A 57,671-nucleotide genomic window follows, 5' to 3' on the forward strand; every position below is an offset into this window, starting at 1 on the left:
GCGGCGGGCCCCCGGAGCAATGCCGGAGTGAGGGCATGCCGAGCCTGGGCGAGGCACCGAATGGCGGGGCAAGAGCCCTTGGTTACTTGGGGCTTTTCCAAGTGACTCGCTGTAAAAGCGAAACCGCCAGCGGCCGTTACCGCAGAAATGGATATGTACTTCAAGCACCAAGCACCAAGCACCGGCAATGAATCTCTGTAGCTCAATAGATGTGTAGATACCCATGCACCGACAGACCGTACTTCGTCGACCCGATCTCTCAATGAGTCTGCACGGTCCACGCCACAAGTCGGGCAACGATTGGGCGCACGACGAGCACGCAGACGAACGCCGAAGGCATTGCCACCTGGTACGCATTCATCACATTTTCCATGTAATGTTCACCTATTCCAAATTCCGCGAGGGTGATGACGAGACACATGAGAAACGCCATGATAGTGGCCATGTAAAGCGCAAAGACGTAAGGCGTCGCGTGTTTAGGCAAGCGAAAACGTGCAGTATTTCTAGCTGTTCTATCGGTCATCGATTTAAGCCTTGTCAATCTTGAGTAGCGAGAGCGGCTAACCTAGCAAGCTGCCGAACACGCCGGTAGAGGTGTTACGCTTGAATCTTTATTAAGCAAAATCAACGAATCGAGCACGAGGACCCGATGGATATTCTTGGTTTGATCAATACCTATATCCGTGTGGTAGAAAACGGCAGCATCGCGGCGGCGGCCCGTGCCCAAGGCATGAGCGCCGCTGCGGTCAGCCAGAGCATCACGCGACTCGAAACCCACTTGGGTGTGCGCCTGCTCTCTCGTACAACCCGCAGCATGGCGCTCACCGAAAGCGGCACGCGCTATTTCGAGAAGGTGCGCCACATTCCGCGCGATATCGATCTCGCCTCGCAAGCTGCCACGGTCGGCACCAAGCCGCAGGGGCCGCTTTGCATCGCCACCACAGCGGCATTTGGACGTCGTGTACTCGCGCCATTAATGCCCGCCTTCAAGGACGCCTATCCGCGCATCGACATCGAACTGATCAGTACGGATCGCAGCGTTGATCATCGGCTGGAGGGCGTCGACATCAGTATCCGCATCGAAGCACAGCTGAACGATCAGCTCATCGTCCGGCGCATCGCTTCGTTTCCTTTCGTATTCTGCGCGTCACCCGCGTATCTCGACCGTGCGGGCATACCGACAAACCTTGAGGAGCTGAAGCAACACACATGCCTTGTCTTTCGCTATCCAACTGATGGTCGTTTTCTGCCCTGGACCTTTGTACTCAACGGCAGCCGCTTCGAGGCCAAAGTAAACCCGGGCTTCGTCTGCGATGACATTGATACTATCGCGCAGATTGCTGTAAACGGCGGTGGGATCGCACGCCTCGCGAGCTTTATCGCTCAGCCACTGATTGACAGCGGCCGACTTCTACCGTTGTTCGAGACGGGCAGTCGCAACGCAGCTTGCGCAGAGCCTGAGCCATTGGACATCTATGCCTGCGTCACTGAGCGATCGGCTTTGAATGCGAAGGTGCGCGCGTTCATTGATTTTCTTGAACGAGAGATGCAAAGCCAGTCGCATGCCCTCGCATAAGCAGCCGAATGACGAGTCCAACTCAATCTGCAGCGATCTGCTCTCTTCCCTTGCGAGGCTCGGCACTGAAAAACATGACTTTGACCACGATGACCATTTGCGGAGCTGATATAACCTTGCCGTGATCCAGCGAGCAGGGCTCATGCAGAACGCTCCTGAAACCGCGCCCGATACCGCCCCGGGCTCTCCCCCGTCCACTTCTTGAACGCCCGATGAAACGCACTCGGCTCCTGGAATCCCAACTGTTCAGCAATATCGCTGATGCTCGCCTTGCTCTGGCGCAACCGTTCAAACGCCACCGCGCGCCGCACTTCATCCTTGATTTCCTGATACGAACAGCCTTCACGTCCCAATTTCCGGCGAAAGGTGCTGGGGCTCAGGTGCTGTTCCAGGGCGAAGGCCTGCAAGGTCGGCCATTCGCTGTAATGGCTGTGGCGCAGGCGCTGATGAACCTGCGACGCCAGCCCATGCTGGTTGCGGAAGCGGATCACCAGCCATTGCGGTGCGGTGCGTAAAAACACTTTCAGCGAAGCCAGGTCTTGAATCACCGGCAGCCGCAGGTAGTCACTGGCGAACTCGATTTCGGTGCGTTCGCTGCCAAAGGTCAAGTTGGGCCCCCAGAGCAAGGCATCATCACGCAGCGACAAACGCTGATGACGAAAGTCTGCCCGATCGATAGAAATGCGCCGCCCGCCCAACCAGCACAGCAGACTGATCATCAACACCAGAAACGTTTCTTCGCCCAACCGGCTGACCTCGCTGTTCTGCGAACAGGTTTGCAAGCTGATGACCGCACGCTTGCCACGCACACTCAACGTGCCACGAAAATCACGCAGGAACAGGGCGAAATTGGCCAAACACTGACGCATGGCTTTTTCCAGCGTCGGCTCCTGAATCAATGCCCGACAGATCAAGGCAAAACTGCCCGGCGGCATACCGTGGGAGTCCAACTGGAAAAATTCGTCGTTCAACTCACGAATCTGCACCAGCCACAACGCGGCGAAAGCCGTGGCCGGCACCCGTGCCGTCGGCTGATCCATCAGTGCCGGATCAATGCCCACTTGTTCAAGTACTGACCGCAGACGCTGCGGTTCCTCACGCAACGCATGGATCATGGGGTACATGAAGTAAACCGCCACCGAATCCGTTTCCCGCATTTGAATGCCTCTCTCGTCACATCTGAACATGGCAAAAAACGCCATCACCCTTGAACAGTTTTGGCATAGGCCAGTGGCGCTGCTGATTCTAGACTCGTGCCCAACAAAAAAGACCTATTCAGAGAGCCGACATGAACCATTCCGATATTTTTGTAGTGAGCGCCGTCCGTTCTGCCATCGGCAGCTTTGGCGGTTCACTCAAGGATGTGCCGCCTATTCAGTTGGCAACCGACGTTTGCCGCGCCGCTATCGAACGATCAGGCCTGGCGCCCGAACACATCGGTCATGCGGTGATGGGACATGTGATCCCGACCGAGGCACGCGATGCCTACATCTCCCGGGTCGTAGCGATGAATGCCGGCCTGACGAAAGAGACTCCTGCCTTCAACGTCAACCGCCTTTGCGGCTCGGGTTTGCAGGCGATTGTCAGTGCCGCGCAAAGTTTGATGCTGGGGGATGCGGGCGCTGCGCTGGCAGGTGGCGTCGAGTCCATGAGCCGAGGCGCGTACTTGTTGCCGCAGGCGCGCTGGGGCGCACGAATGGGCGACATGCAGGCCGTCGACTACATGCTTGGGGCACTGCAAGACCCGTTTGCCGGTTTCCACATGGGTATCACCGCTGAAAATATCGCCGAGCACTATGGCATCACGCGTCAGACCCAGGATGAATTGGCGCTTCTCAGCCAGCAGCGTGCTGCCCGGGCGATTGCCGAAGGGCGTTTTGCCGGGCAGATCGTGCCGATCGAAATAGCGACCCGCAAAGGGACGGTGTCGTTTGCGACGGATGAGCATGTACGGGCCGAGGTCAACGCCGAGCAGTTGAGCCGCATGAAACCTGCCTTCAAAAAGGATGGTAGCGTCACCGCCGGCAACGCCTCCGGCCTCAATGATGGTGCCGGCGCACTGATCATGGCCACGGGCCAAACTGTTCAGGAACAAGGCCTCAAGCCAATGGCTCGACTGGTGGGTTATGCCCACGCAGGCGTTGAACCTTCGATGATGGGGCTGGGACCGATTCCCGCCACCCGCCTAGTGCTCAAGCGCGCCGGTCTGACCGTTGCCGACCTTGATGTGATCGAGTCCAACGAAGCCTTCGCCGCTCAGGCCTGTGCCGTCGCGCAAGAACTGGGCTTCGACCCGCAGAAGGTCAACCCCAACGGTTCGGGCATCTCGCTGGGCCATCCGGTGGGCGCCACTGGCGCGATCATCGCCACCAAAGCCATTCACGAACTGCATCGCTGTCAGGGTCGTTATGCCCTGGCGACCATGTGCATCGGCGGCGGCCAAGGCATCGCTGTGTTGTTCGAACGGGTTTGATCACAAGGACATGAACATGAATCTGCAGAACATTGGCGTCATCGGCGCCGGCACCATGGGCAATGGCATCGCGCAAGTCTGCGCACTGGCCGGCTTCAACGTGACCTTGATCGACATCTCTGAAAGTGCCTTGCAAAAGGCAATCGCGACCGTCGATAAAAACCTCGATCGCCAGGTCGCCAAAAACACGCTGACGCATGAGCAAAAGCTCGCGGCCCTCGACAAGATTCGCACCAGTACCGATTACAGCAGCCTGCAAAACGTGCAAATGGTGATCGAAGCCGCCACCGAAAACCTCGACCTGAAACTGCGCGTGCTGCAACAAATCGCCGCACAGGTCAGCGCCGACTGTGTGATCGCCTCCAACACGTCATCGTTGTCCATTACCCAATTGGCGGCCAGCGTCAGCCAGCCTGAGCGTTTCATCGGCCTGCACTTTTTCAACCCGGTGCCGGTCATGGGCCTGATCGAAGTGATTCGTGGCCTGCAAACCAGCGATGCGACCCACGCCCTGGCGCTGGACATGGCGACCGCCCTCGGCAAAACCGCGATCACCGCGGGCAACCGTCCAGGATTCGTGGTCAACCGGATTCTGGTGCCGATGATCAATGAAGCGATCCTGGTGTTTCAGGAAGGCCTGGCCAGCGCCGAAGACATCGACGCCGGCATGCGCCTGGGTTGCAACCAGCCGATCGGCCCGCTGGCATTGGCGGACCTGATCGGCCTGGACACCGTGCTGGCAATCCTTGAAGCCTTCTACGACGGCTTCAACGACAGCAAATACCGCCCCGCTCCGCTGCTCAAGGAGATGGTCGCCGCCGGTTACCTGGGACGCAAAACGGGGCGCGGCTTCCATGGCTATGCCTGAGCGTTGCTCGCGCTTCGCCGAATACCGGGACAAGGTGCTGGAGCTCTTTGCCAGCAAGGGTTTCGGTCAGGTCGGCATGCGTGAGCTCGCGACCTGCCTGGGGCTCGCCCCGGGCTCGCTGTATCACCATTACCCCAGCAAGCAGCACATGCTGCTTGACCTGATCGAGGAGTTCTACGAAGAGCTGCTGGCCACCTTGGGGCGCATCGAACAAATGGCCCCGGCAAAACGCGACAGGCTCAACCAATTGATCCGCGCGCACCTGAATCTGCATCGAGAGATGCCCTGGCATTTTCGTCTGGTGGAGCGCGACAGCGGCTGCCTGAATGAAGAGCAGCAGGAACGGGTCGGGCAACTGCGCGAGCAGTACGAACGCAAGTTGCTGCTGATGCTCGGCGTCCGCCCCCGACTCAGTGAACAGAGCCTGTCGGCCATCGGTCATGCCATTGCCGCCTTGCTCAACAGCGCGCCCAGTTGGCTGACGCATTATTCGCTGGATGAACAAGAGCGCGATAATTTGATGGAAAACATGGTGAGTGGCGCCATCGAGCGGTTGCTGGCGCCAAAACGCACACATGAAGCGATAAGCCTTGCCCCGCCTCTAGAAAAAATAGCTAAAAAACCCGGGACATCCGCCGCGGTTTAGCGCTTTGCTACGCGAGTCGATGCCATCGAAACTCACTGACGAATCCATGCGTCCAGCACGATTTAGCAGGCGGAATCCTGTCAATCAATCCAAACGGCGACATAGATAGGCTTGGGTTTGATATGGGAATTCAATAATTTCACGCCCGCGCAAGGATGGGTGAGTTTCGATCAGGTACTGCAACTGCTCGGTCACTTTCGCCTTTTCGGCAGGAGGCAGAGCGGCGATAAAGCTGACCGACAAGAACCGGTCAATGATGACTTCCTGGGCACTACCTGAATGCGTGTTTCGAAAGCAGGTCAGTTCGGGGGTAGAGAAGTGGCGCCCCGTGAATGGTAACCGCCAGAGTCCGGTATAAAAGCGCGGAGTATCGCCTTCGTACGGAGTAATGATGTCCGTGATGGCTGCAACCCAGTCCACCGACTCATCGCGTACGTTCCAGATCAGCCCCAGTCGGCCATTCGGTTTGAGCACTCGATATATCTCGGCAAGAGCCCTTTCGTTTGCAAACCAGTGGAAGGCCTGGGCGCATACCAATGCTTGTGCTGTTCCAGATCCGACCGGGATGCATTCGGCCGTCCCCTCCAGAATCCTGATGCCCGGTAGACTCTTGGCAAACTCGGTTCGCATAGCCTCAACAGGTTCGACTGCAACAACATCGATCTCCATGGAACTCAACAATCGAGTGAATTTGCCGGTGCCGGCCCCTAAATCAATAACCGTCGATCCCGGAAGGATTTCGAGTTCTTCTCTAAGCCAGGTATGTAGTTCGATTGGATAGCTCGGGCGCCCCTTTGCATAGGTGCCGGCTTGCGATGAGTAGCCGATCTGAGCAACTTTTTGAATACCTGCCATAAGCCGTACTCCAGCGTTTCGTTCGCAGCACGTACTTTCTACCCCGCTATAGGTGGACATCTTCACCTTAAGCGTCGGGATTGAGGATAGGCCAGATGCTTGCGCCGCAGAATAGCGCTTGTACCTTGCGGGGGCTTATCGATCATTTCGACCGGACGCAGGTAAAGCGTTACCGAGAAGGTCTGCTCCACCCGCACTTGTCCTATCCTTTCATCCACCCAACAACTCCGGACATCGAAATGCCTGCCCCCGAATCCACCCTCCTCCAGAGCTGGCACCACAACGCCCAATCCTGGATCGAGGCTATCCGCACCGGCACCATCGAAAGCCGCCTCAAGGTTACCGACCAGGCAATCCTGCTGGCGGTACTAGGCCGCCAACCAGAGCGTGTGCTCGACCTGGGCTGCGGCGAGGGCTGGCTGTTGCGTGCGCTGGCTGAACGGGCCATCGAGGCGGTCGGTGTGGACGGCGATGCGACGCTGGTCGAGGCGGCGCGGGCGGCGGGCTCTTCGCGGGTGCATTTGGCGAGCTATGAAGAGTTGGTGGAAGCGAAGGTGGACATCGGCAGCAACTACGACCTGATCTGCGCCAACTTCGCCCTGTTGCACCAGGACATCATCCCTCTGCTCGCCGCCATGAACGCCCTGCTCGCCCCTGGCGGCGTGCTGGTGATCCAGACACTGCATCCGTGGACCGCGGCGGCGGGCGACTATCAGGATGGTTGGCGGGAAGAGACCTTCACTGGGTTCAAGGGGCTGTGGCAACCCATGCCTTGGTATTTCCGAACATTGTCCAGTTGGCTCAATGCGCTGGACATGGCCGGTTTTCGGCTGGCTGGCCTGCAGGAACCGCAGCACCCGCAAAGTCCTGTGCCGCAGTCGTTGCTGTTGGTGGCTGAGCAACGGGGTGATTGCGACTGACCCGGGGCAAAAGTAGCCATCTTGATCCAGTCCTCAACAAGCCCGACAAATGACGCACAAACAAAAACGCCGCTCAAAGAGCGGCGTTTTTGCGTTTAGCGCGGAATACGAGATTCACATGTGTCTTGCGCGCCTCAGCTCCAGGGACGGTCTCCATTCTCATCCTTGATGCGGGTCGGCAGGCCCATCACATCCAGTGCCTTGAGGAACGGCTCGGCAGGCAGTTCCTCGACATTGGCCATGCGCTGCACATCCCACTCACCGCGTGCGACCAGCAGGGCTGCCGCTACCGGTGGCACGCCAGCGGTATAGGAAATGCCCTGGCTGTCGGTTTCTGCGTAGGCTTCCTCGTGGTCGGCCACGTTGTAGATGAACACTTCGCGCGGCTGGCCATCCTTGGTGCCTTTGACCAGGTCGCCGATGCAGGTCTTGCCGGTGTAGCCGGGCGCCAGCGAGCTCGGATCAGGGAGCACGGCCTTGACCACTTTCAGCGGCACGACTTCCAGTCCTTCGGCGGTCTTGACCGGTTGCTCGGAGAGCAGGCCAAGGTTCCTGAGCACGGTGAACACATTGATGTAGTGCTCGCCAAAGCTCATCCAGAAACGCACGTTGGGCACGCCGAGGTTCTTCGACAGGGAGTGCACTTCATCGTGGCCGGTCAGGTACAGATTCTGCGCCCCTACGACCGGCAGGTCGTCGGTGCGTTTGACTTCGAACATCGTGTTGCTGGTCCACTGACTGTTCTGCCAGCTCCACACTTGTCCGGTGAATTCGCGGAAGTTGATTTCCGGGTCGAAATTGGTGGCGAAATACTTGCCATGGGAACCGGCATTGACGTCGAGAATGTCGATCGAATCAATACGGTCGAAATACTGTTGCTGCGCCAGCGCTGCATAGGCGTTGACCACACCCGGGTCGAAGCCCACACCGAGGATGGCGGTGATGTTCTTCTCTTTGCACTCCTCGAGGTGCTTCCACTCGTAGTTGCCGTACCAGGGCGGCGTCTCGCAGACTTTGCCCGGCTCTTCGTGAATGGCGGTGTCCAGGTAGGCCGCACCGGTATCGATACAGGCACGCAATACCGACATGTTGAGGAAGGCGGAACCAACGTTGATGACGATCTGCGATCCGGTTTCACGGATCAGCGCCTTGGTCGCCTCGACGTCCAGAGCATTCAGCGAGAAGGCCTTGATGTCGGCGGGCTGCTTGAGGCTGCCCTTGGCCTTGACGCTGTCGATGATGGCCTGGCATTTGGAGATGTTGCGCGACGCGATAGCAATACGACCGAGTTCATCGTTGTGCTGCGCGCACTTGTGGGCCACCACCTTGGCGACACCTCCTGCACCAATGATAAGTACGTTCTTCTTCAATTTTTCTCTCTCTCCTTCTCTGCCAGCTTACGAAAGGCTGGACATGTAGTCGTTGTAACCAAACTCACGAACCACCTCGACACTACCGTCGAGTTGTTTCACTACGATGGACGGCATTTTCAGGCCGTTGAACCAGTTCTTCTTGACCATGGTGTAACCCGCTGCGTCGATGAACGACAGCCGATCGCCGATCGCCAAGGGACGATCAAATTGATACTCGCCGAAAATATCGCCGGCCAGGCAGGATTTGCCGCACACCATGTAGGTGTGTTCACCTTCGCTGGGCGCCAGCTTGGCATTCAGGCGATAGATCAGCAGATCGAGCATGTGCGCCTCAATGGAGCTGTCCACTACGGCCAGGTGCTTGCCGTTGTAGAGGGTGTCGAGCACGGTGACTTCCAGCGACGCGCTCTGGGTGATGGCGGCTTCGCCCGGCTCCAGGTAGACCTGCACGCCGTATTTTTGCGAAAAGGCCTTGAGCCGCGCGCAGAACGCGTCGATCGCGTAGCCTTCACCGGTGAAGTGAATGCCGCCGCCCAGGCTGACCCACTCGACCTTGTGCAGCAGATGGCCGAAGCGCTCTTCGATGGTGCACAGCATCTGGTCGAACAGGCCGAAGTCGGCGTTCTCGCAGTTGTTGTGGAACATGAAGCCCGAGATCTGCTCGATGACCTGTTCGATCTTCACCGGATCCCACTCGCCCAGACGGCTGAATGGCCGCGCCGGATCGGCTAGCAGGTAATCCGAGCTGCTCACCTGCGGATTGACCCGCAGACCGCGCACCTTGCCTGCTGAAGCTTCAGTGTAGCGCTGCAACTGACCGATGGAGTTGAAGATGATCTTGTCGCAGTTGTCGAGCATCTCCTCGATCTCGTCGTCGGCCCAGGCCACGCTGTAGGCGTGGGTCTCGCCAGCGAACTTCTGTCGACCGAGCTTGAGCTCATAGAGCGAAGACGACGTGGTGCCGTCCATGTATTGCTGCATCAGGTCGAACACCGACCAGGTGGCGAAGCACTTGAGTGCCAGCAGGGCCTTTGCCCCGGACTGTTCGCGCACATAAGCGATCTTCTGCATGTTCGCCAGCAGCTTTTGTTTGTCGATGAGGTAGTACGGCGTCTTGATCATTTCGAGGCCTCCGGCAAGGCTAGCCAAAAAAAGGATGCGCATTGTGCCCTCACTGACTGCATATCGAAAGAGCAGAACGCCCAATTCGCTGTGTTGTCCTGAACTGGATCCGGGAGCCTGTTTGATTATTCCGGTAGAGGATCAGACGCAGCGTACGACTCTCTGTATGACACGCACCCGCACTGACAGCGCCACCCAGATACAGACGATAAATATAACCCTCCCTGACTTGCTAAATAGGTTGATGTCGGCGGAAAGTATCGCGAACAGGCTCTCGCAGCAGTTTCTTCATCCATAGCCTGGTTAAAAAACTTATAAGTCGAACCTCGATTAGAAATAACCAACACAGTATCGACCTCCCGACCCGCCACTGCTTAAACCAGCAACAACCCCGACTTCATTGACAGCCTGCCTAATAAGTAAATACACGCCCATCATTTAAACTGCACAACACTTTCCGTCTGTTATCACACACTTCAATGACACCATCAGGAGAACTCTTTTAACATGGCGCACTCGCCAATTCGCCAACATGAAAAAACTCCCGAGCGTTCAAGTCGCGTCCGCCAGCGCAGCCTCTAGCCCAAGGCTCATGGCGTTCAACCTGGTTGGCCAATGTGCATCAAACACCTCAAACAAGGGCCTTCAATAACCGTCACTGACTTTTTATAACAACCATTGACACTCAGACACAGACGCCAGATGATGGCGCCACATTGCCATCATCCAACAAAGCACCGACCTTGTCAGGTTAATAAACTCTGTATTCCTGAGTTATTTAATTCCCGGTATAACGCATGAACTATGTAGATGACGTCACTAGGCTTTTTGCAAGTTTTGGCGAAGCCGCAGGTAGTTACCAGGAAATACAACCCAACTATAAAGACTTCAAAGACAACCTGACACCACCTGTCACATCGATCGCTGAGCAAGATTCAAGCGAAGCGCTGCCTCAAGCAATTACCGCCGTGCTTCTACTTGACGAGCCCGCGCCCCCCTTATTACTGATCGGCCCGCCGGTGAAACGTGCAAAAAACGTTGTCATCTCGCTGCCTTCACCGAAAACAGCCCCGTTGCCGAGCGAGTCAACGACTGCCTCCGTAACCGGTGACCACCAGCGATTGAGCGAACTGTTGCGCGAACTGAACCAGATTCGTCGAGACGGTCTGCCAGCGCCTCGCAAGCAGACCAAGGCAAAGGTCATCGCTATCGTTTCGGCCAACGGCGGCGTGGGTAAAAGCACTGTCGCAGCCGGGCTGGCCAAGGCTCTCGGGCGCCTTGGCGGGCGAACCATCGCGATTGATCTGGACCCTCAGAACGCCCTGTCCAGTCACTTGGGCACCCTTAGACAGGGGCCTGGACTGATCCAGCTGAAACAGCCCGATGCCGACTGGAACGCCCATTATCAGCCTGGCTATGGCGACAGCGAGCTCCTGCCCTTTGGCACGGGCAGCGTCAATGATCGCAGATCGCTCAAGCAGCAGATGCTTGACGATACCGACTGGCTGAACCAGCGCCTGGTGTCGATGAATCTCGGTGAAAACGATACTGTGATCCTGGACACCCCTTCAGGCGCAAACGTCTATTCACAACAGGCATTGGATGCCGCTGATCTGGTGCTCGTCATCACCGTTGCCGACGCCGCCTCCTATTTGGCGCTGGACACCATGGCGCAGTGGCTGGAAACCACTCGAAGACATGCACAACGTCACAGGTATGTGCTTAACAAACAGGATGGTTCGCGTTCGTTCAGCCAGGACATGAGTCTGCTGCTCCAGCGCCGGCTCGGCAGTGATCTGATCAGGACGATACGACTCGATCATCAACTCAACGAATCGCTGGCCTACAACCGGGATCCTCTGCAGCACGCACCGGATTCCATTGGCTGTCAGGACATCCTTTCGCTCGCGCGCGCGGTTCGCGCCTTGCTTCTCCTGGATGCTACCGACGAGCACGTTGCGCCATGACCGCTCAGTTCAATGCCCCCTCCCCAAAGACCTGGCGGTTGCAAGGGCTACTGGATACGTTCCAGGCTCGCTTCAACCGATGGCCCGAGCGCTATCGCCAAGCCCTGAAAATCACGGCCGGGCTGATTGCGGCATTGTTCGCGCTGGGCATCCTTACTGCTCCGCTTGATCTGTATTCCCAGGCAGCATTTGCCGCCGCGTGTTTCATCGTCAGCCTGATCATTCGCAAACAAGCCGGGCGACTGGCGATCCTGACCCTGATCACCCTCTCGTTGATCGCATCGTTACGTTATATGTACTGGCGCCTGTCTGACACGCTGGATTTCGACAGGTGGCAGGATGCCGTATTTGGCTACGGTTTGGTCCTGGCCGAGCTGTATGCCTTGCTTGTCCTGGTATTCGGCTATGTCCAGACGGCCTGGCCGCTACACCGCAAGCCACAGATTTTGCAGCAGGCGCCCGATCAATGGCCAACGGTCGACATCTTCATACCCACTTACAACGAAGCATTGAGCATCGTGAAACTGGTGGTGCTCGCCTCCCAAGCCATCGACTGGCCCGAAGCCAAGTTGCGTGTGCATGTACTCGATGACGGACGTCGGGAAGAATTCCGGATTTTCTGCGAACAGATTGGTGTCAACTACATCACCCGCGACAACAATCAGCATGCCAAGGCCGGCAACCTCAATGAGGCGCTGAAAGTGACCGATGGCGAGTTCATTGCCGTATTTGACGCAGACCACGTCCCCACCCGCTCCTTTTTGCAAGTCACCATGGGCTGGTTTTTCAAGGATCCAAACCTTGCATTGCTGCAAACGCCGCATTTTTTCTACTCACCCGACCCATTCGAAAAAAACCTCGATACGTTTCGCTCGGTCCCCAACGAAGGTGAGTTGTTCTACGGTCTGGTGCAGGACGGCAACGACCTTTGGAACGCAACATTCTTCTGCGGCTCCTGCGCCGTCATGCGGCGCACTCATCTGCTGGAAGTCGGCGGCATCGCCACCGAAACCGTGACAGAGGATGCGCACACCGCGCTCAAGCTCAATCGCCGGGGGTTCAATACTGCCTACCTTGCCATTCCACAAGCAGCCGGCCTCGCCACGGAAAACCTTTCTCGCCACATCCGTCAGCGCGTACGTTGGGCGCGGGGCATGGCGCAGATTTTTCGCACCGACAACCCGCTGCTTGGCAAAGGCCTGAATCTGGGCCAGCGCATCTGTTACCTCAACGCCATGATGCATTTTTTCTACAGCCTGCCTCGCCTGGTGTTCTTGACCGCGCCCTTGGCCTACCTGATTTTCGACGCGCAGATATTCCACGCTTCGGCGTTGATGGTGATGGTCTATGTCCTGCCCCATATTTTCCATTCCAGCCTGACCAACTCCAGCATCCAGGGGCGATTTCGTCATTCGTTCTGGAACGAAGTCTATGAGTCGGTTTTGGCCTGGTACATCATGCGACCCGTGCTGCTCGCCCTGATCAAACCGTCACTGGGAACGTTCAACGTGACCGATAAGGGCGGCACCATCAAAAACGATTATTTCGACTGGAAGCTCGCGCGCCCCTACATCGTGTTGCTGACCTTGAACATGCTCGGTTTGGTGATCGGCTCGGTGAAACTGATCGGGAGTGATTCGGCCGAGGTCGCTACCTTGTTGATCAATCTGGCCTGGACCCTCTACAACATCATCATCGTCAGCACCGCGGTCGCGGTTGCCACTGAGTCCTCCCAGGTACGCACCGAACCCAGGGTCCCCGCCGATCTGCCCGTGCGCGTCTACCGTCAAGATGGCACGTGGTTCGATTGCACCACCCAGAATTTCTCGCAGAATGGCGTAGGTCTCAACCTGCCAGGCGATATTCGACTCTGCCCCCAGGAGACGCTGCAACTCAGCATTCTGCGCACGCCGCCCTCCAGCCTCTTTCCTGTAACGGCGATATTCAGCCACGGCAATGTGGCCGGCGTGCAATTCGATGCCATGCCCCTGCGTCTGCAGAGTGAACTGGTGCGACTCACGTTTTCACGCGCCGATACCTGGGCCAGCACGTGGGGTAACGGTCGCCCCGACGCCCCTATGTCGGCCCTGAGGGACGTCAGCCGCATCGGTCTGCGCGCCATTCTCCGCTTGTTCAAGGCCACCCTTAAAGATGGTCAGGCGCTGCTGCGCAAACGTTCGAACACGCCATCATCTATCGACCCTATCGCGGAAATGCACCGATCTTGAACTGTTCCTCTCGCCAGACCTCTACACCTCGCCGCTCATTCCTGTTTATCGCCTGCACACTATTGGGCGGGAGTGCTGTGGCCTTGAGTGTTGCCGCCCAACCCAGTGCCACAACGGCGACGATCGCACCGTCGCCGCTGACCGATGCGCCGACCAACAGCTACACGCGCACGCTCAAGGAACTAGGAAAGAACTATTCGATGACCCTCAAAGGTGTGGAGGCAACGGACAGTGTGAACTTCGATGTGCGTGCCGATGAAGTCGTGACGGCGGCGCAGGTCACGCTGCAGTACAGCTACTCACCGGCACTGCTGGCCGACCTTTCGCAGATCAACGTATTGGTTAACGATCAAGTGGCCGCCAGCCTGCCCCTGCCCAAGGAAGACGCCGGCGGGTTGCAGACCCGGACCGTGCAGATCCCGCCGCAGATGATTACCGAGTTCAACCGGCTCAGCCTGCAGTTCATCGGTCACTACACGATGCAATGCGAAGACCCGTTGCACTCCAGTCTGTGGGCCAGGATCGATAACGCCAGCCAGTTGAGTCTCCAGGTGTCCTCGGTGCCGCAGCCCAACGATCTTTCCGCGTTGCCGCTGCCCTTGTTCGATCCACGAGACGCCTTGCCCTTGAAGCTGCCCTTCGTGTTCATCTCACGTCCTGACACCTCCGAGCTGGAGGCCGCCGGTATTTTGTCTTCCTGGTTCGGCGCCCTGGCCAGCTACCGTGGCGCGACTTTTCCGGTCAATCTCACCCAGCTGCCGACTACTGGCAACGCCGTGGTGTTTGTCAGCAGCAGCGAAGCAGCGACGTTGAGTGGCCTCAAAATCAAAGAGGTCACCGGCCCGCGATTGACGATGGTGAGTAACCCGAATGACCCTCAAGGCAAGCTGCTGATCGTTTCCGGGCGTGATGGCGCTGATCTGAAAATCGCCGCCACTGCGCTGGCACTCGGCGGCTCGGCCTTTTCGGGGCAAAGTGTGGCGATTGATCGCATCGACGCGATCAAGCCACGCCAGCCCTATGATGCGCCCAACTGGTTGCCCTCTGATCGCCCGGTACGCCTGGGTGAACTGGCCAAAGCTGCCGAGCTCAACGTGTCGGGTTACAACCCTGGGCAAATGACGGTGGCCCTGCGTTTGCCACCAGACCTGTTCAACTGGCGTGAGCCCGGCGCGCAACTGGATTTGAAGTACCGCTATACGCCCCAACCGGTTGCTACCAACTCCTCGTTGCTGGTCAGCTTCAACGACACGTTCATCAAGTCGATCGACTTGCCTTCCATCGAGAAGCTCGGCAACAGCGACAGCCTGCTGGCGATGCTCAAAACCGACGACAGCCTGGCCCGCACATCGCGCATGCTGTTGCCGCTCAACTCGGTAGCCCTGCAATCGCGCCTGCAATTTCGCTTTATGTATGACTACATCAAGCAGGGCGACTGCCGCGACATCATCATCGACAACATGCGCGGTGCGATTGACCCGGACTCAACGCTGGACGTCAGCCATTACGACCACTTCATGGCCATGCCCAATCTTGGTGTGTTCAAGGACAGTGGTTTTCCGTTCACGCGCATGGCCGATCTTTCTGAAACCTCGGTGATCCTGCCCAATGACCCGGGCCCGGCCGACCTCAGCGCCTACCTGACCCTGCTCGGTCGCTTTGGCGATTCCACCGGCTACCCGGCCACCGGCCTGAAAGTGGTCCATGCCGACCAGTTGGCCGAGCAACGTGATCGGGATTTGCTGGTTCTCGCCTCAGGCAATAACCAACCCCTGCTCAAGCAATGGCAGAGCCTGCTGCCGGCCAGGACTGAAGGCGATGAACAATACGTCGAGCTGTCGGACCTGCCCTTGCGCGTACGCAACTGGGTCAGCCCGGATACGCAAAGCAATCTGCGCAAGGCGCGTAACAGCCTCAGGTTCTCCGCTGAGGACGGCAGTTCTTATCTGACCGGATTCGAATCACCGCTCAAGAGCGGACGCAGCGTGGTGTTCATCGCCAGTGCGCGGCCCAGTGGTCTTGCCGAGGTGACGGATGCCTTGCTCAGCAGCGACGCGAACGGCCACACACTGCAAGGCAGTCTGGTGGCGATCAAGGGCAAGCACGTTGAGTCGTTGGTCGCCGAACAGGATTACTACGTCGGGCGCTTGGGTCCGTTTCGCTTTGTACAGTGGTACCTCTCGCAAAACGTATGGGCACTCGTACTGTTCACGCTGACCGGGGTCCTGTTGCTGGTCTCGCTGGCCTACCTGTCCCTGCGCATGCGGGCCAAACGTCGTCTTGGTCAGTAAGCCGCGCATGCCGCCGTCGGCCATGGACTGTCGGGACAGGTCACTTCGTCAGTACCTGCGCGGATTGAGCGTTTTGCTGGCACTGGCGCTGGTGACGCCCGCGATGGCGGCCCGCCCCCCTTGCGGGGAGCCGGCATGGCCGCTATGGCACGCCTATGCATCGCGCTTCGTCCAGGCCGATGGCCGGGTGCTGGAGTCCAGCCTGGAGAACAACCACAGTACGTCGGAAGGTCAATCCTACGGCATGCTCTTCGCCCTTATCGGCAATGACCCGCAACGCTTCGACAAAGTGTGGCGCTGGACCGCCGCAAACCTCGCCGGGTCCGCCATTGGTACACGCCTGCCGGGCTGGTTATGGGGGCAAGGCGCAGACGGTCAATGGCGCTTGCAAGACAGCCACTCCGCCTCCGACGCCGACCTGTGGTTCGCCTACGCCCTGCTCGAAGCCGCACGCCTGTGGCATCGGCCGGACTATCGCCAGGACGCTCTGCGGCTCATGGCAACCATCGAAGCGCAGCTGGTCGTTGATCTGCCCGGGCTGGGCCCGATGCTACTGCCCGGGCCAGAAGGCTTCATCCAGCCCGGTCCGCTCTGGCGGCTGAACCCCAGTTACCTGCCACTTCCCGTGTTGCGGCGGTTGGCCAAGGAAGTACCTTCCGGCCCTTGGCCAGCCATTGCCCATAACACGGCGACGATGATCAGCCAATCAAGCCCCCACGGCTTCGTGGCTGACTGGGTCGGTTATCAGGGCACCTCAGCCCAAACCGGCGGCTTCGTCAGCGACCCGATCAAAGGTGAGACGGGGAGTTACGACGCCATTCGCGTCTACCTCTGGCTGGGCATGAGCGACGTCAGGGAACCGCTGGCGGCGCCCCTGTTGAAACAGCTCGATGGCATGGCCCGCCTCACTGCCGCGACTGGTCGGCCGCCGGAAACCGTTCAGGTTCTGCAAGGCAGTGTTCAGGGTCAGAGCCCTTTCGGATTCAGCGCGGCACTGATTCCTTACTTTCATGCCAAGGGCCAATCCGACGTCGCCCTCGTACTGCGCCAGCGCGCCGAGCAAGACTTGCGCGAGGCCTTGGCCAGACCCGATGCCAGTGCAGGCCCGCCTCGCTACTACAACTTCATGCTCAGCCTGTTCGCGTTCGGCTGGGCAGATAAACACTATCGATTCCGGGAAGACGGAACACTGAAACTCTCCTGGGAGACCGCATGCACGCGCATCACCGCACGCTAACCATCGCCGTGATGAGCGCGTTGACAGCCTCGGCTGTCCACGCGCAAAGCCCGACGCCTCAGACATTACTCATCGGGCAGGGACAGTACTGGCAGTTGCACAAAAACCCTCAACGCGCGACGGAAGTCTGGCTCAAAGTCCTGCAACTGGACCCCACCCAGATCGATGCGCTGTATGGTCTGGGCCTGATCGGTGTGCAGCAGCAAAAGCCCCAGCAAGCGCAGCAATACCTCGCCCGCCTGCAGGCACTCCAGCCAGTGCCCCGCCAGGCACTGCAACTGGCACAGGACATCGCCCTGGCACAACCGCTAAACCAGCAACGCCTGGAAGAAGCCCGCCGCCTTGTCGATGCCGGCGAGCGCGACAAGGCAACCGCCGTGTTTCGTGGGTTATTTGGGGGTAATCCCCCTCAAGGCGTGATCGGCCGAGAGTATTACAACAACCTGGCGTTCAATCAGGCTGACTGGCCCGAAGCACGCAGCGGGTTTCAGCGCTTGCAGCGGGAAATGCCCAACGACTCGATCGTCGCGCTGTTTTACGCCAAGCATCTGGTCCGCCGAGAAGACAGCCGTGCCGAGGGCATCCGCGCCCTGGCCGCGCTGACCCAGCGTGCCGACATTGCCGGTGATGCCGACGAAAGCTGGCGCCTGGCGCTGACCTGGATCGGTCCGCCCAATCCGACACAAGTGCCGTTGTTCGAGGCGTACCTCAAGACGCATCCGGATGACGTGGAAATCCGGGCGCAGATGAACAAGGGCAAGCAACAGGTGGCAACGACGGCCAGCAACGAATGGCAACCGCCCGCCGAAGTCGCGCGCGGTCTGAAGGCGCTCAAAGAAGGCGATCAGGCCACCGCCGAACAGGCTTTTCAAGCTCGCTTGAAAACCCGGCCCGATGATGCTGACGCGCTGGGCGGCCTTGGGGTTGTTCGCCAGCAGCAACACCGACTGGCCGAAGCGGAAAAGCTCTTGAATCAGGCCACGCGACAACACGACGGCAGCCACTGGCAAGTTGCGTTGAACGAAGTGCGCTACTGGTCGGCGTTGCAGCAGGCCCGCGACGCCCAGGCCAAAGGCCAGACAGCCCAGGCACAAGTCTTGGTAAACCAGGCCCTGCGGCTGAATCCGAACGGGGTCGACGCTCGCCTCGCCCTGGCGGATATCCAGGCCAGCGCGGGCCAGTTCGATGACGCTCAGCGCAACTATCGGCAGATTTTGAACCTGCGCCGCGACGCCCCTCAAGCACTGGAAGGGCTGGTCAATGTGCTGCTCAAGAGCGGCAAGAATGATGAAGCCCTGCAACTGATCAACAGCCTGCCCGCCACCGGACAGGCAAAGATCGGCCAGTCCGCGCGCCTGCAAGCCTTGCGCGCGACGCAACTGGCCGCCCTCGCCGAACAACGCAACGACCTGCCCGCTGCACGCAACGCCTTGCAAGACGCGCTGCGCTACGAACCGGACAACGTCTGGACACGTTTCGCCCTGGCCCGCCTGAACCTGGCGATGGGCGAACCGCAAAAGGCTCGGGACCTGATCAACACCATGCTCCAGGCCCACCCCGACAATGCCGATGCGCTTTACGTCAGCGCCTTGCTGTCGGTCCAGATGGGTGAGTGGAAAGCCGCCCAGACAACGTTGGGGCGCTTGCGCCCCGACCAGCGCACCCCGGACATGGAAGCGCTGGCCGCGGATGTCAGCCTCAACCTGCAACTCAGCCAGGCGATCGAGTTGGGCAAGCGCGGACAGCGCCAGGAAGCCCTGACCTTGCTCGATCGTATTCAGCCGATGGCCAACAACAGTCCGGACCGCACGGCGAGCCTGGCCTCGGCCTATGTCGACATCGGCGAGCCGACCCGTGCACTGGCCCTCATGCGCGGTCAGCTGCAGAACACCACGGCGCCCTCGGCGGACTTCATCCTGCAATACGCCGCTGTCCTGCTTAAAACCGGAGAAGACGCACAGGTCAACGAGATTCTGCGCGACCTTCAGAACAGGCCCTTGAACGCCCCGGCCCGCAAGCGTTTCGACGACCTGCTCTATCTCTATCGCATCCGCCAGGCTGACCAGCTGCGTGAACGAGGCAATCTGGCCAGCGCTTATGACACGCTAGCGCCCGCACTGGCGCAACGTCCCGGTGACAGCGCTGCCGTCGCGGCGCTGGCGCGGATGTACTCGGCCAACGGCGACACGGCAAAAGCCCTCGAACTCTACAAACCGCTGTTACAACGTCAGCCAAACGACCCGCAACTGCTGTTGGGTGCCGCCGACGCGGCGGTGTTGGCACATGACACTGCCTTTGCCGAACAGGCACTGCAACAGCTGCTCAAGACTGAATCCGGCAACCCTCAAACGCTGACAGAGGCCGCCCGCCTCTATCAGAACATGGGCAAGACCGGCACGGCGACCGATCTGCTGCGCAAAGCGGTGGCCATTGAACAGAGCGAGAAACGCAGAAGCCAGGGCGGCCAACTGGCCGGTTCGACGGTGGCGCCCAACCCTTTTGCCGGTGTGTCGGGTCCACGTAGCGAGGTCAGTCGCGACACCTTGCTGGCAGCGATCCCGCCACCGGTTCAGGAGATGCCGGGCAGCGTGAGGTCTCAGACCCCTTTTGGCATCGACGCCCCGCCAAGGCCGCAGCAGGCGAGCAATGCATTCGAGTCGCAGCTGCCGCGCGCAGCACTGGTGAGCGAGGACATCAGCCCCGCGCAACTGGCGCTGAATAAAATCCTTCAGGAGCGCAGTGCCTACGTCACCCAGGGCGTGAGCATTCGCAGCAACGACAGTGAGTCGGGGTTGAGCAAACTGACCGATATTGAAACACCGCTGGAAATCAATATTCCGCTGGATGAAAGCCGCGTTGCCCTGCGCGTGACGCCGGTCTCGCTGAACGCCGGCAGTGCCAGCGGCGAGGCACTTCAGCGTTTCGGTAGCGGTGCACGGAGCGACGGCGTCGGATCGCAAAAAGCCGAGGGTGTCGGCCTTTCTGTCGCCATTCAACGGCCCGCGGATGGGCTCAAAGCCGATCTCGGCACCACCCCGCTCGGCTTCAAATACACCACAGCCACCGGCGGCATCAGCATTGATCGTCCGGTAAGCGATACCTCTAATGTCCGTTACGGCGTGAGCGTTTCCCGGCGTCCGGTGACTGATAGCGTCACCTCGTTTGCCGGCACCACGGACAAACGCAGCGGGCAGTCCTGGGGCGGCGTGAGCGCCAACGGCGGGCGTGCTCAGTTGAGCTATGACGACAACGAAGTCGGCGTCTATGGCTACGCCTCCTGGCACCAACTGCTGGGCAACCATGTCCAGTCCAACAACCGCAGTGAACTGGGCAGCGGTGTCTACTGGTACCTGCAAAATGCAACGGACAGCAAGCTGACCGTCGGCCTGAGCATGACCGGCATCAGCTACGCCAACAATCAGGACTTTTTCACCTACGGCCATGGCGGCTATTTCAGCCCGCAGACGTTCTTCGCCCTGGGCATTCCGGTGACCTGGGCACAACGCACCGGGCGCTTGACGTATCAAGTCAAGGGCTCGGTCGGCGTGCAGCATTTCGAGCAGGACAGCGCCGACTATTTCCCCAACGACAAAGCCATGCAAGCGGCCTCGGGCCTGCGCTACGAAGGGCAAAACAAAACCGGGATCGGCTACAGCGTTGCCGCGGCGGCTGAATACAAGGTCGCTTCGAACTTCCTGCTGGGCGCCAACCTGGGCCTGGACAACGCCCGCGATTACCAGCAAGTCAGCGGTGCCTTGTCGTTGCGCTACCTTTTCGAGGATATCAGCGGCCCCATGAGCTTGCCGGTCAGCCCCTACACCTCACCTTATTCCAACTGATCATTCTGGAGCTTTCGATGCCCACTTCTGCCCTCGCCGGCCTCACTCTGCTTGTTCTTGGGGAGAGTCATATGAGCCTTGCGGATCATTTGCTGGAGCCCTTGCACGACAACCTGACTCGTCAAGGCGCGCTCGTTCATTCCATTGGCGCCTGTGGTGCCAGCGCGTCCGACTGGCTGATCAGCAAGAAGGTCGACTGCGGTGCCGAGCGCAAAGGCAATGACAAAATAGTGATCAAGGGCCGCGAGGCGAGTACCACACCGATCCAGGACCTGATCGCGGCCGACAAACCGGACCTCGTGGTATTGGTCATCGGTGACACCATGGCGTCCTATGACAAACCGGTATTTCCGAAAGCCTGGGCCTGGCAAAGCATCACCGGCCTGGCCAAGGCTATCGCTGCCACCGGCACGCGTTGTGCCTGGGTAGGCCCGGCCTGGGGCAAAGCGGGCGGCATGTACCAGAAAAATGATCTACGCACCCATTTGATGTCCCAATTTCTGGCCGCCAATGTTGCGCCTTGCACCTACATCGATTCGCTGGCGTTCTCCAAACCCGGGCAATGGGTGACCACCGATGGGCAGCACTTCACCGTTGCCGGTTATCAATCCTGGGGCACCGCCATCGGCACTGCATTGGCCAAACTGCCCGCCGCCAGCCTCGCCAGCAAAGGAGCCGGAAAATGACTCGAACAAAGCTGGCCGCTGCCCTGTCCTTGCTGCTGAGCCTGCAGGCCCAGGGCGCTGAGATTGCTCTGTACCCGACGGGGCCGGACCAGGACTCGGCGTTCCTGCGCTTCATCAACGCCGCCGACCAACCATTGCAAATACTGGCCGAGAATTCTCGGGCAAATCTGCGGCTCGAAGGCCGCAATGCCGTGTCCGATTACCTCTCGGTCCCCGCCAGCAAGCCGATCAAGGGCACCCTGGAACGCGGCGGCAAAAGCCAGCCGCTGGACATCCAGGTCCTGGCCGGAGAATTCGCGACCGTGATTGCATTGCCGGACAGCGCTGAGGGCATGCGTCCTGTCGTCATCCGCGAGCAGCCCGAAGATTTCAATAGCTTGAGAGCCTCATTGGCGTTTATCAACGCCGATGCTGCTTGCCCCCGGGCCGGGTTGCGCGCTTCGCGGGTGAATGCTGAATTGTTCAAGGATGTGGCCAGCGCCAGTGTGCAACGCCGCGCGATTAACCCGGTCAGCCTTTCGGTTCAGTTGGTGTGCGCCCAAACCGAGGTAGGTGCACCGCTTGATCTCGGTCAGCTCAAGGCCGGCGAGCGCTACAGCGTCGTGCTGTTGCCTGGCGCAAATGGCCCGTACCTGTTGCTCGCGACTGACGTCCTGGCCCACTGATCGGATGGCGTCACCCCATGGTTTTTGCCTCTCTCGAATTTTTGACGTTGTTCCTGCCGCTGTTCCTGTGCGCCTATGCCTTGTCCCCGGCAGCCTGGCGTAATGTCACGCTGCTGATCGGCAGTTGGCTGTTTTATGGCTGGCTGAGCCCACGATTCCTCGCTGTGCATGTGATGCTGACGATCACCGCATGGGTGGGTGGCTTATTGATTGATGCCTGGCGGCAGGAGAGCAAAGGCCGTGTGCGAATACTTGTGGCCCTGATCGTGCTCAACACAGCAATGCTCTGCTGGTACAAGTACGCCAACATTGTCGCCGGCACATTGAACGAAGCGATGGTCTGGTCCGGAGCCGCGCCCCTGTCCTGGCAACGGGTGATCATGCCGGCCGGATTGTCGTTTGTCGTGCTGCAGGCGATTTCCTACCTGGTGGATGTGCATCGTCGCACCGTGCCGGTCGAGCGCAGCTTCATCCATTACGCGACCTATATTTCGATGTTCGGCCATTCGGTCGCCGGCCCTATCATTCGTTATGACTGGGTCCGGCGCGAGTTGCATCGGCGTTCCTTCAACCTGCAAAATTTTTCGCTGGGTGCACGCCGGTTCATGCTCGGGATGTGTATGAAGGTCCTGGTGGCCGACACCCTGTCGCCCGTGGTCGACGTGGCGTTCAGTGTGCAGAACCCCAGTTTTTCTGACGCCTGGCTGGGCTGCCTGGCCTACTCCCTGCAACTGTTCTTTGACTTCGCCGGCTACAGCTCCATGGCCATTGGTCTGGGACTGATGCTGGGCTTCCACTTTCCGGAGAACTTCAACCACCCTTATCTGGCCAACAGCATCCAGGATTTCTGGCGCCGCTGGCACATGTCGTTGTCCAGTTGGTTGCGTGACTATCTGTATATCCCGCTGGGTGGCAATCGCAACGGCCCCTGGAAAACCTATCGCAACCTGTTCCTGATCATGGCTATCGCCGGCCTCTGGCACGGTGGTGACAATTGGAATTATCTACTGTGGGGCTGCGCCCATGGCATTGCGTTGTGTGTCGATCGTGCGTGGAACCGCTCCTCCCTGCCCCCTGTACCGCCCGTGCTTTCCCATGGGCTGACACTGCTGTTTGTCTGCCTGGCATGGACACTGTTCCGCGCCCCCGACTTTCACAGTGCACTGAGCCTGTATGCCGGACAGTTCGGGCTGCAGGGCATCGCCCTCAGTGAGGAACTGTCCGCGACCTTGCGTCCGGTACATGGCCTCGCGGGCGTGTTGGGTGTGCTAGGTATCGTCGCACCGCTGCTACGCCCTTACGCTGAAAAACACCGGGTCGGCATAGCGCTCTACCCCGCCGCCCTTTGGCCCATTGTCGGTTTCATGCTGTCGTTCGCCCTGACCGCCAGTCGCGAAACCGTACCCTTTCTGTACTTTCAATTCTGATGAAGACGCCAGAGCACACCATTACGCTTGCTCAACCTGACGATCCGGTCGCACGCACCAATCCATTGGCAGGCGCATCGCTGCTGATATTCCTGTTCGTCGGGCTGCTGTCCTCTGGCTGGCTGATCGGGTCAGGGCAAATAGAGCCGCTGCCACCGAAATTATCGGCGACGCAGATTCTTGACGGAGCTATCACTCATCAAATCGCCAAGGAGCTGTCGAAAGCTGCCTTCCCCACCACGTTCGCCAAGCTGGAACGCGGTGCCAGTTGGCTCCTGCTCAACGACACGGGGCCCAGGGTTCGTTCAGGATGCACTGACTGGTTGTTTCTGGCCGATGAGCTAAAGGTCAATCATCAAGCGCAACGTAATGCCGATGCCAAGCTGCAGGCCGTGATCGATCTGAAAGAACAGCTCTCTCAACGACACATCAGCTTGCTGGTGGTCATCGTTCCAGACAAGAGCCGCATCGCTTCTGCACAACGTTGCTCACTGCATCGCCCGGCGTCTTTCGAAGAACGCATCCAGTCCTGGACGGCGAAGCTCAATGTGGCCAGGCTGGCGAATCTGGACCTGACCGGTGCACTGGCGCCACTAGGACCCCAAGCCTATTTGCGTACCGATACGCACTGGAGTGAATCCGGCGCCAAGGCTGCAGCCGAAGCTATCGCGCAGCACCTGAAAACCCTGGGCATCACCGCAACACCACGCCGATCGTTCAACGAAAGTCACGCCCCGCTCGCCATACGGCCCGGCGATCTGGTGCACCTGGCGGGCATCGACTGGCTGCCGCTTGAATGGCAACCCACACCCGAATGGATCGCCCAGACCAGCATCCGCGAAATTCCCGACGTGTCGGCCGACAGCCCTGACAATGAAGGAGACCTCTTTGGCGATACCGACTTACCCAACACCGCTCTGATCGGAACCTCATTTTCGCGCAACTCGAACTTCGCAGGGTTCCTGCAACAGGCGCTGGGAGCCCCGGTGGGTAATTTCGCAAAAGATGGGGGCGCTTTCTCCGGCGCCGCAAACAGCTACCTCAACAACCCGGCCTTCAAGGAAACACCGCCAAAATTGATCATCTGGGAAATCCCGGAACGCGACCTGCAGTCGGCATACGCCGAAGAGGATCAATCGCTATTGAATGACAGCCTTTATGAAGCGGAAGAATAGCTCTTGCTCTCTTCCGAAAACGGACGACGAACCCGGCCCATACACAGCGGTCAAAGCAAGTGATGACATCGCCAATGATAAAAGGCCTCTGGCCTGCTTCATTCAAGGGCGAAGCCAGTAGCTCACACACTTTAGGGTGCGCTGGATAATGTCAGCAGGCTCGGATTTCTGCCGAGGGCAGGTGCTGACGGCTACTTACATCCAATGCTCCCGTATTGGAGTACTAAAATGACTCAGTCAATGCGGTTCTTCCTATCGATCGTCCTTGCGACAGCCTCACTGGCATCGGCGAGCTTCCTGAACACTGCAGGTGCGGCAACCGCCGAGGATCTGGATGTCGATTCTCGGCAAGCGTTACAAACGCTCTACAAGTCCACGCCATTTGCTGAAAGCATTTCGCACAACGCCAAAGCGATTCTTGTCTTCCCGAAAATCATCAAGGCGGGCCTTGTGTTTGGTGGCAGCTATGGCGAAGGCGTGTTGTTGAAGGGCAAGACAGTAGAGAATTATTACAACTCCGTAACCGGGTCCTGGGGGCTGCAAGCAGGCGCCCAGTCGTATGGCTATGCGGTTTTCCTGATGACCGACAAAGCCGTGGACTATGTTCGTAAAACCAAGGGTTGGGAAATCGGCGTAGGCCCCACCGTTGTAATGGTTGATGAAGGGGTGGCGAAGAATATGTCCAGCACGACAGTGAAAGACGATGCCTACGCGTTCATTTTCGACCAACAGGGGTTAATGGCCGGGATCAGCATCGAAGGAACCAAGATTTCCCTGATCAAGCGCTAAGACTAGTCGTTTGGCGCATGGATGCGCCCTCTTGCCAACCAGGTGCCGGGCAGATACTGTCAGCTCTATGAATCAGCCACGCATTGCCTCGACCACCACTACCACGACCGCCCGAGGCGGGTCGTGAGAGGTGTCGTGAGCCAATAACGCACGAACTTCAAAAGGCCCGCCAGTGATGGATAGGGCCTTTTCTTTTGCCCTTGCGTCACTGGTCCAAACGCAAGGAAAAGCACTATGTACGCACTGTTGATTCTCGATATGCAGGTTGGATTGTTTCATGGCCCGGATAAACCATGGGCTGGCGAAACGTTGCTAAACACTTTGAATAGCCTGTTGAGCAAAGCCCGGAAAGCAGGCGCACCGGTTTTTCTTGCTCGCCACGTAGGTCCGCCTGGCTCGCCTATCGAACCTGGAAGCCCATTGACGCAACTGGTGCAGGAACTGCTGCTGCAAGGCGACGAAGTGATCTTCGAAAAAAGCCGCCCCAACGCTTTCGCCATGACTGACCTGGCCGATCGGCTAAAAGCTTGTGGATCTCAAGGCGTGGTTATTGCCGGAATGAAGACCCAGTATTGTGTCGACAGCACCTGCCGCGCCGCACGAGATCTTGGGTTCGATGCAGTGCTGATCGCCGATGGGCATACCTGCACCGACACTCCTGCGTTGAAGGCCGAAAATATCGTCGCTCATCACAATGCAACCCTGGCGGGCCCATTCTGTCGTGTCGTTCACGCTGATAATTGGCACTTCTAACCGGCATTGATAGATCGGCTCAAGACTGGGTCGATCTGTCCTTCTGTCGGCGTCGTTTCCGGGTAAGCCGCGTGTCAGGCCCGACCGCGCGTCTCGTGTATCACAGTGTGTCTGGCTAGCCTCTTGATACATGGCTTTTCACATGGCCTGCGATTCGACACACGCCAGATACGTCGCCGCGTTCAAATGCAAGCCAGGTTTGAAGGGGATCACCCGGAACCCCTGGCCAACGGCTTGCAACGGAGACATCAGCATGAAGATGGCACTGCAGAACAAAACCGGCAAAACTCGCCGCCGTCTGGTCGGCTCATCGATCCTCGCGCTCACCCTGTTCAGCGCTCTCGGTGTGGCCCACGCACAAACGACCGCAGCTGTGCCGCCAGACACGATCAGCGCCAGCGCCACTCATGCGGCACCCTCTCCGTTCGGCCCGCTGAAGCATGTCAGCGCCGGACTGTTGAACGTGGCGTACGCCGAAACAGGCCCGGCCGATGGGCCGGTAGTCATTCTTCTGCACGGCTGGCCGTACGACATTCACAGCTATGACGAGGTCGCGCCATTGCTTGCAGCAAAGGGCTATCGAGTGCTGATGCCGTATGCGCGTGGCTACGGTGATACGCATTTTCTGTCCGGGAAAACTGTTCGCAATGGTCAACCGGCCGCGCTGGCAAGTGACGTCATCGACTTTATGGATGCGCTGAAGATCAAACAGGCGGTGCTCGGTGGCTATGACTGGGGCGCGCGTTCGGCCGACATCGTCTCGGCGCTGTGGCCAGGCCGGGTCAAGGCGCTGGTCTCGGTCAGCGGCTATCTGATCGGTAACCAGGCGGCCGGCAAAAATCCGCTGCCACCCAAGGCCGAGTTGCAATGGTGGTATCAGTTTTACTTCGCCACCGACCGCGGTCGCTCCGGGTACGAGAAAAACACCCACGACTTCGCCAAGTTGATATGGCAACTGGCGTCGCCGAAATGGGCGTTCGATGACGCCACTTTCGACCGCAGCGCCAAGGCTCTGGAGAACCCCGACCATGTCGACATCACCGTATTCAACTACCGCTGGCGCCTGGGGCTGGTTCAAGGCGAAAGCCAATACGAAGCGCTAGAGCAGAAACTGGCTACGGCGCCTTCCATTAGCGTGCCGACCATCACCCTCGAAGGCGATGCCAACGGCGCGCCGCACCCTGCCCCCGAGGATTACGCCAAGCGCTTCACCGGTAAATACGAGTTCCGGCTGATCAGCGGCGGCATCGGCCACAACCTGCCGCAGGAAGATCCGCAGGCATTCGCCAAGGCCGTGATTGATGCGGACCACCTTTGAATCCGGTCTGACATCCGTGCACTTCCCCGATAAGCACCATCACAACAACGGCTCGTTCCATTTAACGAGCCGTTTTCTAATTTTTGCACTCCGCCAACACCACGTGGCAGGTTTCCGGCGTGCCACCGGATCGGCCGGCATAACGTATGCAATTAGCCAGGGATTTTTCGCGAGCCATGTTCAAGGTGGAACCCCAAGCCAGGCCACCCTCGCCGGCGGTGGGTAGCGCTTTTGCATAGCAGCTTGAGCCTATGTTTGAGGCCGAATAGCGAGCCGTGGCAGCTTTGCCGGAACATCCCGCTGTCAGCACCAGGTTGATGGCTAGCAGGGAGAGTAGGACCCATGACGAGCATTGGCACGCTGTTGTTCCGGTCATCCCGTTTCCCCTGCAGTAAGAGGCGTGAGACATGTTTGTGCTCGCGTACCACTCAGATTAGACGGTGTTGCGCCGGCCCTTGGCTCCGTTTGGCGGACTGATTTGCGCTGGCCCTGACAATAGCGATTGTTCTCGATGCCCCGCAGTTTTCGGCCATCATCGAGCACCCGGGAACGTCTCCTCACCGCCCCAAGCTGCGGGAGCGACAGTCAGTCTGGGTAGAAGAGCTCCGGTCGCTTCGGGTTGCAACCGAACTCAAGAGAACCAGCATTGATTTCATTCAATGCGTGCAGTCAGGGAATAAATCAGATTGGTCGCAGGGGCTGGCGCGTGTGCTCCCCCATACGCCTGCGTGATGGTCGGAATGTCAGGTAGATAAGGTCACTTCTTCCTGGGGTCATCCGCTGGATTGAGAAAATTGATACCCCACGGGCCGGTCCCATGAATCTGCACGACAGTTTCTTCTTGGGTGAATACATACATCGGCATACCAACAGGCATGATCGTGATACCGCCCGGCGTGTAGGCCCTGGCTTTGGCGGGGTCAAATTTGTCGCCGACTCCCAGGTGAAAAGTGCCGGAAATTACGGTGACACGTTCCACTACCGGGTGAGTATGGACACCTATTTTAGAGTTGGCAGGTAGCTTGAGCCGAAAGGTAAACGGATTTGCAGTTTTCAGGTCGCCTTCAATGACTACGATTTGGGCGCCAGGCGCGACCGATGGCGCATCAGACCATTTCAGATCAGAGGGTAGAACTGATATGTGGCCCGCCATCGGTTGCTCAGCGCTCGACACGGGTAACGTCATCAATGCGGCGAGTGTGAACGCGCTTGACGCCACAAAGACTCTTAATTTGTACATTTTCTGCTCCTTTCGAACGGAACAAATGTTGCTCAGCGCGATCACCATTTATTAAAGCTACCTTGGGGCCATAAGCAAGGTGGCCTGTTGTTAAAGCCGCAGCCGTGAGGGACGTCGGCGTACGCATCCGGCCATCTACGGCGTGCGCGCTCTCCCAAGGTACGCAAGTTGCCAAAATTGTCCGGTTGCCTACGCTACTAGAACGCACGCATCAGTCCCAATTCTGGAGAACCAGGATGATCAGCAAGAACACGATTTGTCTCTGGTACGACGGCACCGCGCTGGACGCTGCGAAGTTCTACGCCGAGACGTTTCCGGACAGCGCTGTGGGAGCTATCCTTCGCGCGCCTGGCGACTATCCGGCGGGCAAACAGGGCGATGTCTTGACGGTCGACTTCACGGTGATGGGCATCCCTTGTCTCGGACTGAATGGGGGTTCAGCGTTCAAGCACAACGAAGCTTTCTCGTTCCAGGTTGCGACCGATGACCAAGCCGAAACGGACCGCTTTTGGAATGCGATTATCGGAAATGGCGGCCAGGAAAGTGCATGCGGCTGGTGCAAGGACAAGTGGGGACTGTCATGGCAGATCACACCACGCGTGCTGACAGCCGCAATAACCGATCCTGATCGAGCAGCGGCCAAACGCGCGTTCGACGCCATGATGGGGATGCAAAAGATCGACATCGCTGCGATCGAAGCGGCTTTGAAGGGTTAGCGGTTGGACAAGTTGAAGAGCGAGTAGTTTGAGGCCTGCCGGAGAAGATGCCGGGCTGGACTCGCTGATCCTGCAGCCCTGCCATACTGTTCAACATGACCAGTGCAACCTTCCGCTTCTACGAGGAGCTCAACGATTTCCTGCCGGCCGAACGGCGGCGGCAGTCCTTCACCTGCGAGTGCGCGCGAGGGGCGACGGTCAAGCACATGATCGAGGCCCTCGGGATACCGCACACCGAGGTCGAGCTGGTGCTGCTCAACGGCGAGTCGGTGGGCTTCGAGCGGGCGATCTTCGACAGTGACCGGCTGGCGGTGTATCCCAAGTTCGAAGCGCTGGACATCAGCCCGCTGCTCAAGGTTCGTGCGCAACCTTTACGGGTGCTGCGCTTCGTCGCTGATGCACACCTTGGCGGGCTGGCCAATCTGCTGCGCATGAGCGGCTTCGACACCCTCTACGACAATGGCTTCGAGGATGGCCAGATCGCCGAGATCGCTGCGCAGCAAGGACGCATCGTGCTAACCCGCGACCGCGAACTGCTCAAGCGGCGGATCATCAGCCACGGCTGTTATGTGCATGCCCTGAAACCGTCGCTGCAGCTGCGCGAATTGTACGAGCGCCTCGACTTGGCGCGTAGCGCGCGGCCATTCAGCCTGTGTCTTCATTGCAACCTGCCGCTGCACGAGATCAGCCCGGAACTGGCCCGACAGCAGGTGCCGCCACGCATTGGCGTCCTCTATTCGCACTTCCTGCGCTGCGACGCTTGCCAACGGGTTTACTGGGAAGGTTCGCACTGGCGCAGCATGTGTGCACTGTTGGCACCTCTGCTGGACCGATAGGCGAGCGCATCGGGGCCCGGCTGCGTTGCCTGGGATAACTGGCCTTGAGATAAGCCTGCTGTCGATTCACGACTTGTCGGCAACAAGTCTCACTCTGTGGCAGTCAGACGGTCCAACTTTTTGACCGCTTGATGAGCGAACATCAATCGGCATCAGAGCCTGTCTGGATTCGTTGTCCAACAGCACAGAACGCGTCTCTCCCGGTTCGAACAGGAAACGTTCGCCCCACTGCCTCATGCTCACCACAACTGGAAAGATCTCCCGTCCTTTGTTCGTAAGCACGTACTCCTTGTAGGCGCTTCCATCTGACGCCGGTCGAACGTCGAATACACCAACCTCAACCAAGGTTTTCAGGCGCGATGCCAGAATATTTTTGGCCACGCCTAAGCTCTTTTGAAATTCGCTGAATCGGCGAATGTCGTCAAATGCGTCGCGGATAATCATGAGCGACCAGCGATCGCCAATTGCCTCCAGTGTTCTTGCTACCGGGCATTCGCTGCTTTGCGGTGAAGCACCTTCGACCATCGTATTTACCTCCTGGATAAGGATTGCCAAATCTGTCGATCAATCTGGATCAAGGTGGTTGCAATTTGAAACCTTATTCGGCAACAATTGAGGCCAGTTTTGAATTGAAACCAGTTTAACGCCATGGAGGCGTGCATGACAGCAGAGGCCGACTCAACTACCCAAGGTTTCTCCAGGCAGCCTTCGGGATTGCCGCATACGGATACCGGAGAAAGCAGCAGGATCGACCGGTCTGCGGGACTTTCTCCGTCGCTCACATTACTGTTTTCCGTCACCTGTGCACTTGCAGTCGCCAATGTTTACTTTGCCCAACCCTTGCTGGCCTCAATGGCGCAGAGCCTGGGCGTCGCCTCGGGATTGATCGGGGTCGTGGTGACGGCCACTCAGGTGGGGTATGCGCTGGGGTTACTGTTCATCGTGCCGCTGGGCGACAGGGTGAACCGCAAACGGCTGATTATCACTCAAGTGGTGCTGTCTGCGGTTGCGCTGGCGGCCGTTGGCGCATCGCAGCAATGGCTGGCCCTGCTGGGAGCCATGATCATGATGGGCTTACTGGCAGTGGTCGCGCAGGTGCTTGTGGCCTATGCCGCCGTGCTGGCAACGCCATCACAACGTGGGCAGGCAGTGGGGACAGTAACCAGCGGCATTGTCCTGGGTATTCTGCTGGCACGGTTTACCTCTGGGCTGATCGCAGATCTAGCGGGCTGGCGCGCTGTTTATTTCGTTTCCTCAGGATTGATGCTGACCGTCGCGGCGGTGTTCTGGAAAGTGGTGCCTGCCGCAGTGTCACCACGCAATCAACACACCTACCAAGCGCTCATCCGGTCGCTGTTCAAGCTGTTCATGACCGAACCGGTTTTGCGGATCAGGGGCCTGCTGGCCTTACTGATCTTTGCCGCCTTTTCCGTGCTATGGACAGCTATGGTGCTGCCGTTGAGCGCTGCGCCGCTGACGCTTTCACACACGGCCATCGGCATGTTTGGCTTGGCCGGCGTCGCCGGAGCCCTTGCTGCCAGAAGAGCCGGTCGCTGGGCCGATCAAGGTTTGGGACAACGAGTGACCGGCATTTCGCTGGGACTCCTGACGCTCTCCTGGTTGCTCATCACTTTTGCCGAGACGTCCCTGATCGCGCTGGTTTGCGGCGTGGTTTTGCTCGACTTCGCGGTGCAAGCGGTGCACGTCACCAACCAGAGCCTCATTTTTGCGGCACGACCCGATGCCCAAAGTCGCATGGTCGGCGCATACATGTGCTTCTACTCGGTCGGTAGCGCGCTGGGGGCGGCAGCCGCGACCCAGGTTTATGCGCTCTGGGGCTGGATGGCAGTCAGCCTGCTGGGCGCCTTGCTCAGTGCTACAGCTTTGGCGCTGTGGTTTTTTACCAGTCATTTCTCGAGTACTACTCAAGGAAGATCAGCATGAAAGCCGGGCATCAGGACCGGGCTCAAGCCAGCAGTTCAGTGATCCATCGGGCCTGCCGGGCGATGTCTTGCACCTTCTCCTCGGGCACGGCCTGCCGCGCCCGGGCGAAGTTGGCCAACGTCTTGTGCTTCTCGCGCAGCATGCGCTGCCATTTGTCCAGGAACGCCGGGCTGCGTGCCTGCATCTGCAGCGGGCCGAAGTACAGCTCCTCGGCGCTGTACATCACCGGCCCGGCGCGCTCGGCGACGATGATTTCATAGTAGAAACGGTTTTCCCGCAGCACTTCCTCACACAGGATGCGGTAGCCATTTTCCATCAGCCATTGACGCAGGGGTTGCTCGCCGCCGTTGGGCTGCAGGATCAGGCGTTCCTGGCCGCTCAGACGCGCCTTGCCGCTGTCGAGGATGTCGCGGATCGTCTCGCCGCCCATGCCGCAGATGCTGATCGCTGTGATCCCGTCTCCCGGCTCGATCGCCGCCAGGCCACTGGCCAGGCGCACGGTGATCCACTGAGCCAGGCCGTTCTCGCGCACGGTGCGTTCGGCCGAGCGAAACGGCGTCAATGCCACCTCGCCGGCCACCGCCGCCGCGATGGCGCCACGGCGCATCAACGCCACCGGCAGGTAGCCGTGATCCGAGCCGATATCGGCCAGGCATGCACCCGCTGGCACATGCGCCGCCACGCGTTCCAGGCGCATGGACAATGTCTGTTCGTTCAACTGCAATTCCTTTTCACCACGAAGGTCCAGCACCTTTGGCCGGGTCGGGGCGAGATTCTGAGCCCCAACCCCGCCGTTTCTATTTTTGGCCACCGGACAATGGTGGGGTTCGAGGCGGGATCAATCGCTTCGTCCCCGTCGACTCAAACGCCGAAGCCAAGCGAAGCAGTGTCGAATCGTCATAGGCTCGACCGGCAAAGGTCAGCCCGACGGGCATGCCGATGTCCGGCATGATGCCCATCGGCACTGTGACCGTGGGAACACCCAAGTGGCGGATGGCGAGATTGCCGTTGGCGACCCAGACACCGTTACTCCATGCGATATCCGCAGACTTCGGATCGACATCGGCATTCGCCGGCCCAACGTCGGCCACCGTCGGGAAGATCACCGCATCGAGCCCCAACCGATCCATCCAGTCCTCAAGGTCGATTCGGCGCGTCTGTTCCAGGCCGCGTAGTCCGTCAGGCACCGTGGTGATCTGATCCCAAGGGGTGATGCCGCGTTCGGCCATCCGCACATACTCATCCATGCCAGCGGCAAGGTCGCCCTCGCGGTTGGGCAGCGTCCCCGGATCGTGCGGGAAAATCAGCGGTCCGTTCACATCGACCAGGCGATTGAGTTTTGGATCGCCGTTGGCCCGCAGAAAATCGTCGAACGCCCAGGCCGTCAGATCCCACAACTCATGGTGGAGGAACTCTTTGGAAACCAGGCCCCGGTTAAACACCGTCGGCGCACCCGGACGATCGCCCTCGCAATTGGAGACCAGCGGGAAATCGACCTCGATCACTTCGGCACCAAAGGCTTCGAGTGCCTTGCGTGCCTCTTCCCACAGCCCGATCACCGAGGGACGGGTGTGGATTCGCTGCCCCGTCGGACCACCGATACCAGGCGCATCGCTGGTGCCCGCCTCGGCGTCCGCGTTGATGTACATACGAGGAACGCCGAAGCGTTTTCCGGCGAGGGCATCGGTATTCGCGGCAAGCGCCCCATAGAAAGCGGGACGCACCGAGGCGACACTCGGAATGGGCACCCAGGGTTGCATCCGCCACAGATCGCCTCGTGTGTCGGGATCTTCCGCCACTACTACGTCGAGCACTTCGAGCAGGTCCGCCATCGTTCTGGCAAACGGTACGACAACGTCCATGGTCGGCGTCAACGGCCAGTTCCCGCGCACCGAAATCACGCCGCGCGAAGGCGTATAAGCACACAAACCATTGTTCGAGGCAGGCCCCCGGCCGCTCGACCAGGTTTCCTCGGCGAGGCCGAATGCCGCGAAACTGGCGGCGGTTGCAGTACCGGCACCGTTCGAGGAGCCCGATGCGAAGGGGGCGGTGAGATAGTCAGCGTTGTACGGGCTCTCGGCACGGCCGTAGACCCCGCGTTGCATGCCGCCGTTAGCCATGGGCGGCATATTGGTTTTGCCCAGGAAAATCGCGCCAGCGGCACGAAGCCGTTCGATGGTGAACGCATCGCGATAAGCAATCAGGTTCGCGAAAGCGGGACTTCCAGAGGCTGCAGTGAGCCCCTTCACCAGATAACTGTCTTTGGCCGTATAAGGGATGCCATCGAGCGGACCCAGCGTCTGGCCCTTGGCCCGACGGGCATCAGACGCCTGCGCTTCCTTGAGCGCATCGGGGTTGCGAACCACCACTGCGTTGAGGGCGGTGGGCGTGTCGGGGCCGTCGTAGGCATCGATCCTGGCGAGATAGGCCTGGACCAATTCAACCGCCGTCGTCTGGCCCGATTCGAGCGCAGCACGCAGTTGGGCAATGGAAACCTCGGTGACTTCGATCATGCTGTTACCGTCGGCTGCTGATGGGTGACTGGCTCTTGGGTTCAAGGACATCACTTATCTCAAAATGGGTTTTCATATCGGTTCTCGTTGCACTGCATCAGCGCGATCGATTATTCACAATACGTGCTTAATATCTTTATTTCAGGGCGCTTGATGCAGGATCTGCCGCTGTGAGTACGTTGTACCCGTGATTTTGCATGAGATTAGAGAAAGAGCCCACTCCATGAACGGCCCTGGAGCGCTACGCATCCTGAAGCCGTTCACGCAGAAACTCGATAAACCGCTGGGTTTTCGCCGGCAGCAGCCGCGTCTCGGTGAGGGCGTAAACCGAGACGGGTGAAGCCTGCCACTGCGGCAAGACTCTGCGCAATGTGCCATCGGCGAGGTCTTGCGCAACGATGCCTTCGGCCAGCAACGCGATACCCAGATCCAGCGTCGCCAGACGTCGAATCATACCCACACTGTTGAGTTCGAATCGACCGCCAACCTCAACCTCCATTTCCCCTTCACTGCCAGAGAGTATCCAGCGGTCGGCGCGCGTGCCGCGCATACGCAGGCATTCGTGGTGTGTCAGGTCCGAGGGATGAATCGGATCACCGTGCAGTTCGAGATAACGGGGCGAGGCGTAAAGACAGCGGCGAAAGCTGGCGAGCTTACGGGCGATCAGGTTCGAACTCGCGGGTTCGCCCATGCGAATGACCACATCGACCGGCTCACTCACCAGATCGACCTGACGCGGGGTCAGATCAAACTCGAAGTTGATGCCGGGATACAACCGGGCAAACTCCGCGATCAGCGGTGCCAGATAGATAGTGGCGAAATCCACCGGGAGCGAAGCCCGCAGTACACCGCTGGGTCGGGCAAGCATTTCGCCGAGCTGCTCGTGCGCGAGCCGGGCCTCGTCGACGATGCGTTTGCAGCGATCAAAGTACAACTGCCCCGCTTCGGTCAGCTCGATCTTGCGCGTGGTGCGATGCAAAAGCCTTAGCCCGATTTCCTTCTCGAGGCCACTTATCCGGCGCGACAGCGTCGAGTTCGGCATTCCCATCGCCTCCGCCGCCCGACGGAAACTTCGCGCCTTCACGACTTCGACGAACAACGCCATGTCGTTGAGAAACTCCAATGTCATTGCTCCATCAGTGGATCAGTCAATTCTGTTTTACCGGGTTTATCCCGAATTCGGATTGATCAATGATAGCCACATCGTTTACCGAGGAGTACCGCAATGCATTCGCTTTTTTCTCAAGTCCAGATCGGTCGTCTTACACTGTCCAACCGCATGGTCATGGCACCAATGACGCGTTCGCGGTCCGATGACGCCGGGGTGCCTACCGAGCTGGTCTCGACCTACTACGCGCAACGCGCCGGTGCCGGGCTGATCATCTCTGAAGGGGTTTTTCCTGTGGCCCTGGGCAAGGGTTATGTGCGTACTCCCGGTATCGAAACCGCCGAGCAAGTGGCCGCCTGGAAGCAGGTTTCCGATGCCGTACATGCTCGCGGCGGTCGGATCTTCATGCAGCTGATGCACTGCGGACGCATATCGCACCCTTCGCTGTTGCCTGACGGCGCCCTGCCACAGGCCCCCTCCGCAATCAAACCCGCCGGCCAGACCTGGACAGCCTCAGGCCTTCAGGACTTCGTCACCCCACATGCACTGAGCGCGGTCGAGATTGCCGCGGTCATCGAGGGCTACCGTCAGGCCGCACGCTTGGCCATTGAGGCCGGCTTCGACGGTGTCGAGTTGCATGCCGCTTCGGGGTATCTGCCTGAACAGTTTCTCTCGACGGGCAGCAATCAGCGCACGGATCAGTACGGTGGATCGGTTGAAAACCGTGCTCGCTTCGTACTGGAGGTGCTGAACGCCATAGCGACGGAGATTGGTAGTGATCGTGTCGGCATCAAGCTCTCGCCTGAAATGAATTTCAACGACATCGTCGATGCCAACCCGCAAGAAACCTACACGCATCTGGTCGAGCAATTGCGCGGGCTGAATCTCGCCTATCTGCACGTTGCCCTGTTCGGCGCCAGCGTCGACTACCACGCCTTGTTGCGCCCCCTGTTCGATGGCGGCTACCTGATCGGTGGAGGGCTCAACAAAAACGCCGCCCAATCCCTGATTGCTGAGGGCCAGGCCGACGCGGTGGTGTTTGGCAACGCATTCCTCGCCAACCCCGACCTGCCCGAGCGTTTTCGCACAGGCGCCGAGCTGAATGTGCCGGACAAAGACACGTTCTACGCACCGGGCGCACAGGGGTACATCGATTACCCGGCCATGAGCCCGGCTCAAAGCGGCTGAGGAAACTGCCATTCCCCGAGGCCATTCAGCGCAGAACCTGTAGGAGCGAGCTTGCTCGCGAAAGCGGTATATCTGGCGACATCAATGTTGACTGTACCGCCGCCTTCGCGGGCAAGCCCGCTCCCACCGGTTCTGCATTTGACTCTGCCACCGTCTACATTTCGACCTGTGTGCCCAGTTCTATCACGCGATTGAGCGGTAATTTGAAGTATTTGAGGTTGCTGTTGGCGTTCTTCAGCAAAAACGCGAACAGGCTTTCGCGCCAACGGGCCATGCCGATACGCTTGGTCGGGATGACCGTCTCTCGGCTAAGGAAGTAAGTGGTGCGCATCGGGCTGAAATCCAGCTCTTTCAAATGACAGAGGCTCAACGCCAGCGGTACGTCGGGTTCCTCTATAAAGCCAAAGTGCAAACTCACCCGAAAGAACCCTTCACCATATGCCTCGACCTCGAAGCGTCGATCCTCGGCCACACGCGGGCTGTCTTCAGACACCACGGTGAGCAACACGACCTGTTCGTGCAGCACCTGGTTATGCAACAGGTTGTGCAAGAGCGCATGAGGGACAGCATCAGCCCTGGCCGTCAGAAATACCGCTGTGCCCTGCACACGATGGGGAGGTTGCGAGCCGATGCTGCTGATGAACAACGGCAGCGGCAGAGAGGTTTCATCCAGTCGCTCGACAATGATCTTCCGGCCCCGTTTCCAGGTGGTCATCAAAATGAACAGGGCAATACCTGCAATGACCGGGAACGCACCGCCCTGGAAAATCTTCGGTGCGTTGGCGGCGAAGTACAGGCTGTCCACCACGACAAAACCCAATAGCATCGGAATTGCCAGCCAACGAGGTGTTTTCCAAAGCAGCAAGGCGACGGCCGAGGACAAAATGGTCGTAATCAGCATGGTCCCCGTCACGGCCACGCCATAGGCCGCCGCCAGCGCACTGGACGATTCAAAGCCGATGACCAGCAACACGACGCCGACCATCAGCGCCCAGTTCACCATGCCGATGTAAATCTGCCCCTGTTCCTGACTGGAGGTGTGCTGGATAAACATGCGCGGTACGTAACCCAGCTGAATGGCCTGACGGGTCAGTGAGAACGCGCCGGAAATCACGGCTTGGGAAGCGATGATGGTTGCCAGTGTCGAGAGCGCGACCATCGGCAGCAGCGCCCAGTCAGGTGCCAATAGATAGAACGGATTACGGACCGCTTCAGGGTTCCCGAGGATCAGCGCGCCCTGACCAAAGTAGTTGAGCACCAGGCCGGGGAGCACCAGGATGAACCAGGCACGAGCAATGGGTTTGCGGCCGAAGTGGCCCATATCGGCATACAGTGCTTCAGCACCGGTCAATGCCAACACAACGGCGCCCAGAATGGCCACGCCAATGCCCGGATGAACCACGAAAAATTGCACCGCCCACGCAGGATTCAACGCTTGCAGAACTTCCGGCCGTTGCAAGATGCCGTAAATGCCGAGTGCGCCCAACACCACAAACCACAGCACCATGACCGGGCCGAACAGGATGCCGATACGCGCCGTGCCATGTTTCTGTATCAGGAACAGTGCTACCAGGACGACCACGGACAGCGGAACCACCCAATGCTCAATGCCATCGAACGCAAGCTGTAGCCCTTCAACCGCAGAGAGCACCGAAATGGCCGGGGTGATCATGCTGTCGCCGTAAAAAAGTGCCGCGCCAAACAAGCCAAGCAATACCAACACCCTGCTCATTTTTGGAAACGGCGCGGCAGCCCGACGCGCCAACGCCGTCAAGGCCATGATGCCCCCCTCACCCTGGTTGTCGGCACGCAGGATAAACAGCACGTACTTGATCGAGACGACCCAGATCAGTGACCAGAAGATCAACGACAGAACGCCCAGTACACCATCGTGATTAGCCTGAACTCCGTAGTGACCGGCGAACACTTCTTTGAGGGTGTAAAGCGGGCTGGTGCCGATATCCCCATAAACCACGCCCACCGCGGCGACGAGCAAACCCACGCCTGATGTTTTGGAGTGGGACTCTTCATGGGCAGGGATTGCTGTTTCGCTCACGGGTCGCTTCTCTGAGACGGAGGGAAAAGGAACTGACCTCAAGTCAGCCGGGGGACGAAGGATCGCAGGCATTATTGATGATCAAAAAACACGGCAAGTATCGTCGCGAGGGAGAATATCCACCGTAAAAAAAACGTAAAATTCTACCGGCAGCACCCTGCGTCAACGCTCATGAAGCGATTCGTACCTACTGCGCCTTCCCGCCACGAGGCTTATAGAAAAGAAACTTCCGGGTCTCGGCCGTCCTGGTGTATTTCTTCGCCCAGGCGGGCTTTACCGTTCTGTCGTGGAAATACAAAGCACCATGGGTGCGGTCCGTGAGTTGCTTGTTGAGTGCCTTGCGTGCGATTTCTTTGGCGAGGGCATATTCGTCGTCTTCCTTGACCTGATCCGCACGTCCGTCGCACCACCACGAAAACTGACAGGAGCCCGTTTCAGAACCTTGCTTGACCACGGCGCAGACCGTATCGGGAAAACCCTTCTGGCCGAGCCGGTTCATGACGACGCTGGCGACGGCTTCCATGTTGGCAGGTGCCACACCTTTGGCTTCCCAGTAGATACTGCGTGCAAGGCAAGTGATGGCGTCATCCAGCGGCGCAGCGCCCGCCGGATCGACTGCCTGCACTTCGGAGGTGGTAATGGCTTCGGACTTGGGCACCGGAAGTTCGCTGTCCTTCTCGGCGGCTTTCTGTTCCAGGACCTGCGCCTTGTCTTCAGCCACTTCCTGTTTTTGCTCCTGCTCAGTCGCGAACACCTGTCCGCCTAGAAGGATGATTGCGAAGCAGGTGACTACCCATTTTAATCGCATGATCGATCCTTCCGATGACACTGGCTTGGGCAACGAAACGGCGATGTTGTAGCGCTGACCTGCTGTGATTGTAGTCGTCGCCAATCATTCCAGTCGCCGGGCAATAAACGCAAAAAGGCATTGCGTTCGCAGGGGTGAAATCGCGCATCATGGGCGCAGTCCGTTCAAGGGAGATTTTCATGCGCAGCCTGTCATCCGTTTTGCATCTTGCCGTGTTGTCATTCGGGCTGGTGTTCAGCGTCGCCGCGTCGGCGGTCGAGGAAACGCAGCTGGTCGAGTCGATCAATGTTTACCGCAGTCAGGTGCAGCGCTGCGGTGGCCAGGCGTCTTCGGAGTTGCCGCCGCTGGCGAGTGACCCGCGCCTGGTCCTGTCCGCCAACAGCATCGGCGACTTGCAGCAGGCTTTGGCCCGCGCGGCTTATCCGATGGTCAATGTGCAGGCGATCAGCTTGTCCGGCCCGCGTGATGCGCCGTCCGCCATGAAGGCGATTCAGGAGAGCTTCTGCCAAGTGGTGCTGGACCCGCAATTTGTCGACATCGGCGTCAGCCGCGATGGCCGTGAGTGGCGCATTGTGCTGGCACGTCCGCTGTTGACCGGGCGTCTGGGCGACTGGCAGGCGGAGGGACAGAAACTGCTTGAAGCGATGAACAGCGCTCGCGCTCAGACGCGCCAGTGCGGCACCCAAGCCTTTACCGCCACGACGCCGCTGGCGTGGAACGCCACACTGGGCTCCGCGGCCGAAACCCACAGCCGGGCCATGGCCAACAATAACTATTTCGATCACAAGGACCGCGATGGTCGCACGCCGGGTGATCGGGCTGAATTGGCCGGTTACGCCGGTCAGCAGGTCGGCGAGAACATCGCCGCCGGGCAAGACACCGTGCGCAAGGTGGTCGATGGCTGGCTGGCCAGCCCGGGACATTGCGCCAACCTGATGAACCCACAATTTCGCGAGCTGGGTGCCGCCTATGCGGTGGACCCGAAGAGTGACGCGGGAATCTATTGGACAGCGATGTTCGGTACGCCTTGAAGGCCTGAATCGCCCGTTGAAAAAGGAATGGTCATTTGAATAAAGCCCCCTCCTCGACCGTCGAACAGGATCTGTCGAAGCCTGAGGCCATCAGCCTGCGGGAAGCGTTCCTGTTCTGGCTGAAGCTCGGCTTCATCAGTTTCGGCGGGCCGGCCGGACAGATCTCGATCATGCACCAGGAGTTGGTGGAGCGCCGACGCTGGATCTCGGAACGGCGTTTTCTGCATGCACTCAACTACTGCATGTTGCTGCCCGGGCCGGAGGCTCAACAGCTGGCGACCTACATCGGCTGGCTGATGCACCGCACGTGGGGCGGCCTGATTGCCGGCGCGCTGTTTGTGCTGCCCTCGCTGTTCATCCTGATCGGGTTGTCCTGGGTGTACATCGCCTTTGGCGAAGTGCCAGCAGTGGCCGGTCTCTTTTATGGGATCAAGCCTGCCGTGACCGCGATTGTGGTGCAGGCCGCCCACCGGATCGGCTCCCGGGCGTTGAAGAATAATTGGTTGTGGGGGATCGCCGCGGCGTCATTCACGGCCATCTTCGTGTTCAATGTGCCCTTCCCGTTGATTGTGCTGGGCGCCGCGATCATCGGTTATATCGGCGGACGTCTGGCGCCTGAAAGGTTCCGCACCGGGGGCCACGGCGCTGCGAAAAAGTCCTTCGGCCCGGCCTTGATCGACGACGACACCCCGACGCCCGAACATGCCCGTTTCAGCCGCTTTAAACTGCTGCGCCTGTTGCTGGTGGGCGCTGTCTTGTGGGTATTGCCGATGGGGATGCTCACCGCATTGTTCGGTTGGGACGGCACCCTGACTCAGATGGCCTGGTTCTTTACCAAAGCGGCGTTGCTGACGTTCGGCGGCGCGTATGCCGTGCTGCCCTATGTGTATCAGGGCGCTGTCGGTCACTATGGCTGGCTGACACCCACGCAGATGATCGATGGCCTGGCGCTCGGCGAAACCACCCCTGGGCCGCTGATCATGGTGGTGGCCTTCGTCGGTTTTATCGGCGCCTATGTTCAGCAGGTATTCGGCCCCGATCATGTGTTCCTGGCCGGCGCCCTCGCCGCCACGCTGGTGACCTGGTTCACCTTCCTGCCATCGTTTCTGTTCATCTTTGCTGGCGGTCCGTTGGTGGAATCGACGCACAACGAACTCAGGCTCACCGCACCGCTGACCGCGATTACTGCGGCGGTGGTCGGCGTGATTCTTAATCTGGCGTGTTTCTTCGGCTACCACGTACTCTGGCCCAACGGCTTCGGCGGTCAACTCGACTGGCCTTCGGCGCTGATCGCCATTGCGGCGGCCATTGCCTTGTTCCGCTTCAAGCGGGGTGTGATCGAGGTGTTGATGGGATGCGCGTTGATCGGGCTGGCGGTGCATCTGCTGCGCTAGGCATCAAGACACAATCAATGAAGTTGCCGTTGCCGCTGTAACTCGGTCTTCAGCCAGGAACTGGCCGATTGTATACCCGTCGGACAGCGCACTTCATAGGCGCGGCCACTCATACTGCTTTGGCTGGCCGCCAGATCGATGAAGTCTTCGGCACTGTTTACCTTGTTCCGGTCTTCAAGATACTTCAGCTTCTTCTGCAGATGTACCCGAGCCTCAGCGCCTGGGTATTCGCTTCCGTTACGCACAAACCGGCACTCGCTGTGCTCGACAAAGTCCAGCAAGCTGTTTATTTCCTGAGTGGCTTGAGATGGGGTTTGCGCCTGTACATCGAGCACCATGGCGGTCAGGCCGATACCTGCCGCGATCAGCCATTGGCTGAGGCGCCGAGTGAAACGTCCAGGCAGAATTCCCATGGTGATACCTCGCATGACTAACGGCAGATCAGAGCGGCAGTGCCCTGCGCTCTGAAGGTTGACGGGCCAATATCAATCGTCGTCACGGTCGTCCCGATCGCGGTAACGACGGCGATCATCACGACGATCGTAATCCCGGTCATACCGTCGATCATCACGGTAATCATAGCCTCGGTCATGGTCGCGACGGTATTCACGACGGTGATCCCGATCGTACCTGTCGTCATCTTCCCAGTGAGGAAAGCAGCCTCCCAACAGGAGAGTACTTGCAATGGCCAGGGTCATTATCGCGGTGCGCTTCATTTGAACATCCTAAAAGCAAAGGTCAGAGCTGCGGGGATGAGTTGACGCTATCCACGAATTCAATCGTGGTGCGTGCAAACCGCAGATACGACCTTCCAGATGCTTAATGATTCAGTTATCGCCAAGTCTTACAGCGTTCTTTGGCTGTTACCGATGGTTTTGGCTTTTTCGATGGCCCAGTCCAGCGCGGCTTCCATGTCCAGCAGGTGCGGTGACGGGTGGTTGTCCTCAACGATGACCGAACCGTCCGGCCGGTAAACACCGATGAACATCTTCAACGAGCCGTCTCTCAATATCTCGGCTTTTACCTCGATGCTGCATCCGTTCGACAGTGTTTCCGAGTGGATCATATGGCGCTCAGTCATGGCTGCATTCCTCCCGTGGTTGCTATCAGCGTAACCCATGCAGCGCTGAACCGATGACGCTCAAGCGTCTACTTGCACCACCTCGATCCCCAGTTTTTGATAATCCTCGACATTGCCCGAGGCCACGTGACGTTCGGTGATCAGCGTATGCACACGGTTGCAAGGCGCAACAACGAAGGGCTCCACCGCACCCAGTTTGTCCGCAGTGGTGACGGCGATCACGTGGGAAGCGCTGGCGAGCATCGCCTGCTTCACCGGCACCTCATCGAAATGCAGTGAGCTGATGCCGACTTCCGGATGAATGGCGCAGACCCCGGTGAACACCAGGTCGGCCTTGATGCCCTCGATCAGCCGCAGAGTTTCATGGCCGCCGGAAGACATCGTCGCAGGATTGAGCTGACCACCGGCGACGATCACTGTGATGCCTTTGTATTCGGCGAGAATGATCGCAATCATCGGCGACGCGGTGATGGCCGTGATGGAAATGTCAGCGGGTAGTGAACGCGCTATCTGCAGCGTGGTGCTGCCGGAATCGAAAATCACGATCTGGCCGTCTTTGACCCGGCGTGCGGCGAGTTGGGCCAGCCGGGTTTTCACTTCATCGGTTTCGCCGACCCGGGTGAAGTAATCCTTGCCCGTGTCCTTGGGCCGCGGTAGCGCCCCGCCGTGTACCCGCTGCACCAGCCCGGCGCTGGCCAGCTCCGACAGATCCCGGCGAATGGTGTCTTCGGACACAGCGAAATGCTGGCTCAAGTCGGAGGCCATGACCTTGCCGTCGCGTTCGAGGATCAGCAGGATTTTTTGACGGCGCAGTTGTGGGAGCTCGGCGTTGGAATGCTCGACTTGCATGGTTATGCCCGTTTTTGCGTGTTTATGCGAGATTAGCCAAACAGCGGGATGAACACAACTGGCAGCAGAAGAATGCAGGCTCATGGCCAAGCCCGCTCCCACATGGATTGCGCTAAACAGAGCTTCTGACCTCAATGCCCATCACAACGCATTCACAATGAACTCGCGCAACCATTGATGCGCTGGGTCGCGATGAACACGCTCGGGCCAGAGCATCGACATCTCATAACCCGGGACTTCAAGCGGTGGCTCGACCACCTCCAACGCACCCGCATCGCGAACCAGCCGCGACGGCAACATCGCCACCATGTCGGTGCTCTCCACCACCGACCGGACAAACAGGAAATGCGGGACTGACAGCACCACCCGGCGCGTCATGCCCACCGCCGAAAGCGCCTGGTCGGTGACACCCTGAAAGCCCCCGCCATCCCGTGACACGATCACATGGTCGAGTTCACAGAACTGCGCCAGTGTCGGCCGCTTTTTCAACTGCGGATGGCCGGCCCGCCCCACTAAAACATACCGCTCGGTAAACAACGCACGACGTCGCAAGCCGAGGGGCGCGTCCTCGCTGGTGTGAAAAGCCAGATCGATTGCCCCCTGCTCCGCTTGTCTGGCGATCTGTGACGGAACCAGGTCAAACACCGCCAAACGCGTGCCCGGTGCTGCCGAACGCAGCCCGGCTAACGCAGGCAAAACGATAGTCGTCTCACCGTAGTCGGACGCCATAAGGTTCCACGTCTGCCGTGCCTCGGCCGGGTTGAAGGGGCTGGCGGGCGACACGGCGCGCTCCAGGGCTTCCAGTGCCTGGCGCAACGGCTCGCGCAACTCATCGGCCCTGGCCGTGGGCCGCATGCCCCGTGGTCCTGGCAGCAACAGCGGATCACCGAAAATGTCCCTCAATTTGGCGAGATGAACACTCACTGAAGGCTGCGACAAATTCAGGCGTTGCGCCGCACGGGTCACGTTGTGTTCCGAGAGCAAGACATCAAGGGTCAGCAGCAGATTGATGTCCAGGCGTCGCAGATTATTCATGGTAATACCTGGCATATTGATTATTCATTTCCAATATACCGCGCAACGTCCGATTCTGCTGGCTCCCGACACTGGAGACTCAGCCATGAATGTTCTACTCGTTTATGCCCATCCCGAACCCAAATCATTGAACGGCTCGCTCAAAGACTTTGCCGTCAAACGCCTGGAAGCTGCCAGCCACCAGGTGCAGGTCTCCGATCTTTACGCGATGGACTGGAAAGCCTCGCTGGATGCCGATGACAGTCCCGGGCGGCCAGCCGACGCGCGGTTCGATCCTTCACTGGACTCCAAACATGCCTTCGAAGAAGGCCGGCAAAGACACGACATCACTCTCGAACAGGAAAAACTGCTCTGGGCCGATGCCGTCATTTTGCAGTTTCCGCTGTGGTGGTTCTCGATGCCGGCGATTCTCAAAGGCTGGGTGGAGCGCGTCTATGCCTATGGATTTGCTTATGGCGTAGGCGAACACTCCGATGCGCGCTGGGGCGACCGCTACGGGGAAGGCACACTCGCGGGCAAACGGGCAATGCTGATCGTCACCACGGGTGGATGGGAATCTCATTACAGCCCTCGGGGCATCAATGGGCCTATCGATGATGTGTTATTCCCGATTCAGCATGGCGTCCTGTTTTACCCTGGCTTCGACGTGCTGCCACCGTTCGTGATCTATCGGACCAGCCGAATGGATGAGGCGAGATTCTTAACGACCTGTGAGGCGCTCGGCCAACGGCTTGATGACCTCTGGAAGACCGCGCCGATACCTTTCCGAGCGCAAAATGCCGGGGCGTATGACATTCCTCAACTCACGTTGCGCGCCGAGATTGCCTCGGATCAGTCTGGCTTTGCGGCTCATGTCAGACAGGCGGAACGTGATGAACCAGGCGTACGAACGCCATCCGCAAAAGTGCGCGCCATATAGAACCGACGCGTTCCTTGTAGCAGCAGCCTCGCGAGCTCGGCAGCTGCTACAAGGAACGCGTCGTGGTTGAAATGGTTTCACCGACTCGCAAACACGAAAAAGCCCGCACAAGGCGGGCTTTGGAAATCGATGTAGGTGGCCAGCGCTGGTCTCTGGCTTACAAGGTTTATCGGGCCTCTCACAGAACAGGATTTTTAGCTTTAGGCTGTTCTGCCTCACACGGCATAAGGGCTGGATCTCAGCGCGGAGATCTTTCTAACCGTGTACCCTTGGGAGCGCGCCCCACGCTTCCTCGCTATCCCTTTGCGCATCAGTCTGCGTCTTCACCTACAGTTTCAGAATAGCAAATCATTCGACGCCTGGGTCGGGCTTTTTAGACCGATTCTTTTCTAAGGGAATGACCGCAGAATGGAAAAATACTAACGCCGTGGGACAGACTTCCATTACTCCTGCAAAGGACCTGCCGAAGGCTGCGATCTTTTGATCTGAGGCCCGAAAAACCCATTGGAATCCCCTCACCACAATGGATCTCTCCTTTCCCTTTAGGGATGGAATTTCCCGCTCGGCCCCGCACCCGTTTTGGTTGTGCGAAAAATCTTATAGCCCACCGTCTGCCTGGCTGACGTCATATCGACATCGATCACCATGACATTGGAGTGATTACCGTAAAAGGAATCCGGATCGATACACGACAGCGTGGAAATTCCATTAGGCAGGGTGTGCGAGTGGTTCATGTTGTAGATCTGCTCGGGCCTTATGTTTGGGGTGTACTGGTTTATCGGGCTGGACATCAACTCATTGATCACCGTGCTTTTCTCGCCGCGCGAAACCTCCAGCGTGGCGTGATAAGAGGTGTGCATGTCGCCCGTCAGGAAGGTCAGGCGTGACACGTTTGTTTCGAGGACATGCTCAAGGATGCGGCTTCGCTGCTCCTCGAAAGCCGGGTCCGACCATTTGTCACCTTCAGAGTTTTTCACCACCCCCACGAACGGCACGCTGGTGACAACGAACTTCAGGTCATCGCGGTAACGCGACAGCCAGCGCAACAGATCGCCTTCCTGGACCTCATCGAGCAAACGCCTTTGCGCCGTGCTGCGGTAATAACGAGTGTCCATGACAAAGAACTTCACAGCGCCGTAGTTGAACTCGTAGTGGTAATGATGCTCGGCATGACGGCTCGCAGGGTTGTGCGAATGCTGAAACTCCCAATACGCCTTGATGGCGGCGTTCGCCAGCGCTTGCGTGGACGAGCCGGTGGCCGTGTCGAAGTTGTTGATCAGTTCATGGTCGTCAAGAATCATGTAATGCGACAACTCTGTCAGCGTCCGGCGCGCGGGAACACAGTCCTCCCAGGCATCCAGATACTTGTCGCGAAAGAACTGCACATCGATGGAAGGCTGGCGCGGGATGTCCGAGTAAATCTGGTCGCCGCAATGAATCATGAAGCGTGCGTCGTTGTTTTTGGCCACCCGAGAAATCTCGACCCAGGCGCGGTCGGGTCTCTCCAGTATCCCGAGCGAGTGCAGATTGCAGGAGCCGAGCACGAAGGAGAATGATCCGGTCAGCTCTACCGCGGGAAAGGTGCGAAAGCGCCCTTCGGTATAGGCATCACGAACTCGCTCATCGGCTGCCGCACCGCGGGTCTTGCCGAAGGCCACCTTCACGGTATAAGGCGTATCGGGATTAAGCTTTTTCCACTCCAGAACGCCCGTGTAGAACTCCATTGGCTGGGCATCGAGCACCTTGGTGGGGCCTGTCGCGTTGTTGTCGCAATCCACTACATCAACAAAGGCCACCGGCCAACGCTCGCTGGCGCGTACCCAGACTTTAATCGACGTATCGGTGGTATGACCAAGAATGAGCCGTGCCATCTGATTTCCCTCCTGAAACCTGAGCAGCAGTTCAGTCGATAAATCAGCATCGCGCCACTAAGACATCAAGCCCGCCGCGTAGACGGCTCCAAAGGCTCTGCATCGGTTATTTGTATTACTGCGCTACGGCGTTCCGATCATTGCGCTGAGTCGCAAGCAGGCACGGGTTGACGAGTTCCGAACCCACACCCACCCGCTACGAACGCAACACCCCTATCGCCCGCCGATACTTCTCAACGCGCTCCAGATCCTCCCAGGACGGCTGGGCAATCCGCGACAAGTCGCTGTTCTCTTCCAGATCCGCCAGTTTCACCACTCGCCCGATCGGGTTCTGCGCGGCGCGCTCGACAAACTCCTCGTAGGACTCGCCCGGCACCTTGGTCACCGACGCAATCGCCATCAGCACCGTTTCGCTAAAGCCTTCTTTGCGTAGATCGTCGAAGCTGATGCCACAGTCCTCGACCACGTCATGCAACACCGCGACGATGCGCTCTTCCAGCGTGTTCACCCGCAGCATGACTCTCAGCGGATGCAGGATGTAAGGCGCGCCGCCCTTGTCCACCTGCCCTTCATGCGCCGCGGCGGCGATGGCAATGGCGCGTTCCAGTGTCTGACTCATGGGATTTTCCTCGGGTTAAACGCCGTAACGGCTGGTGAAGTGGATGTTGCGTTTGAAACAAACTGCAATCGTGATCGTTTGATTAAGCCGCTGCCAGGATTTTGAAGTCTGAGAATCTCGTAGGAATTTGCCCTTTGTGGTGAGGGGGCTTGCCCCCGTTGGGCTGCGAAGCGGCCCCAGATCCTGCTAGCCCGTTTCCTCAGACACACCGCAACACCCCATTTTGCGGCGGCTGCGCCATCGAACGGGGTCAAGACCCCTCGCCACAGTGACCGCGTGTGGTCCTACAGCCCGGTTGCGGCTACCAAAATTGCTGCCTAGAGTGGGTCTGTCGCTGACCGCAGTTAGCGATAGGGTTTCGCAGCCCCAAGGAGAGATGGCCTTCACCGTCGAATGAAAATTCTGGCAAAATTCGCCCGCGTTTCATTTCATGGCGGTTGTGCGTGGGAGACTTTCGAGTCTGCCGGGTTTAGGTCATCTCTCGGTCTGCGAACCCGCGTACAGCTGCCACCCAATTGTTTCGCAGCGAAAAGGTGGCACCTCTATTTACTTTCTTAGAGAACTACCAATGACCACGAACAACCCGCTTCGCCACTACTCCCCGATGCCCCACCACGCCACCGACCACCCCGTCCTCCTCATCGACGCCGATGCCCCGCTACGCGAACTCCACAACTGCCTCAGCGAACGCCTCAACGCCATCCTCAAATACCTCAACCTCATGGCCTGCACCAGCCTCCCCGACTACGCCGAGCACGACATCAACACCGTCACCAACATCGCCCGGATCATGGTCCAGGATGTGAGCGATGTGTTTCGGGTGATTGAGCAGCGTGGTTTTGATACGCCTAAGTAACCAGATTTGAGCCGTAAAAAACCCGCGTTGCTGCGGGTTTTTCAGCCTATGGCTTCGCTAGATCCCCCTTGCACTGATCCAAGCGGTCTTCATCTGTCCCGACTCCTTTCTCGGTGTCGATGTTCCCGTTCAAGTCGAGATAGATGTCGGTGTTCGGCCATTTTGGCGTGATGCTCACGCAATGATGGCGCCCCTTGTCGCTCCACCAATTCAACTGCATGAAAAAATCTTCGTCTGGAAATATAAAGCCGTTATCCGACGTGCCGCCTCCGGCCTGCATCCGTCCCTTGTATATCCAATGTTGCACGTTCCAGATGTACTTGAGTTCTTCCTTGCCGTTTTCGGCCGACTATCTTGGACGCTTTCATTATTGATCAAATTTCAATTAATTATAAAAAACTGTAACTTCTTACAGTAGACCCAGAGCCAGCCCGTCAGCAATATGAAGCCATTCAGCAGAACGCTTGGTTAACGGATTTAAAAAGACCCCCATTTTTTGAGCGATTTGACAGATTTCTCGCCGATCAGGTAGGCGACTCCTGTCGAATTATTTCGCACACTTTCAGATTCAGTTAACAATCTAGTTTGGTTTGGCGTGCCGAGCAATCAAGTCATTAATTTTACGCTCGTACTTGTACCCTAACTATTGAATACGGAGGCTACATGGACAAAGCCCATTCCACGCTGGACGTTTGCCTGCGAGAGCGTGCTGGACTAACACCGGACAAACAGGTCCATGTATTCCTCGACGACACCAATCAATCCGAGGTTGGCGTCAGCTACGCCGAGCTCGACCGTCGTGCCCGAGTCATCGCGCAATCCTTAGATCAGTTCGGGCAAGAGACCAGGGTACTGTTACTATTCTGGCCTGGGCTCGATTTCATTGCCGCCCTGCACGGCACCCTGTACGCAGGGGCGTCCGCCATTCCCGCCTATCCGCCAGAACCTTCTCGGATTGAGCGTACTTTGGCACGTCTAATGACCATAGTTGCCGATGCGGCACCCGCGGTGGTGCTCACCAGCAGCACGATTCTTGAGCTGGCAAAGCCCATGCTGGCCTTCGCCCCTCAGTTGGCACAACTGCCATGGCTTGCAGTCGACAAGCTGTGCCAGGACGAGACTTCCCCCGCGTTTAAAGAGCCCGGGCTAACGCCCCGACACCCGGCGATTATCCAATACACCTCAGGCTCTACATCAAGGCCCAAGGGGGTCATCCTCAGTCATGGCAACATCATTGCCAACATGCGGATGATCCAGGCAGAAATGGAAGCGCAAGCCGAACAAGGACCTGATCGCATCGTGGTCTCTTGGACGCCGTTTTATCATGACCTTGGCCTGATGGGTGGAGTCCTGCTCCCGGTCATCATGGGCGGCCGCTCGGTACTTATGTCCCCTCTCGACTTTATGCGGCGCCCTGCGGTCTGGTTGTCGACGATCAGCCGATACCGAGCCACCGATACATTCGTACCGAATTTCGCACTCGATATCGCCGTACGCAAAATCGTCGGGGCCGATCGATACGCACTCAACCTCAGCAGCCTCAGAACCTGCATCGTGGGTGCCGAACCAGTGCGTCACGCCAGTGTTGAACGCTTTCTTCACGCCTTTGGCAAACAGGGGTTAAGCAGAAACTGCATGGTGCCAGCATATGGCTTGGCCGAAGCAGTGGTTGCCGTGGCCGCAGGCCCCGCCTCTGAGACACCGCGAACTCTCTTCATTGATGGCGAAGCCCTCAAGCATAATCGTTTCACGCCAGTCCAATCGTCCCATCCGCAAGCCTTACCGTTCACCTCCTCTGGTAGGCCGTTGCAAGACGTTCAGGTCAGCATCGTGCATCCCGACTCGCGCCAACTCGCGCAGGCGGGTGAAATTGGCGAAATATGGGTACGAGGTCCTCATGTGGCCGTTGGTTACTGGAACAAACCGGCCGATACCGAAGCCACGTTCGCGGCCACACTCGACCAGGATCCCGATCGCGCCTGGTTGAAGACGGGAGATCTGGGCTGCCTGGAGGCGAACCATCTTTATGTCACCGGGCGGATCAAAGATTTGATCATCCTTCGCGGACGCAACTACTATCCCCAAGACCTTGAGCTAGCGATTGAACAGAGCCATGCCAGGATACGACCTGGAGCTGTGATCGCCTTTGCCGGTGAACGAGACACCCAGCAGCGGCTGACGATCATTGCCGAGGTGGACGCGCGCCATCTACTCGATGAGACGGGTCGCCAGCAAACCTTTGCCTCTGTGCTGGATGCCATTCGCTACGCTCTGAGCGCCCATTACCAGTTGCAAGCGCAGGACATCGTCTTGATCAAAGCGGGCAGCATCGATAAGACCTCGAGCGGTAAACTGGCACGCCAAGCCTGCCATAAACATTACCTGAAGCAGCAACTTGAGGTCGAACAGGCCTGGGAGCTCAGTCCAGTGGCTGTCGGCGAAGCGTTGACCTTACCGGGGAATGACACTGACAGTCGAGTCACGCTGATCGACCACATCGCCAAGGAAATAGCGCGCCTGACTGGCGGTGGTCAGCCTTCGGCGGATACCCGGTTGGATGACCTGGGACTCGATTCGCTCGTCGCGATGGACTTGACCGGCTATCTGGAACGAAGCCTTGGTATCACCATCCCGATAACGACACTGGTGGGAACGACCACACTCGATGAACTGGCTGTTCGACTGATCAAACAATATGAGGTGTTGGGTAACGAGGCCGCTGCCCCCCATCCCGGCACGCCAACGCTTCACTCCGCCGCAAAGGCAGTGCAACTCGGTCACGCGCGTACGAGCTGTGCATTTGCCTTGCGTGACTTGTCGTCAGCCTCGCCGCTGTTTTGCATTGGTGGGCTGGGCGGCACAGCCTCCTACCTTGTCGATCTTTGCACCGCGCTCGACAGTACACGACCTTTCATCGCATTCCAGGCGCCAGGCACCAATGGCGCCGAATCGCCCCTGGGTTCAGTTGAGGAAATGGCTCGGCGCTATATCGATGAGATTCGCGCCATTCAACCCATAGGACCTTACACGATTGCAGGTCACTCCTTCGGTGGTCTGGTGGCCTTTGAGATCGCACAACAGCTTGCAGAACTGGGGGAGCGTGTGGATCCCCTATTATTACTTGACTCTTCCGCTGCACAGTACGAGGGCAGTCCGAGCGATGATGATGAGCTCATGGCGCTGTTCGAGTTGCGCAACTCGTATCGGCGTGTCTCCGGCGTTAGTGATGAGCCTCACGTTTTTGCGTCCCTCACCTCGCTCGACCCGAATCAGCAACGCCAACTGCTGACCCAGGAACTGGAAGCGCAGACCGGACTGTTGAACGGCTCGGCTATTGCCCATGTACTGCGCACATATCGCGCCGGTTACGCGGCAATGGAACAGTACCGGCCACGCCCCTATCCTGGTCCGGTCATCCTGTTCAGGGCAACCGACGGTTTTCCGGCCAGTGTCATGCATCCCGCTCGTCGCGTGCGCTTTCGCTTCGGGACGGACGCACTGGGCTGGAATCAGTGGTGTCCGGCATTGCGAGTGATCGATGTTCCCGGAGACCACTTCAGCATGGTTACCCGTCCGCATGTGCAAGCTCTTGCTGCTGCAATAACGCAACAAACGCGGGCCGATATCCGCGTCGATATCGGTCTGGACCGATTGATGGCGGCCAAAGGTAGCCATACCACAGGACGCGCCATCGATTACTCATCCACTGGCCTGAGCTTTGATCCCTACCACCCGACCTTCATCGAAGATCCATACCCCATTCTTCATCAGATCCGCAAGCACGACCCCATCCACCGCGATGCACGGGGGCACTGGTGGCTGACCCGGTTCGAGGACGTCTCCGCCGCCTTGCGCGACAAGCGCTTCTCCGCTGATTCGCGCAATGCCATCGGGGTAGAACTTGCACAAACACAACTATCACTGCTCGGTGCCTGGTATCAACGCCAGGAAGACATGCCCCTGACGCGTCTGTTCAACGAGTTCATGCTCTTCATCGATCCACCACGGCAACAATTGTTGCGGCAGGTCTTCGGCCCACTTTTCACTCGCGAAGCGATGCAGGGTTGGGAACGCTATATCAGTGATTGTGCCGAAGAGCACATTGCCGACATGTGTCTGCGCTCCACGCCCGATCTGGTCCGCGATCTTGCGCTTCCCCTTCCGGTAAAAATAATGGCAGAGGTTCTCGGATTTCCTCGTGGGGATGCCAGCTTGCTGGTGCCTTGGGCACGCGATCTCGCCCTGGTATTTGATCCGCTGATTTCCAATGAAGTAGTGCAACGGGCCAATCACAGTGCCGACAGTTTCGCAACCTACCTGCGCGAACATTTGGGCAGGCAGGTCAATGGAACCGCCAAGCAAGTCTGTAAACTGGACTTGAATGCGGCGCTGGGCAATGGCATCACCATGGATGAGCTCATCTCCCACTACGCGCTCATTTTCACCGCTGGCTTCGAAACGTCAATGAGCATGCTCGGTAACAGTGCGTTGGCGTTGCTACGCAACCCTGACCAAAGCGACAGATTGCGTCAACATCCGGAGCTGGCGAAGGTCGCCGTCGAGGAGTTTTTACGCTTTGACGGCGCAGCCCGCAGTACGCTTCGCTATGCCCTGGAGGATATTGAAATCGGTGGACAACACATCAAACGGGGTGACACGGTAATCATTTCGTTCGCGGCGGCCAATCGTGATCCCGCGATGTTTCCTGACCCTGACCGCCTGGACCTGGGTCGAGGCGTCAAGCAGCACCTCGCTTTCTCCCACGGTGCGCATTATTGCTTGGGCGCTGAATTGGCCAGGCTCGAACTTGAGCATGTGATGCCGGCTCTTGCTCGCCGGGACATTACGCTGGTACCTAACGGCCTGGCTTGGCGACAAAGCATTATATTCCGCAACCTCGAGCGCATGAGAATCACGATCAGAAACATTGAGGTCAACTAAATTGAATGTTCCGCTCCCCATATTAAAATGGGCGCACCCTGACGTTGTTAATGCAATATCAACTAATACCTTTCGAGGCGGCTCCAGCTGTAATTCGATATACCCTTTCTGCGAATGAGAGTCAGAAGGAAATCGGGACAAAGAAATCGGGCAGACCACGTTTAAATTGAAAGAGCACTGCCTCCCATCCTTAGAAAAAACGTGGTCTGCCCCCGATTTTCGCCTCAACCTCATGGCCTGCACCAGCCTGCCGGACTACGCCGAGCACGACATCAACGCCGTCACCGTCACCAACATCGCCCGGATCATGGTCCAGGATGTGAGCGATGTGTTTCGGGTGATTGAGCAGCGGGGGTTTGATACGCCGTAAAATCAAAAAGGTGACAGATCTATTTGTTTAAATAGATCTGTCACCTTTTTTCCGGTCACCTTTTTTCCGTTTTCCCAGTAAGGAAAACAGCCACGGACACTCTCAGACAATCGAGTGATTTGCCGCATGTCCCGGTTGTGCGCAGAGATCAATGCCAAGGGCATGGATGACCTTTAGAACCGTATCAAAACGTGGTTTCGCGCCTGGCGCGAAAGCCTTGTACAGGCTTTCGCGGCCCATTCCGGAATCCTTGGCAATTTGTGTCATGCCACGGGCCTTTACCACGTAGCCAATAGCACGAAGAAATTCTTCGTTGTCGCCGTCTGCCAGTACCTGAGAGAGGTACTCGCTGATGGCTTCGTCGCTGTCGAGTAGTGCCGCCATGTCGAAGGTAGTCAACGTGTGGCCCATTTTTAAACCTCCCTTGCCAATTTTTTCGCCCGTCGGATATCGGTGTTTTGCGAGGACCCGCAGAGGCACTGTATCCATGTGAATACAGACGAGCAGTCAGGCCATTCTCTGGTCCAGTGTGTTTTTTCCCTGAATCGTGTAGGCAGTATGACGAAACGGTTACTGATGATTCGAGACTTCTCGCAAGCCCTATCTCCAGGGCCCGCAAGACAACACCAATCAGTAAACCTGCACCCGCCACAACTCCCGTGACGACGAAGCCGCCGACATCGGCAACCGCCCATGCAGCGTCCGATAGTTATCAATCAACACCAAATCCCCCTCACTCCATTGATGAGCAATCAGACACTCCGGGTCATAAACCAGCGCATTGACCTGTTCGAGCAGCGCCTGTTGAGCTTCCTCATCATGGTCCTGCACAGACTGGCTAAGCGTCTGCAGTGTCGAATCAGTGCCCTCTTGATAACGCAGGATAAGTTCGCCGCTGCGGGGGTGGTGATCCACCAGGCTGTACATGCGCGGTGAGCCACCGAAGTAGGTCATTTTGGTGTAGTAGGTGATGTTCACCGACTGCCATTGTCGAGCGACTTGCTGCCCGACTTTACGCAGTACGTTTCGGCTGTCGACGACGGTGGTCTGGCCCTCGCCCGGTTGCGGCGCGGTCTTGCAATACAGCATGAATTTGCTGGCGCAGAATTTCGGATTGCGCTGAACCTGTGCGTCGCTGTCGGGCAGCATGTTCAGGTCCCAGTGCAAAGGCGTTTTCTCCAGCGAGTGCACCACGCCTTGGGGTTTGTCTGCGGGTTTGACCACGTGCACGGCGCCAAAGGCCCATTCGTACAGCGTGCCGAAGCGTTCGCAGCTGCGCGCAAAACTGTCCTGGTCGTCGAAGCGACAGCCCTTGAGGCAGACGAAACCAAAGGTTTCCACCAGTGCTTCCAGCAGGCCGGTGGACAGTCGTTCGAAACCCAGCCCCAAGGGGTCTCGCACCACCAGGCCAAAGAGCGGAAGTTTTTGCAGTTCGTATTCGAAGCCGTTGGCCTGCGGGTTTTCTGTTTGGTGGTAGAGCCACGGCCGCCCTTGCCAAGTGACCAGCACATGGTGGTCGAGGTCGACTTGGGCGCGGGCGCGAAGGGTTTGGCTGCCATCGAGGTTGCACACCGGCACAGCATGCCAGGGGCTGTCGACACGGGTCAGCCCTTCGGCCAGGCCGAAGGTGAATTTGGGTCCGGCATTGCTGTATTGATGGACCGACAAGCGAATGTCATCGCCGAAGAAACGGTCCACTGCCGCATTCAATGCCTGTCCGCGAAACATCATTTGGTAGGCTTTGAAGTTGATTTGCTGCAGGTACTCGTCCTCGCTCTGCCCGTCTTCACGGCACAGACGCAGGTCGTTGTAGAGGTGGCTGCAGAGATGGTCATGCGCCTGGCTGAGGGATTCATCGTGCCGGCTCTGCTCGATCAACTCCCCAAGGTTTTTCCAGGGCAGACGGGCCTGCTTGATCAGGCTGGCGCGAACCGACTCGGCACTTTGAGCCTGGGGGAACAGGTCTTCCATGCTGACCCACTGAATCGTATGGGTGGTGCACAGTTCACGTAAAGCCCGGTTGTAGGCGACGCGAACATCGTCGGCAACGCCAACGATGTCATTGAACGTCGTTCCGTCACTGAGGAT

General features: G+C 58.5%; 48 protein-coding genes and 1 pseudogene (1 of these 49 running past the window's edge). 27 read left to right on the plus strand and 22 right to left on the minus strand.

All coding sequences use genetic code 11. The features are described 5' to 3' along the window. Window positions 1–259 precede the first annotated feature (259 nt). Complete coding sequence (locus CKW20_RS13405; RefSeq protein WP_095053329.1) at window positions 260–523, minus strand: DUF2798 domain-containing protein; 264 nt, start codon at window positions 521–523, stop codon at window positions 260–262. Between the two features lie 126 nt (window positions 524–649). Here CKW20_RS13405 and CKW20_RS13410 point away from each other — a divergent pair, with 126 nt between their 5' ends. Beyond that, on the plus strand, window positions 650–1,576 hold the full coding sequence (locus tag CKW20_RS13410; RefSeq protein WP_095053330.1) for a LysR family transcriptional regulator: 927 nt from the start codon (window positions 650–652) through the stop codon (window positions 1,574–1,576). 140 nt (window positions 1,577–1,716) lie between these two features. On the opposite strand, the gene CKW20_RS13415 is transcribed toward CKW20_RS13410, so the two are convergent. After that, window positions 1,717–2,733 carry an AraC family transcriptional regulator gene (locus tag CKW20_RS13415; protein WP_095053331.1) on the minus strand — a complete coding sequence of 339 codons (1,017 nt, stop codon included), beginning with the start codon at window positions 2,731–2,733 and terminating at the stop codon, window positions 1,717–1,719. 131 nt (window positions 2,734–2,864) lie between these two features. Between CKW20_RS13415 and CKW20_RS13420 the strand changes: the two genes are divergently transcribed. From CKW20_RS13420 to CKW20_RS13430, 3 genes are read left to right on the plus strand one after another with little or no spacing between them, the layout of a single operon-like run. Continuing rightward, window positions 2,865–4,049: an acetyl-CoA C-acyltransferase family protein gene (locus CKW20_RS13420; protein WP_095053332.1), complete on the plus strand. Its 1,185-nt coding sequence runs from the start codon at window positions 2,865–2,867 to the stop codon at window positions 4,047–4,049. A gap of 16 nt (window positions 4,050–4,065) precedes the next feature. Beyond that, complete coding sequence (locus tag CKW20_RS13425) at window positions 4,066–4,917, plus strand: 3-hydroxybutyryl-CoA dehydrogenase (protein ID WP_095053333.1); 852 nt, start codon at window positions 4,066–4,068, stop codon at window positions 4,915–4,917. Next, window positions 4,904–5,563 (plus strand): TetR/AcrR family transcriptional regulator, encoded by a 660-nt coding sequence (locus CKW20_RS13430; protein ID WP_095053334.1) that lies wholly within the window; start codon window positions 4,904–4,906, stop codon window positions 5,561–5,563. The genes CKW20_RS13425 and CKW20_RS13430 overlap by 14 nt, the downstream gene beginning before the upstream one ends. 84 nt (window positions 5,564–5,647) lie before the next feature. Here CKW20_RS13430 and CKW20_RS13435 read toward each other — a convergent pair whose 3' ends face one another. Then, on the minus strand, window positions 5,648–6,418 hold the full coding sequence (locus CKW20_RS13435; RefSeq protein ID WP_095053335.1) for a class I SAM-dependent methyltransferase: 771 nt from the start codon (window positions 6,416–6,418) through the stop codon (window positions 5,648–5,650). A 239-nt stretch (window positions 6,419–6,657) separates the two neighbouring features. Between CKW20_RS13435 and CKW20_RS13440 the strand changes: the two genes are divergently transcribed. Beyond that, window positions 6,658–7,338: a bifunctional 2-polyprenyl-6-hydroxyphenol methylase/3-demethylubiquinol 3-O-methyltransferase UbiG gene (locus tag CKW20_RS13440; RefSeq protein ID WP_095053336.1), complete on the plus strand. Its 681-nt coding sequence runs from the start codon at window positions 6,658–6,660 to the stop codon at window positions 7,336–7,338. 134 nt (window positions 7,339–7,472) lie between these two features. On the opposite strand, the gene CKW20_RS13445 is transcribed toward CKW20_RS13440, so the two are convergent. Together CKW20_RS13445 and nspC are read right to left on the minus strand one after the other, a co-directional pair. Beyond that, a complete protein-coding gene (locus tag CKW20_RS13445; RefSeq protein WP_095053337.1) occupies window positions 7,473–8,708 on the minus strand; it encodes a saccharopine dehydrogenase family protein in 1,236 nt (411 codons plus the stop codon). 27 nt (window positions 8,709–8,735) lie between these two features. After that, on the minus strand, window positions 8,736–9,833 hold the full coding sequence (gene nspC / locus CKW20_RS13450; RefSeq protein ID WP_095053338.1) for a carboxynorspermidine decarboxylase: 1,098 nt from the start codon (window positions 9,831–9,833) through the stop codon (window positions 8,736–8,738). A gap of 797 nt (window positions 9,834–10,630) precedes the next feature. On the opposite strand from nspC, the gene bcsQ reads away from it, so the two are divergent. From bcsQ to CKW20_RS13510, 12 genes are all read left to right on the plus strand, one after another. Further along, window positions 10,631–11,800, plus strand: coding sequence for a cellulose biosynthesis protein BcsQ (gene bcsQ, locus CKW20_RS13455; protein WP_095053339.1), 1,170 nt, complete (start codon window positions 10,631–10,633; stop codon window positions 11,798–11,800). Continuing rightward, complete coding sequence (bcsA, locus tag CKW20_RS13460; protein ID WP_095053340.1) at window positions 11,797–14,028, plus strand: UDP-forming cellulose synthase catalytic subunit; 2,232 nt, start codon at window positions 11,797–11,799, stop codon at window positions 14,026–14,028. Before bcsQ ends, bcsA begins: the two co-directional genes overlap by 4 nt. A gap of 41 nt (window positions 14,029–14,069) precedes the next feature. Continuing rightward, window positions 14,070–16,319, plus strand: a complete 2,250-nt coding sequence (gene bcsB, locus CKW20_RS13465; RefSeq protein WP_095053646.1) for a cellulose biosynthesis cyclic di-GMP-binding regulatory protein BcsB — start codon at window positions 14,070–14,072, stop codon at window positions 16,317–16,319. A gap of 7 nt (window positions 16,320–16,326) precedes the next feature. Then, the gene (gene bcsZ / locus CKW20_RS13470; protein WP_095053341.1) at window positions 16,327–17,556 is read left to right on the plus strand and encodes a cellulose synthase complex periplasmic endoglucanase BcsZ; all 1,230 of its coding nucleotides are present in this window, start codon (window positions 16,327–16,329) and stop codon (window positions 17,554–17,556) included. Then, complete coding sequence (locus tag CKW20_RS13475; RefSeq protein WP_095053342.1) at window positions 17,532–21,395, plus strand: cellulose biosynthesis protein BcsC; 3,864 nt, start codon at window positions 17,532–17,534, stop codon at window positions 21,393–21,395. Before bcsZ ends, CKW20_RS13475 begins: the two co-directional genes overlap by 25 nt. A 17-nt stretch (window positions 21,396–21,412) precedes the next feature. Continuing rightward, the gene (locus CKW20_RS13480) at window positions 21,413–22,081 is read left to right on the plus strand and encodes an SGNH/GDSL hydrolase family protein (RefSeq protein ID WP_095053343.1); all 669 of its coding nucleotides are present in this window, start codon (window positions 21,413–21,415) and stop codon (window positions 22,079–22,081) included. Next, on the plus strand, window positions 22,078–22,746 hold the full coding sequence (locus CKW20_RS13485) for an alginate O-acetyltransferase AlgF (RefSeq protein WP_095053344.1): 669 nt from the start codon (window positions 22,078–22,080) through the stop codon (window positions 22,744–22,746). Before CKW20_RS13480 ends, CKW20_RS13485 begins: the two co-directional genes overlap by 4 nt. A 17-nt stretch (window positions 22,747–22,763) precedes the next feature. Beyond that, window positions 22,764–24,173 (plus strand): MBOAT family protein, encoded by a 1,410-nt coding sequence (locus tag CKW20_RS13490; RefSeq protein WP_095053345.1) that lies wholly within the window; start codon window positions 22,764–22,766, stop codon window positions 24,171–24,173. Further along, a complete protein-coding gene (locus tag CKW20_RS13495; RefSeq protein WP_095053346.1) occupies window positions 24,173–25,348 on the plus strand; it encodes a cell division protein FtsQ in 1,176 nt (391 codons plus the stop codon). Before CKW20_RS13490 ends, CKW20_RS13495 begins: the two co-directional genes overlap by 1 nt. 228 nt (window positions 25,349–25,576) lie before the next feature. Beyond that, window positions 25,577–26,137: a YSC84-related protein gene (locus CKW20_RS13500; protein ID WP_095053347.1), complete on the plus strand. Its 561-nt coding sequence runs from the start codon at window positions 25,577–25,579 to the stop codon at window positions 26,135–26,137. 234 nt (window positions 26,138–26,371) lie between these two features. Beyond that, on the plus strand, window positions 26,372–26,890 hold the full coding sequence (locus CKW20_RS13505) for an isochorismatase family protein (RefSeq protein WP_095053348.1): 519 nt from the start codon (window positions 26,372–26,374) through the stop codon (window positions 26,888–26,890). A gap of 253 nt (window positions 26,891–27,143) precedes the next feature. Beyond that, window positions 27,144–28,208: an alpha/beta fold hydrolase gene (locus CKW20_RS13510; protein WP_095053349.1), complete on the plus strand. Its 1,065-nt coding sequence runs from the start codon at window positions 27,144–27,146 to the stop codon at window positions 28,206–28,208. A 76-nt stretch (window positions 28,209–28,284) separates the two neighbouring features. Here CKW20_RS13510 and CKW20_RS29865 read toward each other — a convergent pair whose 3' ends face one another. Next, window positions 28,285–28,584 carry a hypothetical protein gene (locus tag CKW20_RS29865; protein WP_095053350.1) on the minus strand — a complete coding sequence of 100 codons (300 nt, stop codon included), beginning with the start codon at window positions 28,582–28,584 and terminating at the stop codon, window positions 28,285–28,287. 381 nt (window positions 28,585–28,965) lie between these two features. After that, a complete protein-coding gene (locus tag CKW20_RS13520; protein ID WP_095053351.1) occupies window positions 28,966–29,448 on the minus strand; it encodes a cupin domain-containing protein in 483 nt (160 codons plus the stop codon). A 236-nt stretch (window positions 29,449–29,684) separates the two neighbouring features. Here CKW20_RS13520 and CKW20_RS13525 point away from each other — a divergent pair, with 236 nt between their 5' ends. Both CKW20_RS13525 and CKW20_RS13530 read left to right on the plus strand, forming a co-directional pair. Then, entirely contained in the window at window positions 29,685–30,164 is a 480-nt protein-coding gene (locus CKW20_RS13525; RefSeq protein ID WP_095053352.1) for a VOC family protein, read from the plus strand. Between the two features lie 95 nt (window positions 30,165–30,259). Next, the gene (locus CKW20_RS13530) at window positions 30,260–31,000 is read left to right on the plus strand and encodes a Mut7-C RNAse domain-containing protein (protein ID WP_095053353.1); all 741 of its coding nucleotides are present in this window, start codon (window positions 30,260–30,262) and stop codon (window positions 30,998–31,000) included. A 66-nt stretch (window positions 31,001–31,066) separates the two neighbouring features. On the opposite strand, the gene CKW20_RS13535 is transcribed toward CKW20_RS13530, so the two are convergent. Further along, window positions 31,067–31,525: a helix-turn-helix domain-containing protein gene (locus tag CKW20_RS13535; protein WP_095053354.1), complete on the minus strand. Its 459-nt coding sequence runs from the start codon at window positions 31,523–31,525 to the stop codon at window positions 31,067–31,069. Window positions 31,526–31,660: 135 nt separating this feature from the next. Here CKW20_RS13535 and CKW20_RS13540 point away from each other — a divergent pair, with 135 nt between their 5' ends. Then, a complete protein-coding gene (locus CKW20_RS13540; protein WP_095053355.1) occupies window positions 31,661–32,944 on the plus strand; it encodes an MFS transporter in 1,284 nt (427 codons plus the stop codon). A gap of 22 nt (window positions 32,945–32,966) precedes the next feature. On the opposite strand, the gene CKW20_RS13545 is transcribed toward CKW20_RS13540, so the two are convergent. The 3 genes from CKW20_RS13545 to CKW20_RS13555 form a co-directional block, all read right to left on the minus strand. Beyond that, entirely contained in the window at window positions 32,967–33,662 is a 696-nt protein-coding gene (locus CKW20_RS13545) for a tRNA (adenine(22)-N(1))-methyltransferase TrmK (protein ID WP_305883071.1), read from the minus strand. A gap of 79 nt (window positions 33,663–33,741) precedes the next feature. Further along, window positions 33,742–35,457, minus strand: coding sequence for an amidase (locus CKW20_RS13550; RefSeq protein ID WP_095053357.1), 1,716 nt, complete (start codon window positions 35,455–35,457; stop codon window positions 33,742–33,744). Between the two features lie 241 nt (window positions 35,458–35,698). Further along, a complete protein-coding gene (locus tag CKW20_RS13555; protein WP_095053647.1) occupies window positions 35,699–36,580 on the minus strand; it encodes a LysR family transcriptional regulator in 882 nt (293 codons plus the stop codon). Window positions 36,581–36,682: 102 nt separating this feature from the next. On the opposite strand from CKW20_RS13555, the gene CKW20_RS13560 reads away from it, so the two are divergent. Continuing rightward, window positions 36,683–37,753 (plus strand): alkene reductase, encoded by a 1,071-nt coding sequence (locus CKW20_RS13560; protein WP_095053358.1) that lies wholly within the window; start codon window positions 36,683–36,685, stop codon window positions 37,751–37,753. 154 nt (window positions 37,754–37,907) lie between these two features. Here CKW20_RS13560 and CKW20_RS13565 read toward each other — a convergent pair whose 3' ends face one another. Next, window positions 37,908–39,809, minus strand: a complete 1,902-nt coding sequence (locus CKW20_RS13565; protein WP_095053359.1) for a potassium transporter Kup — start codon at window positions 39,807–39,809, stop codon at window positions 37,908–37,910. Between the two features lie 187 nt (window positions 39,810–39,996). Then, window positions 39,997–40,617 (minus strand): cell wall hydrolase, encoded by a 621-nt coding sequence (locus tag CKW20_RS13570; protein ID WP_095053360.1) that lies wholly within the window; start codon window positions 40,615–40,617, stop codon window positions 39,997–39,999. A gap of 179 nt (window positions 40,618–40,796) precedes the next feature. Here CKW20_RS13570 and CKW20_RS13575 point away from each other — a divergent pair, with 179 nt between their 5' ends. Next, window positions 40,797–41,648, plus strand: coding sequence for a CAP domain-containing protein (locus CKW20_RS13575; RefSeq protein ID WP_095053361.1), 852 nt, complete (start codon window positions 40,797–40,799; stop codon window positions 41,646–41,648). Between the two features lie 35 nt (window positions 41,649–41,683). Continuing rightward, window positions 41,684–43,042, plus strand: a complete 1,359-nt coding sequence (chrA, locus tag CKW20_RS13580; protein WP_095053362.1) for a chromate efflux transporter — start codon at window positions 41,684–41,686, stop codon at window positions 43,040–43,042. A gap of 14 nt (window positions 43,043–43,056) precedes the next feature. Here chrA and CKW20_RS13585 read toward each other — a convergent pair whose 3' ends face one another. The 5 genes from CKW20_RS13585 to CKW20_RS13605 all read right to left on the minus strand — a co-directional run bounded on the left by CKW20_RS13585 (window position 43,057) and on the right by CKW20_RS13605 (window position 46,007). Next, entirely contained in the window at window positions 43,057–43,455 is a 399-nt protein-coding gene (locus tag CKW20_RS13585) for a DUF5329 domain-containing protein (protein ID WP_095053363.1), read from the minus strand. 72 nt (window positions 43,456–43,527) lie between these two features. Further along, window positions 43,528–43,758: a hypothetical protein gene (locus CKW20_RS29870; protein WP_095053364.1), complete on the minus strand. Its 231-nt coding sequence runs from the start codon at window positions 43,756–43,758 to the stop codon at window positions 43,528–43,530. A gap of 128 nt (window positions 43,759–43,886) precedes the next feature. Further along, on the minus strand, window positions 43,887–44,123 hold the full coding sequence (locus tag CKW20_RS13595; protein ID WP_095053365.1) for a hypothetical protein: 237 nt from the start codon (window positions 44,121–44,123) through the stop codon (window positions 43,887–43,889). A gap of 60 nt (window positions 44,124–44,183) precedes the next feature. Next, on the minus strand, window positions 44,184–44,972 hold the full coding sequence (locus CKW20_RS13600) for a DeoR/GlpR family DNA-binding transcription regulator (RefSeq protein ID WP_095053366.1): 789 nt from the start codon (window positions 44,970–44,972) through the stop codon (window positions 44,184–44,186). A 141-nt stretch (window positions 44,973–45,113) separates the two neighbouring features. Further along, window positions 45,114–46,007 carry a LysR family transcriptional regulator gene (locus CKW20_RS13605; RefSeq protein ID WP_095053648.1) on the minus strand — a complete coding sequence of 298 codons (894 nt, stop codon included), beginning with the start codon at window positions 46,005–46,007 and terminating at the stop codon, window positions 45,114–45,116. An 85-nt stretch (window positions 46,008–46,092) separates the two neighbouring features. On the opposite strand from CKW20_RS13605, the gene CKW20_RS13610 reads away from it, so the two are divergent. Next, window positions 46,093–46,926 (plus strand): NAD(P)H-dependent oxidoreductase, encoded by an 834-nt coding sequence (locus CKW20_RS13610; RefSeq protein ID WP_095053367.1) that lies wholly within the window; start codon window positions 46,093–46,095, stop codon window positions 46,924–46,926. Between the two features lie 542 nt (window positions 46,927–47,468). Here the strand turns inward: CKW20_RS13610 and CKW20_RS13615 are convergent. Together CKW20_RS13615 and CKW20_RS13620 are read right to left on the minus strand one after the other, a co-directional pair. Beyond that, complete coding sequence (locus CKW20_RS13615; protein ID WP_095053368.1) at window positions 47,469–48,797, minus strand: alkaline phosphatase D family protein; 1,329 nt, start codon at window positions 48,795–48,797, stop codon at window positions 47,469–47,471. 196 nt (window positions 48,798–48,993) lie between these two features. Continuing rightward, window positions 48,994–49,416, minus strand: a complete 423-nt coding sequence (locus CKW20_RS13620; protein ID WP_095053369.1) for an HD domain-containing protein — start codon at window positions 49,414–49,416, stop codon at window positions 48,994–48,996. A 568-nt stretch (window positions 49,417–49,984) separates the two neighbouring features. Between CKW20_RS13620 and CKW20_RS13625 the strand changes: the two genes are divergently transcribed. From CKW20_RS13625 to CKW20_RS13640, 3 genes and pseudogenes are all read left to right on the plus strand, one after another. Beyond that, a complete protein-coding gene (locus CKW20_RS13625; protein ID WP_095053370.1) occupies window positions 49,985–50,272 on the plus strand; it encodes a fructose-bisphosphate aldolase in 288 nt (95 codons plus the stop codon). Between the two features lie 663 nt (window positions 50,273–50,935). Beyond that, entirely contained in the window at window positions 50,936–55,213 is a 4,278-nt protein-coding gene (locus CKW20_RS13635) for a cytochrome P450 (protein ID WP_095053371.1), read from the plus strand. A 223-nt stretch (window positions 55,214–55,436) separates the two neighbouring features. Next, window positions 55,437–55,583: pseudogene (locus CKW20_RS13640) on the plus strand (fructose-bisphosphate aldolase); the annotation flags it as partial. A 102-nt stretch (window positions 55,584–55,685) separates the two neighbouring features. On the opposite strand, the gene CKW20_RS13645 reads toward CKW20_RS13640, so the two are convergent. After that, window positions 55,686–55,994: an addiction module antidote protein gene (locus CKW20_RS13645; RefSeq protein ID WP_095053372.1), complete on the minus strand. Its 309-nt coding sequence runs from the start codon at window positions 55,992–55,994 to the stop codon at window positions 55,686–55,688. A 219-nt stretch (window positions 55,995–56,213) separates the two neighbouring features. Further along, window positions 56,214–57,671: the 3' portion of an L-tyrosine/L-tryptophan isonitrile synthase family protein gene (locus CKW20_RS13650; RefSeq protein ID WP_095053373.1), read on the minus strand. 303 nt of this gene lie beyond the right edge of the window; only the last 1,458 of its 1,761 coding nucleotides appear in the window; its start codon lies off the right edge, out of view — the gene reads right to left on this strand; its stop codon occupies window positions 56,214–56,216.

The sequence above is a fragment of the Pseudomonas sp. Irchel s3b2 genome (genome assembly GCF_900187445.1).
Taxonomy (GTDB): Bacteria; Pseudomonadota; Gammaproteobacteria; order Pseudomonadales; family Pseudomonadaceae; genus Aquipseudomonas.

Coding starts and splice junctions, on each gene's coding strand:
- CKW20_RS13405 (WP_095053329.1), bottom strand. CDS start 523: ATGACCGATAGAACAGCTAGAAATACTGCACGTTTTCGCTTGCCTAAA.
- CKW20_RS13410 (WP_095053330.1), top strand. CDS start 650: ATGGATATTCTTGGTTTGATCAATACCTATATCCGTGTGGTAGAAAAC.
- CKW20_RS13415 (WP_095053331.1), bottom strand. CDS start 2,733: ATGCGGGAAACGGATTCGGTGGCGGTTTACTTCATGTACCCCATGATC.
- CKW20_RS13420 (WP_095053332.1), top strand. CDS start 2,865: ATGAACCATTCCGATATTTTTGTAGTGAGCGCCGTCCGTTCTGCCATC.
- CKW20_RS13425 (WP_095053333.1), top strand. CDS start 4,066: ATGAATCTGCAGAACATTGGCGTCATCGGCGCCGGCACCATGGGCAAT.
- CKW20_RS13430 (WP_095053334.1), top strand. CDS start 4,904: ATGGCTATGCCTGAGCGTTGCTCGCGCTTCGCCGAATACCGGGACAAG.
- CKW20_RS13435 (WP_095053335.1), bottom strand. CDS start 6,418: ATGGCAGGTATTCAAAAAGTTGCTCAGATCGGCTACTCATCGCAAGCC.
- CKW20_RS13440 (WP_095053336.1), top strand. CDS start 6,658: ATGCCTGCCCCCGAATCCACCCTCCTCCAGAGCTGGCACCACAACGCC.
- nspC (WP_095053338.1), bottom strand. CDS start 9,833: ATGATCAAGACGCCGTACTACCTCATCGACAAACAAAAGCTGCTGGCG.
- bcsQ (WP_095053339.1), top strand. CDS start 10,631: ATGAACTATGTAGATGACGTCACTAGGCTTTTTGCAAGTTTTGGCGAA.
- bcsA (WP_095053340.1), top strand. CDS start 11,797: ATGACCGCTCAGTTCAATGCCCCCTCCCCAAAGACCTGGCGGTTGCAA.
- bcsZ (WP_095053341.1), top strand. CDS start 16,327: ATGCCGCCGTCGGCCATGGACTGTCGGGACAGGTCACTTCGTCAGTAC.
- CKW20_RS13475 (WP_095053342.1), top strand. CDS start 17,532: ATGCACGCGCATCACCGCACGCTAACCATCGCCGTGATGAGCGCGTTG.
- CKW20_RS13480 (WP_095053343.1), top strand. CDS start 21,413: ATGCCCACTTCTGCCCTCGCCGGCCTCACTCTGCTTGTTCTTGGGGAG.
- CKW20_RS13485 (WP_095053344.1), top strand. CDS start 22,078: ATGACTCGAACAAAGCTGGCCGCTGCCCTGTCCTTGCTGCTGAGCCTG.
- CKW20_RS13490 (WP_095053345.1), top strand. CDS start 22,764: ATGGTTTTTGCCTCTCTCGAATTTTTGACGTTGTTCCTGCCGCTGTTC.
- CKW20_RS13495 (WP_095053346.1), top strand. CDS start 24,173: ATGAAGACGCCAGAGCACACCATTACGCTTGCTCAACCTGACGATCCG.
- CKW20_RS13500 (WP_095053347.1), top strand. CDS start 25,577: ATGACTCAGTCAATGCGGTTCTTCCTATCGATCGTCCTTGCGACAGCC.
- CKW20_RS13505 (WP_095053348.1), top strand. CDS start 26,372: ATGTACGCACTGTTGATTCTCGATATGCAGGTTGGATTGTTTCATGGC.
- CKW20_RS13510 (WP_095053349.1), top strand. CDS start 27,144: ATGAAGATGGCACTGCAGAACAAAACCGGCAAAACTCGCCGCCGTCTG.
- CKW20_RS29865 (WP_095053350.1), bottom strand. CDS start 28,584: ATGACCGGAACAACAGCGTGCCAATGCTCGTCATGGGTCCTACTCTCC.
- CKW20_RS13520 (WP_095053351.1), bottom strand. CDS start 29,448: ATGTACAAATTAAGAGTCTTTGTGGCGTCAAGCGCGTTCACACTCGCC.
- CKW20_RS13525 (WP_095053352.1), top strand. CDS start 29,685: ATGATCAGCAAGAACACGATTTGTCTCTGGTACGACGGCACCGCGCTG.
- CKW20_RS13530 (WP_095053353.1), top strand. CDS start 30,260: ATGACCAGTGCAACCTTCCGCTTCTACGAGGAGCTCAACGATTTCCTG.
- CKW20_RS13535 (WP_095053354.1), bottom strand. CDS start 31,525: ATGGTCGAAGGTGCTTCACCGCAAAGCAGCGAATGCCCGGTAGCAAGA.
- CKW20_RS13540 (WP_095053355.1), top strand. CDS start 31,661: ATGACAGCAGAGGCCGACTCAACTACCCAAGGTTTCTCCAGGCAGCCT.
- CKW20_RS13550 (WP_095053357.1), bottom strand. CDS start 35,457: ATGATCGAAGTCACCGAGGTTTCCATTGCCCAACTGCGTGCTGCGCTC.
- CKW20_RS13560 (WP_095053358.1), top strand. CDS start 36,683: ATGCATTCGCTTTTTTCTCAAGTCCAGATCGGTCGTCTTACACTGTCC.
- CKW20_RS13570 (WP_095053360.1), bottom strand. CDS start 40,617: ATGCGATTAAAATGGGTAGTCACCTGCTTCGCAATCATCCTTCTAGGC.
- CKW20_RS13575 (WP_095053361.1), top strand. CDS start 40,797: ATGCGCAGCCTGTCATCCGTTTTGCATCTTGCCGTGTTGTCATTCGGG.
- CKW20_RS13585 (WP_095053363.1), bottom strand. CDS start 43,455: ATGGGAATTCTGCCTGGACGTTTCACTCGGCGCCTCAGCCAATGGCTG.
- CKW20_RS29870 (WP_095053364.1), bottom strand. CDS start 43,758: ATGAAGCGCACCGCGATAATGACCCTGGCCATTGCAAGTACTCTCCTG.
- CKW20_RS13595 (WP_095053365.1), bottom strand. CDS start 44,123: ATGACTGAGCGCCATATGATCCACTCGGAAACACTGTCGAACGGATGC.
- CKW20_RS13600 (WP_095053366.1), bottom strand. CDS start 44,972: ATGCAAGTCGAGCATTCCAACGCCGAGCTCCCACAACTGCGCCGTCAA.
- CKW20_RS13605 (WP_095053648.1), bottom strand. CDS start 46,007: ATGAATAATCTGCGACGCCTGGACATCAATCTGCTGCTGACCCTTGAT.
- CKW20_RS13610 (WP_095053367.1), top strand. CDS start 46,093: ATGAATGTTCTACTCGTTTATGCCCATCCCGAACCCAAATCATTGAAC.
- CKW20_RS13615 (WP_095053368.1), bottom strand. CDS start 48,797: ATGGCACGGCTCATTCTTGGTCATACCACCGATACGTCGATTAAAGTC.
- CKW20_RS13620 (WP_095053369.1), bottom strand. CDS start 49,416: ATGAGTCAGACACTGGAACGCGCCATTGCCATCGCCGCCGCGGCGCAT.
- CKW20_RS13625 (WP_095053370.1), top strand. CDS start 49,985: ATGACCACGAACAACCCGCTTCGCCACTACTCCCCGATGCCCCACCAC.
- CKW20_RS13635 (WP_095053371.1), top strand. CDS start 50,936: ATGGACAAAGCCCATTCCACGCTGGACGTTTGCCTGCGAGAGCGTGCT.
- CKW20_RS13645 (WP_095053372.1), bottom strand. CDS start 55,994: ATGGGCCACACGTTGACTACCTTCGACATGGCGGCACTACTCGACAGC.